Annotated in this window: 54 protein-coding genes and 1 riboswitch (1 of these 55 running past the window's edge); of the genes, 29 read left to right on the forward strand and 25 right to left on the reverse strand. The window is 60.9% G+C overall.

The features are described from left to right. The 5 genes from metX to AC1ROI_RS07265 all read right to left on the reverse strand — a co-directional run. Positions 1-929 carry the 5' portion of a homoserine O-succinyltransferase MetX gene (gene metX / locus AC1ROI_RS07245; RefSeq protein WP_010466830.1) on the reverse strand. It extends 211 nt beyond the left edge of the window, so 929 of the gene's 1140 nt are visible here — the first part of the coding sequence; the start codon lies at positions 927-929; its stop codon lies off the left edge, out of view. A 182-nt stretch (positions 930-1111) separates the two neighbouring features. Then, a complete protein-coding gene (locus tag AC1ROI_RS07250) occupies positions 1112-1408 on the reverse strand; it encodes a DUF167 domain-containing protein (protein WP_010466832.1) in 297 nt (98 codons plus the stop codon). Next, on the reverse strand, positions 1408-1995 hold the full coding sequence (locus tag AC1ROI_RS07255) for a YggT family protein (protein ID WP_010466835.1): 588 nt from the start codon (positions 1993-1995) through the stop codon (positions 1408-1410). The genes AC1ROI_RS07250 and AC1ROI_RS07255 overlap by 1 nt, the downstream gene beginning before the upstream one ends. A 24-nt stretch (positions 1996-2019) precedes the next feature. Next, positions 2020-2838, reverse strand: a complete 819-nt coding sequence (proC, locus tag AC1ROI_RS07260; protein WP_010466837.1) for a pyrroline-5-carboxylate reductase — start codon at positions 2836-2838, stop codon at positions 2020-2022. A gap of 34 nt (positions 2839-2872) precedes the next feature. Then, positions 2873-3559, reverse strand: coding sequence for a YggS family pyridoxal phosphate-dependent enzyme (locus AC1ROI_RS07265; RefSeq protein ID WP_010466839.1), 687 nt, complete (start codon positions 3557-3559; stop codon positions 2873-2875). Between the two features lie 57 nt (positions 3560-3616). Here AC1ROI_RS07265 and AC1ROI_RS07270 point away from each other — a divergent pair, with 57 nt between their 5' ends. Next, positions 3617-4651, forward strand: a complete 1035-nt coding sequence (locus AC1ROI_RS07270; protein ID WP_010466841.1) for a type IV pilus twitching motility protein PilT — start codon at positions 3617-3619, stop codon at positions 4649-4651. A gap of 151 nt (positions 4652-4802) precedes the next feature. Here AC1ROI_RS07270 and AC1ROI_RS07275 read toward each other — a convergent pair whose 3' ends face one another. Beyond that, positions 4803-5420 carry a C40 family peptidase gene (locus AC1ROI_RS07275; RefSeq protein WP_042932501.1) on the reverse strand — a complete coding sequence of 206 codons (618 nt, stop codon included), beginning with the start codon at positions 5418-5420 and terminating at the stop codon, positions 4803-4805. Positions 5421-5669: 249 nt separating this feature from the next. Between AC1ROI_RS07275 and AC1ROI_RS07280 the strand changes: the two genes are divergently transcribed. Then, complete coding sequence (locus AC1ROI_RS07280) at positions 5670-6101, forward strand: NINE protein (RefSeq protein ID WP_077747227.1); 432 nt, start codon at positions 5670-5672, stop codon at positions 6099-6101. A gap of 94 nt (positions 6102-6195) precedes the next feature. Here AC1ROI_RS07280 and AC1ROI_RS07285 read toward each other — a convergent pair whose 3' ends face one another. From AC1ROI_RS07285 to gshB, 7 genes are all read right to left on the reverse strand, one after another. Then, entirely contained in the window at positions 6196-7467 is a 1272-nt protein-coding gene (locus tag AC1ROI_RS07285) for a dihydroorotase (protein ID WP_010466848.1), read from the reverse strand. Further along, complete coding sequence (locus tag AC1ROI_RS07290; RefSeq protein ID WP_007897943.1) at positions 7464-8468, reverse strand: aspartate carbamoyltransferase catalytic subunit; 1005 nt, start codon at positions 8466-8468, stop codon at positions 7464-7466. Before AC1ROI_RS07290 ends, AC1ROI_RS07285 begins: the two co-directional genes overlap by 4 nt. 27 nt (positions 8469-8495) lie before the next feature. Continuing rightward, entirely contained in the window at positions 8496-8999 is a 504-nt protein-coding gene (pyrR, locus tag AC1ROI_RS07295; RefSeq protein WP_010466851.1) for a bifunctional pyr operon transcriptional regulator/uracil phosphoribosyltransferase PyrR, read from the reverse strand. An 80-nt stretch (positions 9000-9079) separates the two neighbouring features. Continuing rightward, positions 9080-9517, reverse strand: coding sequence for a Holliday junction resolvase RuvX (ruvX, locus tag AC1ROI_RS07300; protein ID WP_005792259.1), 438 nt, complete (start codon positions 9515-9517; stop codon positions 9080-9082). Continuing rightward, positions 9517-10089 carry a YqgE/AlgH family protein gene (locus AC1ROI_RS07305; protein ID WP_077747229.1) on the reverse strand — a complete coding sequence of 191 codons (573 nt, stop codon included), beginning with the start codon at positions 10087-10089 and terminating at the stop codon, positions 9517-9519. Before AC1ROI_RS07305 ends, ruvX begins: the two co-directional genes overlap by 1 nt. A 214-nt stretch (positions 10090-10303) precedes the next feature. Beyond that, the gene (locus AC1ROI_RS07310) at positions 10304-11203 is read right to left on the reverse strand and encodes an energy transducer TonB (protein WP_010466858.1); all 900 of its coding nucleotides are present in this window, start codon (positions 11201-11203) and stop codon (positions 10304-10306) included. A 106-nt stretch (positions 11204-11309) separates the two neighbouring features. Then, positions 11310-12281, reverse strand: a complete 972-nt coding sequence (gene gshB, locus AC1ROI_RS07315) for a glutathione synthase (protein WP_010466860.1) — start codon at positions 12279-12281, stop codon at positions 11310-11312. A 235-nt stretch (positions 12282-12516) separates the two neighbouring features. Between gshB and pilG the strand changes: the two genes are divergently transcribed. The 6 genes from pilG to AC1ROI_RS07345 all read left to right on the forward strand — a co-directional run bounded on the left by pilG (position 12517) and on the right by AC1ROI_RS07345 (position 22501). Beyond that, complete coding sequence (pilG, locus tag AC1ROI_RS07320; RefSeq protein ID WP_010466861.1) at positions 12517-12921, forward strand: twitching motility response regulator PilG; 405 nt, start codon at positions 12517-12519, stop codon at positions 12919-12921. 57 nt (positions 12922-12978) lie between these two features. Then, a complete protein-coding gene (pilH, locus tag AC1ROI_RS07325) occupies positions 12979-13344 on the forward strand; it encodes a twitching motility response regulator PilH (protein WP_027926574.1) in 366 nt (121 codons plus the stop codon). A 10-nt stretch (positions 13345-13354) separates the two neighbouring features. After that, positions 13355-13894: a chemotaxis protein CheW gene (locus AC1ROI_RS07330; protein WP_010466863.1), complete on the forward strand. Its 540-nt coding sequence runs from the start codon at positions 13355-13357 to the stop codon at positions 13892-13894. Positions 13895-14041: 147 nt separating this feature from the next. After that, on the forward strand, positions 14042-16099 hold the full coding sequence (locus tag AC1ROI_RS07335) for a methyl-accepting chemotaxis protein (protein ID WP_010466865.1): 2058 nt from the start codon (positions 14042-14044) through the stop codon (positions 16097-16099). A gap of 53 nt (positions 16100-16152) precedes the next feature. Continuing rightward, complete coding sequence (locus AC1ROI_RS07340; protein WP_102594546.1) at positions 16153-22053, forward strand: Hpt domain-containing protein; 5901 nt, start codon at positions 16153-16155, stop codon at positions 22051-22053. Further along, complete coding sequence (locus AC1ROI_RS07345) at positions 22046-22501, forward strand: chemotaxis protein CheW (protein ID WP_010466875.1); 456 nt, start codon at positions 22046-22048, stop codon at positions 22499-22501. The genes AC1ROI_RS07340 and AC1ROI_RS07345 overlap by 8 nt, the downstream gene beginning before the upstream one ends. Positions 22502-22583: 82 nt before the next feature. Here AC1ROI_RS07345 and AC1ROI_RS07350 read toward each other — a convergent pair whose 3' ends face one another. After that, on the reverse strand, positions 22584-22697 hold the full coding sequence (locus AC1ROI_RS07350; protein ID WP_371857855.1) for a DUF6124 family protein: 114 nt from the start codon (positions 22695-22697) through the stop codon (positions 22584-22586). A gap of 495 nt (positions 22698-23192) precedes the next feature. On the opposite strand from AC1ROI_RS07350, the gene AC1ROI_RS07355 reads away from it, so the two are divergent. The 10 genes from AC1ROI_RS07355 (at position 23193) to madM (ending at position 31243) form a co-directional block, all read left to right on the forward strand. Further along, the gene (locus tag AC1ROI_RS07355) at positions 23193-23822 is read left to right on the forward strand and encodes a nucleotidyltransferase domain-containing protein (RefSeq protein WP_083375550.1); all 630 of its coding nucleotides are present in this window, start codon (positions 23193-23195) and stop codon (positions 23820-23822) included. Between the two features lie 209 nt (positions 23823-24031). After that, positions 24032-25702: a malonate decarboxylase subunit alpha gene (mdcA, locus tag AC1ROI_RS07360; protein ID WP_077747234.1), complete on the forward strand. Its 1671-nt coding sequence runs from the start codon at positions 24032-24034 to the stop codon at positions 25700-25702. Next, the gene (locus AC1ROI_RS07365; RefSeq protein WP_102594547.1) at positions 25702-26559 is read left to right on the forward strand and encodes a triphosphoribosyl-dephospho-CoA synthase; all 858 of its coding nucleotides are present in this window, start codon (positions 25702-25704) and stop codon (positions 26557-26559) included. Before mdcA ends, AC1ROI_RS07365 begins: the two co-directional genes overlap by 1 nt. After that, positions 26559-26858: a malonate decarboxylase subunit delta gene (locus AC1ROI_RS07370; RefSeq protein WP_102594548.1), complete on the forward strand. Its 300-nt coding sequence runs from the start codon at positions 26559-26561 to the stop codon at positions 26856-26858. The genes AC1ROI_RS07365 and AC1ROI_RS07370 overlap by 1 nt, the downstream gene beginning before the upstream one ends. Next, positions 26851-27702, forward strand: coding sequence for a biotin-independent malonate decarboxylase subunit beta (locus tag AC1ROI_RS07375; RefSeq protein ID WP_102594549.1), 852 nt, complete (start codon positions 26851-26853; stop codon positions 27700-27702). The genes AC1ROI_RS07370 and AC1ROI_RS07375 overlap by 8 nt, the downstream gene beginning before the upstream one ends. Continuing rightward, positions 27699-28502, forward strand: a complete 804-nt coding sequence (gene mdcE, locus AC1ROI_RS07380) for a biotin-independent malonate decarboxylase subunit gamma (protein ID WP_102594550.1) — start codon at positions 27699-27701, stop codon at positions 28500-28502. The genes AC1ROI_RS07375 and mdcE overlap by 4 nt, the downstream gene beginning before the upstream one ends. Continuing rightward, entirely contained in the window at positions 28496-29107 is a 612-nt protein-coding gene (locus tag AC1ROI_RS07385; RefSeq protein WP_083375554.1) for a malonate decarboxylase holo-ACP synthase, read from the forward strand. Before mdcE ends, AC1ROI_RS07385 begins: the two co-directional genes overlap by 7 nt. Further along, positions 29104-30015, forward strand: a complete 912-nt coding sequence (mdcH, locus tag AC1ROI_RS07390; RefSeq protein WP_083375555.1) for a malonate decarboxylase subunit epsilon — start codon at positions 29104-29106, stop codon at positions 30013-30015. Before AC1ROI_RS07385 ends, mdcH begins: the two co-directional genes overlap by 4 nt. Before the next feature lie 65 nt (positions 30016-30080). Beyond that, positions 30081-30473, forward strand: coding sequence for a malonate transporter subunit MadL (gene madL, locus AC1ROI_RS07395; protein ID WP_010466888.1), 393 nt, complete (start codon positions 30081-30083; stop codon positions 30471-30473). 5 nt (positions 30474-30478) lie between these two features. Next, the gene (gene madM, locus AC1ROI_RS07400) at positions 30479-31243 is read left to right on the forward strand and encodes a malonate transporter subunit MadM (protein WP_010466889.1); all 765 of its coding nucleotides are present in this window, start codon (positions 30479-30481) and stop codon (positions 31241-31243) included. Between the two features lie 85 nt (positions 31244-31328). Here madM and AC1ROI_RS07405 read toward each other — a convergent pair whose 3' ends face one another. After that, positions 31329-32243, reverse strand: coding sequence for a LysR family transcriptional regulator (locus AC1ROI_RS07405; RefSeq protein ID WP_010466890.1), 915 nt, complete (start codon positions 32241-32243; stop codon positions 31329-31331). A 129-nt stretch (positions 32244-32372) separates the two neighbouring features. Between AC1ROI_RS07405 and trhA the strand changes: the two genes are divergently transcribed. Then, positions 32373-32990 carry a PAQR family membrane homeostasis protein TrhA gene (trhA, locus tag AC1ROI_RS07410; RefSeq protein WP_010466891.1) on the forward strand — a complete coding sequence of 206 codons (618 nt, stop codon included), beginning with the start codon at positions 32373-32375 and terminating at the stop codon, positions 32988-32990. Between the two features lie 113 nt (positions 32991-33103). Here the strand turns inward: trhA and AC1ROI_RS07415 are convergent, their stop codons facing one another. Beyond that, positions 33104-34012: a LysR family transcriptional regulator gene (locus tag AC1ROI_RS07415; RefSeq protein ID WP_077747237.1), complete on the reverse strand. Its 909-nt coding sequence runs from the start codon at positions 34010-34012 to the stop codon at positions 33104-33106. 107 nt (positions 34013-34119) lie between these two features. Between AC1ROI_RS07415 and AC1ROI_RS07420 the strand changes: the two genes are divergently transcribed. The 3 genes from AC1ROI_RS07420 to AC1ROI_RS07430 are packed head-to-tail and all read left to right on the forward strand — an operon-like array spanning position 34120 to position 36660. Next, the gene (locus tag AC1ROI_RS07420; protein WP_102594551.1) at positions 34120-35361 is read left to right on the forward strand and encodes a D-amino acid dehydrogenase; all 1242 of its coding nucleotides are present in this window, start codon (positions 34120-34122) and stop codon (positions 35359-35361) included. Between the two features lie 18 nt (positions 35362-35379). Beyond that, positions 35380-35730 carry a RidA family protein gene (locus AC1ROI_RS07425; RefSeq protein WP_010466895.1) on the forward strand — a complete coding sequence of 117 codons (351 nt, stop codon included), beginning with the start codon at positions 35380-35382 and terminating at the stop codon, positions 35728-35730. Positions 35731-35757: 27 nt separating this feature from the next. Continuing rightward, entirely contained in the window at positions 35758-36660 is a 903-nt protein-coding gene (locus AC1ROI_RS07430) for a transporter substrate-binding domain-containing protein (protein WP_017341248.1), read from the forward strand. Positions 36661-36776: 116 nt separating this feature from the next. Here AC1ROI_RS07430 and AC1ROI_RS07435 read toward each other — a convergent pair whose 3' ends face one another. Together AC1ROI_RS07435 and AC1ROI_RS07440 are read right to left on the reverse strand one after the other, a co-directional pair. Next, positions 36777-37496, reverse strand: a complete 720-nt coding sequence (locus tag AC1ROI_RS07435) for a 16S rRNA (uracil(1498)-N(3))-methyltransferase (protein ID WP_010466899.1) — start codon at positions 37494-37496, stop codon at positions 36777-36779. 195 nt (positions 37497-37691) lie between these two features. Next, entirely contained in the window at positions 37692-39098 is a 1407-nt protein-coding gene (locus tag AC1ROI_RS07440; protein WP_077747239.1) for an adenosylmethionine--8-amino-7-oxononanoate transaminase, read from the reverse strand. A 222-nt stretch (positions 39099-39320) separates the two neighbouring features. Between AC1ROI_RS07440 and AC1ROI_RS07445 the strand changes: the two genes are divergently transcribed. The 3 genes from AC1ROI_RS07445 to AC1ROI_RS07455 all read left to right on the forward strand — a co-directional run bounded on the left by AC1ROI_RS07445 (position 39321) and on the right by AC1ROI_RS07455 (position 42512). Continuing rightward, the gene (locus tag AC1ROI_RS07445; protein ID WP_102594552.1) at positions 39321-41078 is read left to right on the forward strand and encodes a flavin monoamine oxidase family protein; all 1758 of its coding nucleotides are present in this window, start codon (positions 39321-39323) and stop codon (positions 41076-41078) included. Positions 41079-41343: 265 nt separating this feature from the next. Then, the gene (locus AC1ROI_RS07450; RefSeq protein ID WP_010466911.1) at positions 41344-41895 is read left to right on the forward strand and encodes a cytochrome b; all 552 of its coding nucleotides are present in this window, start codon (positions 41344-41346) and stop codon (positions 41893-41895) included. Positions 41896-41927: 32 nt separating this feature from the next. Then, entirely contained in the window at positions 41928-42512 is a 585-nt protein-coding gene (locus AC1ROI_RS07455) for a YceI family protein (RefSeq protein WP_077747241.1), read from the forward strand. Between the two features lie 246 nt (positions 42513-42758). On the opposite strand, the gene rhlE2 is transcribed toward AC1ROI_RS07455, so the two are convergent. The 4 genes from rhlE2 to ahcY all read right to left on the reverse strand — a co-directional run bounded on the left by rhlE2 (position 42759) and on the right by ahcY (position 48234). Further along, on the reverse strand, positions 42759-44636 hold the full coding sequence (rhlE2, locus tag AC1ROI_RS07460) for an RNA helicase RhlE2 (protein ID WP_010466915.1): 1878 nt from the start codon (positions 44634-44636) through the stop codon (positions 42759-42761). Positions 44637-44858: 222 nt separating this feature from the next. Further along, positions 44859-45662 carry a substrate-binding periplasmic protein gene (locus tag AC1ROI_RS07465; protein ID WP_010466917.1) on the reverse strand — a complete coding sequence of 268 codons (804 nt, stop codon included), beginning with the start codon at positions 45660-45662 and terminating at the stop codon, positions 44859-44861. Between the two features lie 125 nt (positions 45663-45787). Next, the gene (gene metF, locus AC1ROI_RS07470) at positions 45788-46633 is read right to left on the reverse strand and encodes a methylenetetrahydrofolate reductase [NAD(P)H] (protein WP_010466919.1); all 846 of its coding nucleotides are present in this window, start codon (positions 46631-46633) and stop codon (positions 45788-45790) included. 191 nt (positions 46634-46824) lie between these two features. Next, the gene (ahcY, locus tag AC1ROI_RS07475) at positions 46825-48234 is read right to left on the reverse strand and encodes an adenosylhomocysteinase (RefSeq protein ID WP_077747242.1); all 1410 of its coding nucleotides are present in this window, start codon (positions 48232-48234) and stop codon (positions 46825-46827) included. Positions 48235-48257: 23 nt separating this feature from the next. Beyond that, positions 48258-48360: riboswitch (S-adenosyl-L-homocysteine riboswitch) on the reverse strand. A 189-nt stretch (positions 48361-48549) separates the two neighbouring features. Here ahcY and AC1ROI_RS07480 point away from each other — a divergent pair. Further along, positions 48550-48954 carry an acyl-CoA thioesterase gene (locus tag AC1ROI_RS07480; protein ID WP_010466921.1) on the forward strand — a complete coding sequence of 135 codons (405 nt, stop codon included), beginning with the start codon at positions 48550-48552 and terminating at the stop codon, positions 48952-48954. Positions 48955-49136: 182 nt separating this feature from the next. Beyond that, positions 49137-50024 (forward strand): formate/nitrite transporter family protein, encoded by an 888-nt coding sequence (locus AC1ROI_RS07485; RefSeq protein ID WP_077747243.1) that lies wholly within the window; start codon positions 49137-49139, stop codon positions 50022-50024. On the opposite strand, the gene AC1ROI_RS07490 is transcribed toward AC1ROI_RS07485, so the two are convergent. Further along, positions 50025-51290, reverse strand: a complete 1266-nt coding sequence (locus tag AC1ROI_RS07490) for a cation:proton antiporter (protein WP_010466923.1) — start codon at positions 51288-51290, stop codon at positions 50025-50027. A 170-nt stretch (positions 51291-51460) separates the two neighbouring features. Then, positions 51461-52630, reverse strand: coding sequence for an MFS transporter (locus AC1ROI_RS07495; RefSeq protein ID WP_010466924.1), 1170 nt, complete (start codon positions 52628-52630; stop codon positions 51461-51463). 284 nt (positions 52631-52914) lie between these two features. Here AC1ROI_RS07495 and AC1ROI_RS07500 point away from each other — a divergent pair, with 284 nt between their 5' ends. Together AC1ROI_RS07500 and AC1ROI_RS07505 are read left to right on the forward strand one after the other, a co-directional pair. Further along, positions 52915-53748 (forward strand): EamA family transporter, encoded by an 834-nt coding sequence (locus AC1ROI_RS07500; protein ID WP_010466925.1) that lies wholly within the window; start codon positions 52915-52917, stop codon positions 53746-53748. Positions 53749-53788: 40 nt separating this feature from the next. Further along, a complete protein-coding gene (locus AC1ROI_RS07505) occupies positions 53789-54172 on the forward strand; it encodes an MAPEG family protein (RefSeq protein WP_010466926.1) in 384 nt (127 codons plus the stop codon). A 145-nt stretch (positions 54173-54317) separates the two neighbouring features. On the opposite strand, the gene mltA is transcribed toward AC1ROI_RS07505, so the two are convergent. After that, positions 54318-55502 (reverse strand): murein transglycosylase A, encoded by a 1185-nt coding sequence (gene mltA, locus AC1ROI_RS07510; protein ID WP_102593715.1) that lies wholly within the window; start codon positions 55500-55502, stop codon positions 54318-54320. Positions 55503-55519 lie beyond the last annotated feature (17 nt).

A 55519-nucleotide genomic window follows, 5' to 3' on the forward strand; every position in this document is an offset into this window, starting at 1 on the left:
TTGGCGAAGGTTTTCGCCAGGTCATCGTCGAAGTTGGCTGCCGGGTCGAAGTAGTCCAGCGCCTTGGTCATCAGCAGGTACGTGTTGGCGTCGAAACGCCCGGAGAACTCTTCGCCCTGATAACGCAGGTAGCTTTCAACCTGGAACTCGACGCTGTGGAAGTCGTAGTTGAGCTTTTCGCTCTTGAGGCCACGACCGAATTTCTCGCCCATCGAGTCATCCGACAGGTAGGTGATGTGCCCGACCATCCGCGCCAGCATCAAACCGCGCTTGGGGATCACGCCCGCCTCTTGGAACGAGCCGCCGTGGAAATCGGGGTCGGTGAGGATCGCCTGGCGCGCCACTTCGTTGAAGGCGATGTTCTGCGCTGACAACTTGGGGGCCGAGGCGATGGCCAGACAATGACGAATGCGGTCGGGGTAGGTGATGCTCCACTGCATCGCCTGCATGCCGCCGAGGCTGCCGCCGATTACGGCGGCCCATTGGCGAATGCCGAGCAGGTCGGCCAGGCGCGCCTGGCTGTGCACCCAGTCTTCCACGGTCAGGACCGGGAAGTCAGCGCCAAACGGCTTGCCGGTCTCCGGATTGATGCTGCTGGGGCCGGTGGAGCCGTTGCAGCCGCCGAGGTTGTTCAGGCTGACCACGAAGAATTTGTTGGTGTCGATCGGCTTGCCGGGGCCGATGCAACTGTCCCACCAACCGGGTTTGCGGTCGTCGGGGCTGTGGAAGCCGGCAGCGTGATGGTGACCCGACAAGGCGTGGCAGATCAGCACGGCGTTGCTCGCCGTGGCGTTCAGCGTGCCGTAGGTTTCGTAAATGAGGTCATAAGCTGGGAGCGAACGGCCACAGGCCAAGGCCAGGGGTTCACTGAAGTGCGCCACTTGCGGCGTCACCAGACCAACAGAATCGGCGGGAAAGGCAGTTGGCATCGACCCTGCTCTCGTTGAAATGAGGCGTAAGTCTAAAGACCGGTGGGGTCAGCGGCAAGCAAAGGGCGGGCCTGATTTCATTCAGCTGGACCGAGATGTGGCATTCGCGGGCAAGCCTCGCTCCTACAGGGATTGCGTCAACTTGTAGGCGCGAGGCTTGCCCGCGAAGAACGATGACGCGGTTAACCTGGCGGACGCAGCAGATCCGGCAAATCCGGCAGCTTCTTCGGCGAACAGATCCGCACCCGCTTCTGCCGGTTCAACTCCCCGCTGATCAAACTGACCTGACTCTTGGACACCCCAAACGCCTTGGCCAGAAACGCCATCAGATACGCGTTGGCCTTGCCTTCGACCGGCGGTGCGGTCAGGCGAATCTTCAGCCGATCCCCGTGCAGCCCGCAGAAGTCATCGCTGCGGGCTGCCGGTTGCAGGTGACATTCCAGAATCAGATCGTCACCGTCCCAGCGAAAGTAGCTCATCAGATCAGGCCGAGCAGCCCCATCGGCATCAGGGCGAAGTTCGCAAGGCGCGGGATCAGCCAGCTTTGCAGCAACTGGATCACGATAAACGCGAAGATCGGCGAGATGTCGAGGCCACCCAGGTTCGGAATGATCCGACGGAACGGGGCGAGTACCGGTTCAGTGATCTGCGCGACCAGTTCTGCACCTGGGTTGTGGCTGCCTGGGGCGACCCAGGACAGAATCACGCTGATGATCATCGCCCAGAAAATAATGTTCAAGAACAGAGAGAAGAGCGCGATCAGGGCCCATGGCACCAGGAACAGCCAGTCGACCATGAAGCCTTTGAGCAGCAGGATCACCGCGATCAGCAGCATTTGAATGATCAGCGCCAATACCAGTGACGACATGTCCAGCCCGAACATGCTCGGGATGACCCGGCGCAGCGGCTTGAGCAGCGGTTGGGTGGCCTTAACGATGAACTGGCAGAGCGGGTTGTAGAAGTTCGCCCGGACCAATTGCAGGATGAAGCGCATCAGTACGATCAGCAGGTACAGGCTGCCCAGGGTTTTAATTATGAAAATGGCAGCGTCATTGAGTCCAAGCATCATTAATTCCTTTGTAAGAGCTGATTAGCGGCCAAGTTGCTCAGCCATCTCGGCCGAACGGTGCGCAGCGGCGCCGAGTGCTTTTTCGACCAGCGCTTCAAAGCCGCCGGCCTGGAACGATTTGATTGCCGCTTCCGTGGTGCCCGCAGGGGACGTCACGCGACGGCGTAATTCAGCAGCGTCGACATCACTGGCAACCGCCATGTGTGCGGCACCCAACGCGGTTTGTACCGTCAATTGTGCGGCGATGTCCGCTGGCAGGCCGAGTTTCACGCCAGCGGCGGTCATGGCTTCGATCAGCAGGAAGAAGTACGCCGGACCCGAGCCGGAAACGGCGGTGACCGCGTCCAGTTGCTGCTCTTCGTTCAGCCACAGCGCAATGCCGACGGCCGACAACAGCTCTTCGGCTTGCTGACGTTGCTCAGCGTTTACTTCGGCCGTGGCAAACAAACCGCTTACGCCCTGACGCAGCAGCGCCGGGGTGTTGGGCATGCAGCGCACGATCGGCTGGGCGCCGAGCCAGTTGTTCATGCTGGCGCAGGTGATGCCGGCCGCAATCGAAACCACCAGTTGATTCGGTTTCAGGCTTGGGCGAATCGCTTCGCACACGGCTTTCATGGCCTGCGGCTTGACCGCCAGCACCACAACGTCAGCGTCTTGAATGGCATCGGCATTGTCGGCGAATACTTCAACGCCATGTTCAGCCTGCACCTTGGCGCGGGTTTCGGCGCCCGGATCGCTGGCGCGGATCTGTGCGGCGTCCAGGCCTTTGGCGCGAAGACCGCCGATGAGGCTGGCGGCCATGTTTCCGGCACCGATAAAGGCAATACGAGTCTTGCTCATGTCAGGTCCTTATCAAGAGAGGCGTCAGCCATTGTCATGGTTGACCGTAGTCGCGGGCGCCAAACAGGGCCGTACCGATGCGGACCCAAGTGGCACCCTGGGCGATGGCCGACTCGAGGTCGTGGCTCATGCCCATGGAAAGTGTGTCTAGCGGCAGATTCAGGCTGGCTTGCAGGCTTTGCACGGCAGCAAAAGCGGCATCCTGGGCGGCGCGATCTTCAGTCGGCTCAGGGATCGCCATCAGCCCTCGCAACTTGATGCGCGGCAATTCGCTGATGGACTTGGCCAGGGCCGGCAGGTCGGCCGGGGTGCAGCCGGATTTGCTGGCTTCACCGCTGACATTGACCTGGATGCAGATGTTCAGGGGCGGCAGATCGGCAGGGCGTTGTTCGGACAGGCGTTGTGCGATTTTCAAGCGATCCACGGAATGCACCCAGGCGAAGTGCTCGGCGATAGCGCGAGTCTTGTTCGATTGAATGGGGCCGATGAAGTGCCAGATCAAGGGCAGGTCGGCCAATTCGAGCTGTTTGCCCAAGGCTTCCTGCAAGTAATTCTCGCCAAAATCGCTCACGCCTGCGGCATACGCCTCGCGCACGGCCTCGGCAGGCTTGGTCTTGCTCACCGCCAGCAGTTGAACGCTGTGCTCGTCGCGGTGGGCGGCAAGGGCGGCGGCGCGGATGCGCGAACTAACCTGAAGAATGTTGTCTGCTATCGTGGACATCAAAGAGGCGCCGGCGGTTTGAAGGTTGGCGGCATTCTACTGGAATTGAGGAGCGCTATGGATATCACTGAGCTGCTGGCCTTCAGCGCTAAACAGGGCGCGTCCGACCTGCACCTGTCTGCCGGCCTGCCACCGATGATTCGCGTCGACGGCGACGTGCGGCGCATCAACCTGCCGGCCCTGGACCACAAACAGGTGCATGAGCTGATCTACGACATCATGAACGACACCCAGCGGGTGGACTTCGAGAAACACCTGGAGACTGATTTTTCCTTCGAAGTGCCCGGCGTGGCGCGTTTCCGGGTCAACGCCTTCAACCAGAACCGGGGGGCGGGTGCGGTATTCCGGACCATCCCGTCGAAAGTCCTGAGCATGGACGACCTCGGCATGGGCGAGGTGTTTCGCAAGATCACCGAGGCCCCGCGCGGCCTGGTGCTGGTGACCGGCCCCACCGGTTCCGGCAAGTCCACCACCCTGGCGGCGATGATCGATTACCTGAACAACCATCGCCATCACCACATCCTCACCATCGAAGACCCCATCGAATTCGTCCATGAATCGCGTAAATGCCTGATCAACCAGCGCGAAGTCCACCGTGATACCCGTAGCTTCGCCACGGCCCTGCGCTCGGCGCTGCGGGAAGACCCGGACGTGATTCTGGTGGGGGAAATGCGTGACCTGGAGACCATTCGCCTGGCATTGACCGCCGCCGAGACCGGTCACTTGGTGTTCGGCACGCTGCACACCACGTCAGCGGCGAAGACCATCGACCGGGTGGTGGACGTGTTTCCGGGGGACGAGAAGTCGATGGTGCGGTCGATGCTGTCCGAGTCGTTACTGGCGGTGGTGTCGCAGACCCTGATCAAGAAGATCGGCGGTGGGCGCATTGCGGCGCACGAAATCATGCTCGGCACGTCGGCGATCCGTAACCTGATCCGCGAAGACAAGGTGGCGCAGATGTACTCCTCGATTCAGACCGGGGGCAGCCTGGGGATGCAGACGCTGGACATGTGCTTAAAGGATTTGGTGACCAAGGGCTTGATCAGCCGGGAGCATGCACGGGAGAAGGCGCGGACGCCGGATAACTTCTGAGGAGGCCAGAAACGCCTTCGCGGGCAAGCCTCGCTCCTACAGGTCAGGCATGTGCCGCAAAAAATGGCACGTGACCTGTAGGAGCGAGGCTTGCCCGCGAAGAGGGCGTCATGACCGAAGCAAGTGCCGGGTCTGACCCCGGGACTTCAGATCAGCGCTGAACAACCTGAAGTGTGTTCTTCTCTTTCGGCAGAACCCGCTTGGCAACCACGTAGTGGCTTTCCCAGTACGGTTTCTTCAAGGTGTCGATGGTCACCGACTTGCCACGGCGCGGTGCGTGGATAAAACGGTCGTTGCCCAGGTAGATGGCAACGTGATTGACCCGACGGCTCTTGATGTTGAAGAAAATCAGGTCGCCCGGCTTCAGATCCTTGCGATCGACTTTCTCGCCATGACCGCTGGCCATGGCATTGGACGTGCGTGGCAGGTCGAACGTGGCGTCGTTGAACGCGTATTTCACCAGGCCGCTGCAATCGAACCCTTTACTTGGGCTGCTGCCGCCCCAACGGTAAGGTGTACCGAGGACGTTGACGGCGCGACTCAGCACGTTGCTGCTTTCCTTGGTCGCCATCGGCGGAACAAGGCTGCTTTTACTAGCCAGCTGTGGAGCACGTTTTTCGGTTTTCTTGTTTTTGCTCGAAGGAGCAGAAACATGGGATTTTGGGGTGTAACCATTAACGTTTGGAAGACGTTGCTCACGATTGGTGGCGTGGGCGGCCAGTGGCATCAAAAGGCAAATGGTTAGCCATGTCTTGAAAAATGGACGCATTAGGCAAGGCTCATATGGGTTAGCGCGCAACTTTATAACAGCTTTTTTTGCCCTTCCGAGGCCGTTGGTCGATTCAACTTGTGGTCAACGGAACCAAATAAGCGGCAAATGGACGCAATTGTCGGACAGAAGTCAGGTGGTATAAGGCTTTGACGCAACCGAAGGTAGCATGTGCCATACGTCGGCAACCTGTAAAAAAGTCACAAAGAATTCAAGAATATTTATCTATCGTGTGAATCGAGGTCCTTCATGAACACCTATCAACAGGCTGGCCAGCAGCAAGATACACACAGCAAAGTGATCGGCTACCTGCTGTGGATTTTTGGTTTTACCGGGGCTCACCGCTTCTATTACGGCAAGCCGGTGACCGGGACGATCTGGTTTTTCACCTTCGGTTTGCTGGGTATTGGCTGGCTGATCGACATCTTCCTGATCCCGGCCATGGACCGTGAAGCGGACCTGCGTTTTACCGCCGGACCCATCGAGTACAACGTAGCGTGGATTCTGCTGACGTTTCTCGGTGTCTTCGGCGTACACCGGATGTATCAGGGGAAGTGGATCAGCGGATTGCTGTACCTGGTGACGGGCGGGTTGTTCTTTCTGGGGGTTTTGTATGACTTCTGGACACTGAATGACCAGGTGTCCGTGCGTAACGCGCAGAATCGCGGCACTTTCCAGTAAGCCATCGCCAGCAGGCTAGCTCCCACAGGGGATTTGTGTTGTTCACAGATCCTGCGTGGGAGCTAGCCCTGCTAGCGATTGGGACAGCTCAGTCTCAAGACTGGTGGCTGATCCGTCCATCCACCAGGGTGTAGCGCACGACGCCTGGCAGGCTATGCCCAATGAACGGGCAGTTTTCACCCTTGGACAGCCAGGTCTCACCGGCCACGGTCGAAGCCGCCGGATCAAACAGCACGATGTCCGCCGGCCCGCCTACGGCTAACTTGCCCGCCGGCAAGCGCAACGCCTCGGCAGGCCCGGTGCTGAGGCGCGCCAACAACGTTGGCAGATCCAGCAACCCATCCTCCACCAGCGTCATCGCCAGCGGCAGCAGCAGTTCAACGCTGCTGATGCCCGGCTCGGTCGCGCCAAACGGTGCCAGTTTGGCATCCCGTTCGTGGGGCTGGTGATGGCTGGAGATGGCCGAAACCACGCCCGACTTCACCGCTGCACGCAAGCCATCGCGGTCGGCGCGGGTGCGCAGCGGCGGCTGGACGTGATAGAGGCTGCTGAAGTCGATCAGCGCTTCGTCGGTCAGGATCAGTTGATACAACGCCACATCGGCGGTCACCGGCAGGCCACGGGCCTGGGCCTGAGCGATCAGCGCCACGCCGCGAGCGCTGGTGAGCTGGCTGAAGTGCGCACGCACGCCGCTTTGCTCGACCAGCAGCAGGTCCCGGGCCAGGGCGACGGTCTCGGCGGTTTCCGGAATGCCCGGCAAGCCGAGGAAACTGGCGGTCGGGCCTTCGTGGGCCAAACCACCTTCGGCCAGATCATGATCCTGGGAGTTGAAAATCACCGTCAGGTCGAAGGTCGCCGCGTATTCCAGCGCCCGGCACAACGTGCGGGTGTTGCGGAAGCTCTCCAGACCGTTGCCGAAGGCCACGCAGCCGGCATCGCGCAAGGCGACCAGTTCGGCCAGCTGTTCGCCGTCCAGGCCTTTGCTCAGGGCGCCGATCGGGAAGACTTTGGTGTTGCCGGCCTCTCGGGCGCGGTCAAGGATCAGTTCGGCCACGGCCGAAGTATCGAGCACCGGTTTGGTTTTCGGCGGGCAGCACAGGCTGGTGACGCCACCGGCCGCGGCGGCGCGGGTTTCGCTGATGATCGAGCCTTTGCGGCTGTAGCCCGGCTCGCGCAGGGCGACGTTCAGGTCAACCAGGCCAGGGGCGGCCACCAGGCCTTTGGCGTCAATGGTGTCGACGGGCACAAAGCCGGCGGGTGCGGCGCCCAGGGCAACGACTTTGCAGGCTTCAATATGAATATCGGTAACTTGATCCAGGCCTGTGGCCGGATCGATGACACGTGCGCCGAGAATGCTGAGCTTCACTGGGCGTTCTCCTGCTCGAATTGACGTTGCGCAGTCTGCCCGCTCATGGCCATGGACAACACGGCCATACGAATCGCGATGCCGTAGGTGACCTGGTTGAGGATCACCGAGTGCGGACCGTCGGCCACCGCCGACTCAATCTCCACCCCACGGTTGATCGGCCCCGGGTGCATGACGATGCAGTCCGGCTTGGCCCCGGCCAGGCGCGCGGTGGTCAGGCCGAACAGGCGGTAGAACTCGCCCTCGCTCGGTAGCAGGCCGCCGGTCATGCGTTCACGTTGCAGGCGCAGCATGATCACTACATCGACGTCTTTCAGGCCTTCGGTCATGTCGGTGTACACCTTCACGCCGTATTGCTCGATGCCGATCGGCAGCAGGGTTTTCGGCGCGATCACACGGATGTCCGGGCAGCCGAGGGTTTTCAGCGCCAGCATGTTCGAGCGCGCCACCCGCGAGTGCAGGATGTCGCCGACGATGGCCACGGAGAGGTTTTCAAAGCCGCCCTTGTGCCGGCGGATCGTCAGCATGTCGAGCATGCCTTGGGTCGGGTGCGCATGACGGCCGTCGCCGCCGTTGATGATCGCCACTTGCGGGCAGACATGTTCGGCAATGAAGTGCGCCGCACCGGAATCACCGTGGCGCACGACGAACATGTCGGCGGCCATGGCTTCCAGGTTGCGCAGGGTGTCGAGCAGGGTTTCGCCCTTGCTCGCCGACGAGGTCGACACGTTCAGCGTGATGACGTCAGCCGATAGCCGTTGGGCCGCCAGCTCGAAGGTGGTGCGGGTGCGGGTGGAGTTCTCGAAGAACACGTTGCACACGGTCTTGCCGCGCAGCAACGGGACTTTCTTCACCGCCCGGGCGCCGACTTCGAGGAACGAGTCGGCGGTGTCGAGGATTTCCGTCAGCAACTCGCGGCGCAAACCGTCGAGCGAGAGGAAGTGGCGCAGCTGGCCCTGATCATTGAGCTGCAGCGGGCGCTTGGTTTCTAGAGGCGTCATCGCGAGGGGGACTCTCAATAGGGCGGATTAAAGGGCGAGGTCTTGCAGTTCGAGCTTGAGCTCCGGGCCGGACAGCTTTACCCGCTCGTGGGCCGCAAGCGTCAGCGTCGCACCGACCACGTTCGGGCGGATCGGCAACTCGCCGGCATCGAGGTCCAGCAGGCACACCAGCGTCACGCTAGCCGGGCGGCCGTAGTCGAACAGTTCATTCATGGCGGCGCGGATGGTTCGACCGCTCATCAACACGTCGTCGATCAGCACCAGGTGCTGGCCTTCGATTTCGAACGGCAGGGCGGACGGGCGCACTTGCGGGTGCAGGCCGTTCTGGCTGAAATCGTCGCGGTAGAAGGACACGTCCAGGGTGCCGAGGGGCGCATCACTGCCCAGTTCATCGAGCAACGCCTGGGCGACCCAGACGCCGCCGGTACGAATGCCGATGTAACGCGGTTCGCTGATGCCACGGTGTTCCAGATGTGCCTTGAGACGGATCGCCATCTGGCTGATCAGTTCGGCGGGATTGGGCAGGCTCATGGTTGCTCCTTCTTGGGCCCGAGCCGGTGCGTGCGGGGTTTGGCTCGGGTTCTAGCTAAGAGAGACGCTGTGACGGCGCTTCAGGATTCGAACAGTGCGGTGTTTTCGTCGAGCCAGCCTTGCAACAGCAGGGCGGCGGCGATGGCGTCGACCGGGTTGTCACGGTAACTGCCTTTTTGCCCGCCGCGATCACGCCGCTCGCCCTTGGCTTCGAAGGTGGTCAGGCGTTCGTCGTGCGTATAGAAGGGCAGGTTGTAGCGGCCATTGAGCCGGCGGGCGAATTTCTCCGCGCGCAGGCACATGTCGCTCGGCGTGCCGTCCATGTTCAGGGGCAGGCCGACGACCACGGCGTCAGGCTTCCACTCTTTAATGAGGGCTTCGACCTGGTTCCAGTCGGGAATACCGTTTTGCGCCTTCAAGGTGCACAGCTCGCGGGCCTGACCGGTAATCACCTGGCCGACCGCAACGCCGATCTGTTTGGTGCCGTAGTCAAAACCCAGAATCAGTCGCAGGGCCATCAGGCGTGGCCCGCCTGGCTGGTCAGCAGGCTGAGATTGACCCCGAGGTGCTTGGCCGCTGCATCCAGGCGCAGTTCGCTGCTGGTGTTGAACAGGATGTCGGCGTCAAACGGACAGGTCAGCCAGGCGTTCTGCGCCAGTTCGGCTTCAAGCTGTCCGGCTTCCCAGCCAGCGTAACCGAGGGCAATGACGCTTTTGGCCGGGCCGACGCCGTCAGCGATGGCGAACAGCACGTCCTGGGAGGTGGACAAGGAAAGGTCGCCTTCCAGATCAACGGTCGCCTGGAAGGTCTTGCCCGAAGGGTGCAGGACAAAACCACGGTCGGTCTGCACCGGGCCGCCGATGAAGATCGGCACATGCTGGCAGAGCACCGGCGGTTCGATGTCGGGGCGCAATTGCTCGAGGATATCGGCCAGATTCAGGTCTTGCGGGCGGTTGACCACCAGCCCCATGGCACCATTGGCCGTGTGCTCGACGATGTAGGTCAAGGTGTGCGCAAAGTTCGGGTCGGCCATGTGAGGCATGGCGATCAGGAAGTGATGCTTGAGGTAGCTGGGGCTGACGTTCTTCATGAGCGCTAGTGTGGCGTTGGAGGGGCGAACTGACAAGCTGGGGATGCACAGGAAATGCCTGGGCGGGTGTCTTTTGATCCGGGTTTTGCTTGAGGGCCTCTTCGCGGGCAAGCCTCGCTCCTACAGGTTCGGTATGTACCGCAAAAGTGGCGCATGACCTGTAGACGCGGGGCTTGCACGCGAAGGCGCCGGCTCAATCACCCAAATCAATTGATCAATTACTGGACAACCGGTCCCCACGGGCGAATTTCCACGTGCGGATGATCTCCAGCCGATCAATGTCCGACAAATCCCCGGTAAACGGTGAAAACGGTGCCGCCAGCCGCACAATCCGCTGCGCCGCCTGATCCAGCAACGGTTGCCCGGAGGATTCCAGCACCAGCACTTCATACAGCGAGCCATCGCGGTTGATCGAAACCATCAGGCGCAAATTGCCGTAGATCTGCTTGCGTCGCGCTTCGTCGGGGTAATTCAGGTTGCCGATGCGCTCGACCTTCTTGCGCCATTCGTCCTTATACCAGGCGCCCTTGTCTTTCATGGTCGAAGCAGCGCTCAGGCGGTGGATGCGCGGGCGCTTGGCGTACAGCTGTTGTTCGTTGGCCAGTTCCGCTTCCAGGCTGGCGATGTCGCTGGACAGCTGTTCAGTGTCGAACGTCGGCGCCGCCACCGCAGGCTTGGTTATCGGCTTGATCTCTTCGTTCTTGGCCGGGGCTTTTTTCGGCTTCGGCGCGACCGTGGTCACGGCAGCCTTGGGCGCGGCTTCCGGCACTGGCGGCTTGGCGGCCGGCGGTGGCGTGACTTTCTGCACCTTGGTGTCCTGGAAGGGCGCGACCTCGGTGGTCTTGGGAATCGCCTTTTTATCCAGGGTGCCGCTGCCTTCCTGATTTTCCTGGGCAAGGAAATCAGCTTTCGCAGGCTTCTTTTCGCTTTTGAAGGTGGCGAGGGTGATTTCCAGGGTTTTGCTGATCTGCTTGGGTTCGACCATCGTGAACCCGACGCCCAACAGCAAGGCCAGGTGAATCAGCGCCGCTAGAAACAGGGTAAATCCGAGGCGATCGGCCGGGCGCACGCCACGATGGGCGAGTTCAGGGGGCAGATCGGACGGAAGTGTCATGACAAAAAAACCAACATCGCGTTTTTACGGGCTCGGCATGATAACGCAATGTTGGTTTTTAGCTTCAAGCTACAAGTATCAAGCGACAAGCTGTAGGGCGTCAGCTTCAAGCTTGCGGCTTGCGGCTTGAAGCTTGCAGCTGCTTCTCTATGGCATCCATCAGCATGCCGCCGATGTCGGTGCCAAACGCATTATCAATCTCGCGAATGCAGGTCGGGCTGGTGACGTTGATTTCGGTGAGGTGCTCACCAATCACGTCCAGACCCACGAACAGCAGGCCTTTCTCACGCAGGGTCGGGCCGACCTGAGCAGCGATCCAGCGATCCTTGTCGGTCAATGGGCGAGCTTCGCCACGACCGCCGGCCGCCAGGTTGCCACGGGTTTCACCGGCGGCCGGGATGCGTGCCAGGCAGTAATCCACCGGTTCGCCGTCGATCATCAGGATGCGTTTGTCGCCATCGATGATTGCCGGCAAGTAACCCTGGATCATGATCTGCTGCTTGCCATGCAAGGTCAGGGTTTCGAGGATCACCGACAGGTTCGGGTGGCCGACGGTGTGACGGAAGATCGACGAACCGCCCATGCCGTCCAGCGGCTTGAGGATCACATCGCCGTGGTGATCGGCGAACTCGCGCAGCACGTCCGGGCGACGGCTGACGATGGTCGGCGGCGTGCACTGCGGGAACAGCGTGGCGAACAGCTTTTCGTTGCAATCGCGCAGGCTTTGCGGCTTGTTGACCACCAGCACGCCAGCGCGCTCGGCTTGCTCCAGCAGGTACGTGGAGTAGACGAACTCCATGTCGAATGGCGGATCCTTGCGCATCAGGATCACGTCAAGATCGCTCAGCAGCGCGTCGGTCTCGGCTTCCAGTTCGAACCATTTTTCCGGGTTGGCGAAGACTTTCAGCGGACGCATCCGCGCTCGGGCTTCACCTTCGGCCTGGTACAAATCGCTCTGTTCCATATAGAACAGTTCCCAGCCGCGCTTCTGTGCGGCCAGCAGCATGGCCAGCGAGCTATCCTTTTTATAGGAGATGCTGGCAATAGGGTCCATGACAATCCCGACGCGAACGCTCATGGGTTTTTCCTCGAATTGGGGTGGTCCGGATGGACACGAAAAAGTGGCGTCAGATTGGCGCCCAGTGTGTTCCCGGTCAAGGAAAAACCACCGTGTCAGTCGCCCGATAGATTGGTGTTGGAGACTGTGCTAAAAAGGCTGCCATGTCGTGCTGGCCCTTGAACATCAAGGGTTTCGAGCCACCGAAGGTCCGTAAACGGACAATTTGATTCGCAAAGGCGACGGTAGAGCATTTATGGAACAGCATTCCAGCGCCTTGAAGGTCATGGTGATCGACGATTCGAAGACGATTCGTCGTACCGCCGAAACGCTGTTGAAAAACGTGGGTTGTGAAGTCATCACGGCCATCGATGGTTTCGATGCCCTGGCCAAGATTGCCGATAACCATCCCGGCATCATCTTTGTCGACATCATGATGCCGCGCCTGGATGGCTATCAGACCTGCGCGTTGATCAAGAACCACAGTGCGTTCAAGTCCACGCCAGTGATTATGCTGTCGTCCAAGGACGGGCTGTTCGACAAGGCCAAGGGGCGCATCGTCGGCTCCGACCAGTTTTTGACCAAGCCTTTCAGCAAGGAAGAACTGCTGAACGCGATCCAGGCCCATGTACCGGGCTTCGCCGCCGTTTTGCCGCAGTAGGACACGCACAGTGACGCTCGGCCAGCGGGCCCGGCGTTGACAAGAATGGGGAAGACCATGGCACGTATTCTGATCGTCGATGATTCGCCGACCGAAATGTACAAACTGACCGGCATGCTGGAAAAGCACGGTCATGAAGTGTTGAAAGCCGAAAACGGCGCCGACGGCGTGGCCCTGGCCCGTCAGGAAAAACCCGACGCGGTGCTCATGGACATCGTCATGCCCGGCCTCAACGGTTTCCAGGCGACCCGCCAGTTGACCAAAGACCCGGACACCGGGCACATCCCGGTGATCATCATCACCACCAAGGATCAGGAAACCGACAAAGTCTGGGGCACACGCCAGGGCGCCAAGGATTACCTGACCAAACCGGTCGACGAAGAGACCCTGATCAAAACCCTGAACAACGTGCTGGCCGGTTGATCGTCCGGCCATGACCGAGTCGCTGACGGCTTTCGAACTGCTGCTGCAGATTGACCAGCGCTGTCGTCTGCTGGCGGCGGATCTGCCATCCCAGCCAACCCGACAGGACCGCTGGAGCGGCATCGGCTTTCGCTTGGGCGAAAACTGGTACGTCGCGCCCATGGGCGAAGTCAGCGAGGTCCTGCACGAACCGCGTTTCACCCAATTGCCGGGCGTCAAACCCTGGGTCAAGGGTGTGGCCAACTTGCGCGGACGATTGCTGCCGATCATGGATTTGTGCAGCTTCTTCGGACATGAGCAGTCGACCCTGCGCAAACAGCGGCGGGTGTTGGTGGTGGAACACGGTGAAGTGTTTGCCGGGTTGATGGTCGACGAAGTCTTCGGCTTGCAGCACTTTGCCCAGGACAGTCTCGAACCGGTGTCGATGGCCGATCTGCACGGGCCGATTGCCGCGTTCGTCCAGGGCCGGTTTCAGCGTGAGCAGACGTGGCAAATATTCAGCCCGTTTACGCTGGCGCAGTCGCAAAGCTTTATGCATGTAGCGCTGTAATCAAGGCGACGCCCCAATCCTGCAGGAGCGAGGCTTGCCCGCGAAGAACGAAAACGCGGTGTTCCCGTAAGACCGTAGCGCCTGCTTCGCGGGCAAGCCTCGCTCTTGCAAGGGCGTCGTTGAATCAGGCAGTACAGGCGAGGACCGATGATAAAAACAAAAACAGGCAAGCCAGAAGGATCGCGCAGCCGCTCGCAGATCATCGTGCTGTTCATCGCGCTGATCATCTTCATCATGCTGCTGTTTGCCAACTTCGCTTACCTCAACACGCAAGCCACGTATGACAAACAGTACATCGGCCACGCCGGCGAACTGCGCGTGCTGTCCCAACGCATCGCCAAAAACGCCACCGAAGCCGCTGCCGGCAAGGCGGCGGCGTTCAAGCTGCTGAGCGATGCACGCAACGACTTCGCCCAACGCTGGGGTTACTTGAAGAAGGGCGACCCGGCCACCGGCCTGCCGCCAGCGCCGTCCGCCGTGCGCCCGGAAATGCGCGCCGTTCAGCTGGACTGGGAACGGCTGCTGAAAAACACCGACGCCATCCTCTCCAGCGAGCAGACCGTACTCTCGCTGCATCAGGTCGCCGCGACGCTGGCCGAAACCGTGCCGCAGTTGCAGGTCGAATACGAAAAAGTCGTCGAAATCCTCTTGCAGCGCGGCGCGCCGGCCGCTCAGGTGGCCATGGCCCAGCGTCAGTCGCTGCTGGCCGAACGCATCCTGGGCGCGGTGAACACCGTGCTGTCCGGCGATGAAAATTCACAACAGGCCGCCGACGCGTTCGGTCGTGACGCTGCCCGATTCGGCCAGGTACTCAATGGCATGCTCCAGGGCAATACGTCGCTGCGAGTCAGCCAGGTCGAAGACCGCGATGCGCGGGCCCGCTTGACCGAGATTTCCGAGCTGTTCGAATTCGTTTCCGGCTCTGTGGATGAAATCCTCGAAACCTCGCCGGAGCTGTTCAAGGTTCGCGAATCGGCGACCAACATCTTCACCTTGTCACAGACCCTGCTCGACGAAGCCTCGCACCTGGCCAGCGGGTTCGAAAACCTTGCCGGCGGGCGCGACACCGACACCATTGGCGGCTACGTGCTGGGCCTGTTGGCGCTGATGTCGATCATCCTTATCGGCCTGGTGATGGTTCGCGAAACCAACCGCCAGCTGCGCGAAACCGCCGAGAAGAACGAGCGCAACCAGACCGCGATCATGCGCCTGCTCGACGAGATCGAAGACCTCGCCGACGGCGACCTCACCGTGACGGCCTCGGTGACCGAAGACTTCACCGGGACCATCGCCGACTCGATCAACTACTCCGTCGATCAACTGCGCGACCTGGTGGCGACCATCAACCTCACCGCCGGCCAGGTCGCCGCCGCCGTGCAGGAAACCCAGGCCACCGCCATGCACCTGGCCCAGGCGTCGGAACATCAGGCGCAACAGATCAGCGAAGCCTCCACCGCGATCAACGACATGGCCCAGTCCATCGACCAGGTCTCCGCCAACGCTGCCGAGTCCTCGGCGGTGGCGGAACGTTCGGTGGAAATCGCCAACAAGGGCAACGAGGTGGTGCACAACACCATCCACGGCATGGACAACATTCGCGAGCAGATCCAGGACACCGCCAAGCGCATCAAGCGTCTGGGCGAGTCCTCTCAGGAAATCGGCGACATTGTCAGCCTGATCGATGACATTGCCGATCAGACCAACATCCTTGCGCTCAACGCGGCGATCCAGGCCTCGATGGCCGGTGATGCCGGGCGCGGTTTTGCAGTGGTAGCCGACGAAGTGCAGCGTCTGGCCGAGCGTTCGTCCGCCGCTACCCGGCAGATCGAAACCCTGGTGCGAGCGATCCAGACCGACACCAACGAAGCCGTGATTTCCATGGAACAGACCACCACCGAAGTGGTGCGCGGCGCGCGTCTGGCGCAGGATGCCGGTGTGGCGCTGGAAGAAATCGAAGGCGTGTCGAAGACCCTGGCGGCGCTGATCCAGAGTATTTCCAACGCTGCGCAGCAGCAGACGTCTTCAGCCGGTCAGATTTCCCTGACCATGAACGTGATCCAGCAGATCACCACGCAGACTTCGTCGGGCTCGACCGCCACCGCCGAGAGCATTGGCAACCTGGCGAAAATGGCCAGTCAGCTGCGGCGCTCGGTGTCCGGTTTCACCTTGCCGGCGGCCAAGGCGCAGGCGGCGGATAAAGTGTGAAGCGCCCGCAGGCGTTCGGGTTTTTTTGAGTAGAGCAGTGATTTGGAGTGGTTATGGGTGATCGGCACGACTATGTGGCCCTCGAGTGGGTCAAAGGCGAGATTGCCGAAACGCTGAAAGTGGCTCATCAAGCGATCGAAACCCTGCTTGATGATCCCCAGGCGACGCACGCCCTGAGCGATTGCCTGGCGTGCATCCATCAGGTCCACGGCAGTTTGCAGATGGTCGAATTCTACGGCGCGGCCCTGCTCGCCGAAGAAATGGAACACCTCGCCACCGCCTTGCAGCAAGACCGCATCAACCATCGCGACGAGGCGCTTCATCTGCTGTTGCAAGCCCTCGGGCAACTGCCGATCTACCTCGACCGGGTGCAAGGCGCGCGCCGTGACCTGCCCTTGGTGGTGCTGCCGCTGATCAACGATTTACGCAGTGCCCGGGGCGAAAGCCTGTTGTCGGAAACCAGCCTGTTCAGCCCGCAATTGCTCGACCTGCCGGTGTTGGGCGAAGAATCGCTGGCCCTGCTGGAACCGGCGGATTTTGCCAATGTGCTGCGCAAGTTGCGGCAGATGCTGCAAATGGCGTTGGTCGGGTTGCTGCGCGAGCAGGATGACGAGACTAACCTTGGCTATCTGACCAAGGTTTTTTCACGCCTGGAAGGACTGTGCGGCAACGCGCCTTTGAGCCCGTTGTGGCAAGTCGCCTCGGCGCTGGTCGAAGGCATGCGCGGCGGCTCGATTGCCAACAGCCCGGCGCTGCGCAGCCTGTTCAAGGACGCCGACAAAGAACTCAAGCGCTTGCTCGAACAGGGCATACGCGGCATCAATCAGCCGGCGCCGCCGGAGTTGCTCAAGAGTTTGCTGTTCTACATTGCCAAGGCCGAACATCCCACCGGGCAGATGCTGACCATGAAAGATCGTTACTCACTGGACGACGCGCTGCCTGACAGCGCAATGGTCGACGAAGAACGCGCCCGCCTGGCCGGACCGGACCGTGACGCCATGCGCTCGGTGCTGGCCGCGCTGTGTGAAGAGCTGGTGCGGGTCAAGGAACGCCTGGACCTGTTTGTGCGCAGCGACCGCCAGCACACCTCGGACCTCGAAACCCTGCTGGCGCCGTTGCGGCAAATCGCCGACACCCTGGCGGTGTTGGGTTTCGGCCAGCCGCGCAAAGTCATCATCGATCAACTGGCGGTGGTGCTGAGCCTCGCCCAGGGCCAGCGTGAACCCAACGACGCCATTCTCATGGACGTTGCCGGGGCCTTGCTCTACGTCGAAGCAACGCTGGCCGGCATGGTCGGCACCGTAGAGCCGGAGAGCCAGGAAGAAAGCCACCTGCCGACCACCGATCTGACGCAGATCCACCAGATCGTGATCAAGGAAGCGCGCATCTGCCTGCAACAGGCCAAGGACATGATCGTCGACTACATCGACGCCGACTGGGATCGCCAGCATTTGCAGGCCTTGCCGGCGTTGCTGACCCAGGTACGCGGTGCGCTGTCGATGATTCCGTTGGGTCGTGCGGCGAGCCTGATCGAAGCCTGCAACCACTTCATTCGCGAGCATCTGCTGCTGGACCCGGGCCAGCCCGGCTGGCAGGAACTGGACAGCCTGGCCGACGTCATCACCAGCATCGAGTATTACCTGGAGCGTCTCAGCGACGACCCCGAGGCACCCGGTGAACAACTGCTCGACGTGGCGGAAAAGAGCCTGGCGTCCCTTGGGTTTTTCCCCAGTGAACAACAGGTGCCGATGCTTGAGGATGTGCTGAGCCCGAGTGAAGCTCAGGTGATGCAGGACCTGCAAGAACTCGATGACCCCGATACCGTGCAGTCGCTGGCCGATGTCCTGGCCAGCCCGGTGTCTTCGGTCAATCCGCCGGCGCTGACCATTCCGGGCAGCCTGCTGCCACCGCCCGCCGGCGAAGAACCGGTGGACGAAGAGCTGCGGGAAGTCTTCCTCGAAGAAACCGATGAAGTCCTGGAAATCCTCCGGGAGTACTTGCCGCGCTGGACGGCCAACCCGGACGATAACGCCGCGTTGAGTGAATTGCGCCGGGCTTTCCACACCTTGAAAGGCAGTGGCCGGATGGTCCGTGCGCTGGTGCTGGGCGAGCTGGCGTGGGCGGTGGAAAACCTGCTCAACCGCGTGCTGGAGCGTAGCGTTGCGCCTGGGGCGGCAGTGCAACAATTGCTCCTCGATACACTGGAGCTGCTGCCGCAACTGGTGGCCGAGTTTGCCGCCAATGCCCAGCGCCAGAACAACCAGGTCGACCAACTGGCCGCTCGCGCCCATGCCCTCGCCAAGGGCGATACGCCCGCCAGCGATGAGGACACCCAGGACGTCGCTGCCCTCGATCCGCTGTTGCTGGAGATCTTCCGCAAGGAAGCCGAGACCCATCTCGCCAGCCTCAACCGTTTCCTCGATCAAGCCGCCGAGCACGTGCCGCTGCAAGCCAGTGACGAGTTGCAGCGGGCGTTGCATACCTTGAAGGGCAGCGCCTCGATGGCCGGCGTATTGCCGATCGCCGAGCTGGCGACGCCGCTGGATCAACTGGCCCGCGAATACAAAGCGCACCTGATCGCCCTCGACCTCGACGAAGTCGAACTGCTGCTGGAAGCCGAAGGTCTGTTCCGTCTCGGGCTGCGGCAACTCAAGACTGATCCGCTGGCCGCAATACCGGATGCCGATTTGCTGATCGAGCGCACCAAGGCGCTGCTCGCTGAGCGTCTGGATGCGCTGTTGAAAGCGCCGAACACCGCGCTGCGAATCAAGCGTGATCCGCAACTGATCAACAACTTCCTGGCCCAGGGCATGGACATCCTGCTGGACGCCGAAAGCCTGTTGCAGCGCTGGCAGCAGCACCCCGGCGAGCGCCAGGAACTCAGCGCGTTGCTGGACGAATTGACCACCTTGGGCGAAGGCGCGCACCTCGCCGATCTGCATCCGGTGGATGAATTGTGCGAAGCGTTGCTCGACCTGTACGGCGCGGTGGAAGAGAGCAGCCTGGCAGTCAGCGACCGGTTTTTCCACGAGGCGCAAAGTGCCCACGAAGCGCTGATCAATATGCTCGATGAACTGGCCGCCGGCCAGGAAGTCAGCCCGCAACCGGAACGCATCCGGGCCTTGCGCGGCCTGCTCGATGAAAGCCTTGATCCATCGTCCATGGGCCTGATCCGCAGCGATGGCAGCCGCACCCTGAGCATCCGCGAACTGGGCAGCGCCACCGCAGAACTGGAACAGACCGCGACTCAGGTCGAGCTGGACGATGAGATCGTTTCGATCTTTCTCGAAGAAGCGGCGGATATTCTCGAGAGTGCTGGCCAGGCCTTGCAGCGCTGGCTGAACGACCCGGACAACGCCGCGCCGCTGTCGTCCTTGCAGCGGGACTTGCATACTCTCAAGGGCGGCGCGCGGATGGCCGAGGTCGAGCCGGTCGGCGACCTGGCCCATGAATTGGAAAGTCTTTACGAAGGCCTGGTGGACCACCGTTACAGCTACAGCGAAACCCTTGCGCAGTTGCTGCAACAGAGCCATGACCGGCTCGCGGTGTTGCTCGAACAGCTGAAAAACCAGCACACCCTGGGTGCCCCGAGCGAGCTGATCGAGGCGATTCGCGAGTTCCGTCAAGGCAATGCCAACACCGCCGAAGTGGCGGAACCTGCGCCGGCCAATGACTCGCCGGGGCATGACCCCGAGCTGCTGGAGATCTTCCTTGAGGAAGGTTTCGACATCATCGAAAACTCCGGCGCGGCGCTGGTGCGCTGGCAAGCCGAACCGTCGAACCGTCAGGAAGTGGAAACCCTGCTGCGCGACCTGCACACGCTCAAGGGTGGTGCGCGGATGGTGGAAATTGCCCCCATCGGCGACCTCGCCCATGAGCTGGAATTTCTCTACGAAGGTCTGTCCGCTGGCGTGCTGCAACCGACCCCGGCGCTGTTCGCCCTGCTGCAAAGCAGTCATGACCGACTGGCGCAAATGCTCGACGCCGCCCGCGCCGGCCAGCCCTTGCCGCCGGCTGATCGGTTGATCGACGCGATCAAGAACTTCAGCCATCCCGCTGTTCTTGATACGCCGGTGATCGTGCCCGCCACGCCGAAACCCGACGCCCCGGTGGCGCAAGCCGAAGTGGGCGTCGACATGGTCAAGGTCTCGGCAGAACTGCTCGACGATCTGGTCAACCTGGCCGGTGAAACCTCGATCTTCCGTGGCCGTATCGAGCAACAGGTCAACGATGCGCGGGTGGCCCTGAGCGAGATGGAAACCACCATCGAGCGGATGCGCGATCAGTTGCGACGGCTCGACACCGAAACCCAGGGACGGATTCTCAGCCGCCAGCAAGTCGAAGCGGAACGTCTGGGCTACGAGGAGTTTGATCCGCTGGAAATGGACCGTCACTCGCAGTTGCAGCAGTTGTCGCGGGCGCTGTTCGAATCCGCCTCCGACCTGCTCGACCTCAAGGAAACCCTCGATCGACGCAATCAGGATGCGGAAAACCTGCTGCAACAGCAGGGCCGCATCAACACCGAATTGCAGGAAGGCCTGATGCGCACGCGCATGGTGCCGTTCGAGCGCATGCTGCCGCGCTTGAGGCGCATCGTCCGCCAGGTCTCCAGTGAACTGGGCAAAGACGTCGAGTTCGTGGTCGGCAACGCCGAAGGCGAGATGGATCGCAACGTGCTTGAGCGCATGGCGGCGCCGCTGGAACACATGCTGCGCAACGCCGTGGACCACGGCCTGGAATCGGCCGAGGTGCGTATTGCGGCCGGCAAACCGGCCCAGGGACGAATCACTCTCGACCTGTCCCGCGAGGGCGGCGACATGATTTTCGACATCCGCGACGACGGCGCAGGCGTGCCGCTGGACGCGGTGCGGCGCAAGGCGATCAAGCGCGGCTTGCTGGCCCCGGACGCCGAGGTCAGCGACCGCGATGTGCTGCAATTCATCCTGCAACCGGGGTTCTCCACCGCCGAGAAAATCACTCAGATTTCCGGGCGTGGCGTGGGCATGGACGTGGTTCACGAAGAAGTCCGGCAGCTCGGTGGCACCATGGTCATCGACTCGACACCGGGGCAGGGCGTGCACTTTCGGATTCGCCTCCCGTTCACCGTGTCGGTCAACCGCGCGCTGATGGTGCAGTGTCTGGAGGATCAATACGCGATCCCGTTGAACACCATCGACGGCATCGTTCGCGTGCTGCCCAACGAGCTCGAAGGGCATTACCGGCTCGATCCGCCGACTTATGAATACGCCGGGCAGCGTTATGAACTGTGTTATCTGGGCGAGCTGCTGAAAACCAGCACCCGCCCGAAACTGCTGGGCCAGAGCCTGCCGCTGCCGGTCTTGCTGGTGCAATGCAACGAGCGGCACATCGCCGTGCAGGTGGATTCCACGGCCGGCACGCGGGAGATCGTGGTCAAAAGCCTCGGCCCGCAATTTGCGTCGGTGCAGGGGTTATCCGGGGCGACGATTCTGGGCGATGGCCGGGTGGTGCTGATTCTCGATTTGCTGGCGCCGATCCGCGCCATGCAGGCCCGAGTGCCGCAACAGTCGGCGACACAGGACGTTGAGGTCGAGCCGCATAAACCGCTGCTGGTGCTGGTGGTCGACGATTCGGTCACCGTGCGCAAGGTCACCAGCCGCCTGCTCGAACGTCACGGCATGAACGTGCTGACTGCCAAGGATGGGGTCGACGCCATGCTGCTGCTCGAAGAACATATGCCCGACGTGATGCTGCTCGACATCGAAATGCCGCGCATGGACGGCTTCGAAGTGGCGACCCAGGTGCGCAGCGACGAACGTTTGCAGCATTTACCGATCATCATGATCACCTCCCGCACCGGCCAGAAACACCGCGACCGCGCCATGGCCATCGGCGTCAACGACTACCTCGGCAAGCCGTACCAGGAATCGGTGCTGCTCGACAGCATCGCGTTGTGGAGCAAAACCCATGCTTGAGCATCGCACCAGCAATCTCACCGGCCTGCTGCTGCCCCTGGCTGACCGCAACCTGATTCTGCCCAACGTGGCGGTGGCGGAGTTGATTGACTATCAACCGGGGGCGTTCGATCTGGACACACCGCCGTGGTACCTGGGGTTGGTGACGTGGCGGGACCGGCAGATTCCGTTGCTGAGTTTCGAATCGGCGTGCGGCAATAAAACCGTCATCGGCGAGCGTGCGCGGATCGTGATTCTCAATGCACTGGGTGGGCGGCCAGAGTTGAAGTTCATTGCGCTGTTGGTTCAGGGGATTCCGCGGTCGTACAAGCTCGACAGTCAGTTGAGTTACGTCGATGTGCCGTTGTGTCCGCTGGAGCAGGCGGCGGTGCAGGTGGGGGAGCAAGTGGCCAAGGTGCCTGATTTGCTGGCGCTGGAGGAGTTGTTGGTAAGTGCCGGGCTAGTCTGACGGGCCCCTTCGCGGGCAAGCCTCGCTCCTACAAGGACTGCGCCAAACCTGTAGGAGCGAGGCTTGCCCGCGAAGGCGGCCTTCACCTTACCGAATACTTCACGGCTAAACCCCGGCTCGAGCCTCCCACATCGTCCGCCAGATCGGCAGCAATGGCGCTGATGGACAGCAAGTCTTCGGAAGCATTGACCAGCAAGGCTTCGGTGTCGATGTCGGGGCATACAGTGAAGAGCCGGGACTTATTACGGCGCCTCGACGTTTTTTCGTGAGCAGGGGGAAGTAATAGGAGAAGACGCGGTCGGCAGCTTCTTTAAGTTTCTCGGCTTCAAGGGACGCTTGGGAATCGATGTCAGAGTTATCTGCTGGGTTGGTCGTTACCTTGGACATAATGAGTTTCCGATTACAGATTGGCGTTGGTCCATTCGAAATGAATGGCGCTTTTTCTCCGTCTTTTCGGGGGTTCCAGACCCGATCGCTGATTGGCAGCGACCCATAAACAATAACGATCAGCGCAAAACCCCACCAGTCAGCGGCTTCCGGCATTGCTGTAGGCGGCGACGCCAGACTGTGTAGCCTCGCACCGTTCCTGCGGACAAATGTTTAAACACAAATCCCTATTCGGCTCGCGACAGGTTGAAGATTCCCAAAAAGGGACCTATCGTTCCCTTTTTGGGACTCATCGGTTGCCACTGTGAAAAACCTTTCCCTCAGCGAAGCCTTGTTCACGACCACTCAGCAAAAAGTGCTGGGCTTGTTGTTCGGCAAACCCGATCGAAGTTTTTACGCCAACGAAATCGCCCGCTGGGCTCAAGTGGGTAAAGGCAGCCTCATGCGAGAGCTGGATCGGTTGCAACAGGCAGGCGTGTTGACCCTGAGCCGCCAAGGCAACCAGACCCACTATCAGGCCAATCCGCAGTGCCCGATTTATGCTGAGCTGTTGGGCATCGCCCGCAAGACTTTTGGCATTGCCGAGCCTCTGCGTCAGGCGCTTCAACCCTTTGCCGAACAGATCACCTGGGCATTTGTGTACGGTTCAATCGCCAAGGACTCGGCAAACGCATCCAGTGACATTGATCTCATGCTGATCGGTGAAGGCCTGCACTACAGTGAAGTGATGGAGCGGCTTATGCCTCTGGAGGAGCAATTAGGCCGCGTCCTTAATCCGACGCTCTACACCCCCGAAGACTGGGCCGCAAAACTGGCGGCTGAAAACAGCTTCGTCGTGCGGGTAGCGCAGCAGGACAAGATCAACCTGATGGGGGAAAACCCTTTGGAGTCCAAGGATGGGCAGCAACGAGAATCTGGAAAACCTGTTACGTAGCGGTGGGCTGAAAGCCATTCGTGTGCAGCAGCAGATGGCTGGGCTGTAATTATTACTCGTTGAAAACTGCGGTGATCGTTCTGGCCTCTTCGCGAGCAGGCATGGTCAACCATTACCCTGACCGTAACGATCCGTCTCTGTGCTTGATTGATGCTCCCCACCCAACCCTCCTAAGGTGACTCCCACGACAGCGAACCCGTGGAGTGGTCATGACAACAACAATATCCCCCGACTCGCGATGGACGCGGCGGCGCAGCGAAAAGCAGCGGCGTCTGGCGTTGGTCAAGGATCTTGCCGACGGTGTGGTCCTGCCCACCGACAACATCGTCGCGGCACTGGAAGCTCTGATCCTGCCCGGCGACCGCGTGGTGCTGGAAGGCAATAACCAGAAGCAGGCGGATTTCCTGTCTCGCTCCCTGGCCAAGGCCGATCCCGCCAAGCTGCATGATTTGCACATGATCATGCCCAGCGTCGGCCGCTCCGAGCACCTGGACCTGTTCGAGCGCGGCATCGCCCGCAAGCTCGACTTCTCCTTCGCCGGCACCCAGAGCCTGCGCATCAGCCAATTGCTGGAAGACGGCCTGCTGGAAATCGGTGCGATCCATACCTACATCGAGCTCTATGCGCGGCTGGTGGTCGACCTGATTCCCAACGTCGTGCTCTCGGCCGGTTTCATGGCCGACCGCGCCGGCAACATCTACACCGGCCCGAGCACCGAAGACACCCCCGCCTTGATCGAGCCGGCCGCCTTCAGCGACGGCATTGTCATCGTCCAGGTCAACCAACTGGTGGACGATGTCAGCGACCTGCCACGCGTCGACATTCCCGCGTCCTGGGTCGATTTCGTGGTGGTGGCGGACAAGCCGTTCTACATCGAACCGCTGTTCACCCGCGACCCACGGCATATCAAACCTGTGCACGTGTTGATGGCGATGATGGCGATCCGTGGGATCTACGAAAAACACAACGTTCAGTCGCTGAACCACGGCATCGGTTTCAACACCGCCGCCATCGAATTGATCCTGCCGACCTACGGCGAATCCCTCGGCCTGAAGGGCAAGATCTGCCGCAACTGGACGCTCAATCCGCACCCGACGCTGATCCCGGCGATTGAAAGCGGCTGGGTCGAAAGTGTGCATTGCTTCGGCACTGAACTGGGCATGGAAAACTACATCGCTGCGCGGCCGGACGTGTTCTTCACCGGGCGCGACGGCTCGCTGCGATCCAACCGGATGTTCTGCCAACTCGCCGGGCAATACGCGGTGGACCTGTTTATCGGCGCAACCCTGCAAGTCGATGGCGACGGTCATTCTTCCACCGTGACCCGTGGGCGCCTGGCCGGTTTCGGCGGCGCGCCGAACATGGGCCACGACCCGCGCGGTCGCCGTCATAGCACGCCGGCCTGGCTCGACATGCGCCATGACGACGCGCCCGAAGCCTTGCTCGAACGCGGCAAAAAACTCGTGGTGCAAATGGTCGAGACCTTCCAGGAGGGCGGCAAACCGACCTTCGTCGAAACCCTCGATGCAATAGAAGTGGCGAAGAAAAGCGGCATGCCGCTGGCGCCGATCATGGTCTACGGCGACGACGTCACTCACCTGCTGACCGAAGAAGGCATCGCCTATTTGTACAAGGCCCGCTCCCTTGAAGAGCGCCAGGCGATGATCGCCGCCGTCGCCGGAGTGACCGCCATCGGCCTGCGCCACAACCCGAAAGACACCGCACGCATGCGCCGTGAAGGCTTGATCGCCTTGCCCGAAGACCTCGGCATCCGCCGCACCGACGCCACCCGCGAATTGCTCGCGGCCAAGAGCGTGGCTGATCTGGTCGAGTGGTCCGGTGGCCTCTACAACCCGCCCGCCAAGTTCAGGAGCTGGTAATGCACGCATTCAACCTGCAACCGAAAACGCTTTCCCTGGCTGAACGGCTGGCGGACCTGGCGGTGGACGCATTGATCGACGAAGCGGACCTGTCGCCGAAACCGGCGTTGGTCGACCGTCGTGGCAATGGCGCTCATACCGATTTGCACCTCGGGCTGATGCACGCCTCGGCGCTGTCGTTGTGGCCTGCATTCAAGGAAATGGCGCAAGCGGCCATTGAATCTGGCGAAGTCGGTGTGCCGCTGCGTGAAGCCGTTGGACGGATCGGTCGGGAAGGGGAGCAAGCGATGCTCGCCACAACGGCTGGCGTGAACACCCATCGCGGGGCGATCTGGGCCTTGGGTCTTTTGGTCACGGCCTGCGCGCTTGAGCCTGAATCCAGTGCCGTAGGCCCGATTGCTTTGCGTGCTGCCCGACTCGCGTTAATCGACGACCGTTACGCACCACGTCCACTCAGCCATGGCGCCCAGGTTGCCCAACGCTACGGCGCTCGCGGTGCCCGTGAAGAAGCCCAACTCGGCTTTCCTTCGGTTCTGCAACGCGCACTGCCACAACTCAAACGCAGCCGCGCCTTGGGCCATGGCGAGCAGAACGCCCGGCTCGACGCCTTGCTCGCAATCATGACGAACCTGGCCGACACCTGCGTGCTCTACCGCGCCGGCGAACACGGCCTGCAAACCATGCAGCTTGGTGCCCAAGCGGTACTCGATGCGGGCGGCAGCGCCAGCCTCGCCGGTCGCCGCCGTCTGCACGAATTGGACGAACAATTAATCGCATTGAATGCGTCGCCCGGCGGTGCCGCGGATTTGCTCGCCGCCTGCCTGTTTATCGACCGCATCGAGTCGGGAGCTTTCTGATGGAAACCTTATCCTTTGAATTCCCCGCTGGGCAGCCGCCACTAGGCCGCACGCTGGTGGGCTGTGTCGGTTCGGGCGATCTGGAAGTGCTGATCGAACCGGGTCAGGCCGGCAAATTGACGATCAAGGTGCAGACCTCGGTCAATGGCGCCGAACAACGCTGGCAGCACCTGTTTGCACGGATGTTCGACGGCCAGACACCGCCAGCGATGGCCATTGATATCCACGATTTCGGCGCGACCCCCGGCGTGGTGCGCTTGCGTCTGGAACAAGGCTTTGAGGAGATCGGTCATGACTGACAGTAAAGAACTCCTACACAAGCACAGCTTCGTCGAACTCGGCGCCCGGCAACGGGCGAAAGCCTTGCTCGACCCTGGCACCTTCCGCGAATTGCTCGACCCGTTTCAACGCGTCATGTCGCCGTGGCTGTCGCGCCAGGGCGTGGTGCCGCAAGCCGATGACGGCGTGGTGATCGCCAAGGGCAGCATCGGTGGATTGCCGGTGGTGATCGCCGCCATCGAAGGTGCATTTCAGGGCGGCAGCCTCGGTGAGGTCGGCGGGGCGAAGATTGCCGGTGCGCTGGAACTCGCCGCCGAAGACAACCGCAATGGCATTCCCACTCGCGCCGTGTTGCTGCTGGAAACCGGCGGCGTGCGTTTGCAGGAAGCCAATCTTGGGCTGGCGGCGATTGCCGATATTCATGCGGCGATTGTCGACCTGCGCCAGTACCAGCCGGTTATCGGTGTGGTCGCCGGCAGCGTGGGTTGCTTTGGCGGGATGTCGATTGCCGCCGGGTTGTGCAGCTATTTGCTGGTGACTCAGGAAGCGCGGCTTGGCCTCAACGGTCCGCAAGTGATCGAACAGGAAGCCGGGCTTGAGGAATACGACTCCCGCGACCGTCCTTTCATCTGGAGCCTGACCGGTGGCGAGCAGCGTTTTGCCAGTGGTTTGGTAGACCGTTATGTGGCCGACGATGTGGCGCAGATCCAGCAGCAGGTCGGTGAGTTACTCAAGCAAGGTTTGCCGGCACAACAACGCAGCCGTCAGGCCGATCTGTTCCTGCAGCGGCTGGCCCGTCTGGACGCCGAACCGCAAATCGAGCCGTCAGTGGTTCGCGATCTGTATCAAGGAGAGCACTCATGAGTTCGTATTCCCTGAGAGGTTTGAACTGGTTCAACGCCTTGAGTGCGGGCGCGAAACCGGTCGAAGGTTTGCCCACTTCGTTGAAGGTCGCCGACGGTGTATTGGGTGATCAGTCTGTACGGTTTATCGCGGTGGTGGCTGATCCCGACAACCGTTTCGTCCGCGCCCGCAATGGCGAGGTCGGTCTGCTGGAAGGTTGGGGCCTGGCCAAGGCGGTGGATGACGTCATCGCCGAAGACACGGATAAACCGCACAAACGCGCCTTGGTCGCCATCGTCGATGTGCCGAGCCAGGCTTACGGTCGGCGCGAAGAAGCGCTCGGCATTCATCAGGCCCTGGCGGGTGCGGCAGACAGTTATGCCCGCGCCCGGTTGGCCGGTCATGCGGTGATTGGCTTGCTGGTGGGCAAGGCGATGTCCGGGGCGTTTCTGGCCCATGGGTATCAGGCCAATCGCTTGATAGCCTTGCGTGATCCGGGCGTGATGGTCCATGCGATGGGCAAGGCATCGGCAGCGCGGGTGACGTTGCGCAGCGTCGAAGAACTCGAAGCCCTGGCTTCCAGCGTGCCGCCGATGGCTTATGACATCGACAGCTATGCGAGTCTGGGATTGCTTTGGGAAACCTTGTCGGTAGAGCAGATCGAGCAGCCGACAACGGCGGATCTGGCGCGGGTGACTGAATGCCTGAACCTTGCCATTGGCGATGTCGCCACCAGCGGACGTGATCTGAGCAGCCGCTTGGGCGCGACCAACCGTGCGGCATCAAGCACCGTTCGCCAATTGCTGAGAGCGCAGTGGTGAATACGTTTCTGGCCCACGACCTGCTTTGGGGGATGACCCCGGAGCAGCTGCCGGTGGACGCGCCTGCATGGGCGATCGAGTCGGTCAGCGCAGGTCAGCCGGTGGTGGTTCGGCGTGCGTTGAGTGCGCCGGATCACGTCGCGGTCGGGGTACGTGGGCGGTTGCGTGAGCAGCGGTTTGCAACGGTGATGTCGATCGCTGCGATTGCTCGTCGCGTCAGACCGGAAGACCTTTGTCATGCCTTGATCGAGCGGGATCTGCCAGCAGTACGCGCCCTCAATGATTTGCGGCCGATGCTCGATGACTTCGGTTGGGCGTGGGGCGTCAGCGGCAGCGCCGGGTTTGAATTGGCCAGCGGTGTTCAAGCGTTGCACGAGGGCAGTGATCTCGACTTGATCCTGCGCACCCCGCAACCGTTGGATCGATTGAAAGCGCAGGCGCTGGTGAAGATTCTGGACACGGCTGCGTGCCAGGTAGACATGCAGTTGCAGACGCCTTTCGGCGCCGTCGCCCTGCGCGAATGGGCTGGTGCTGCCCGCCGGGTTTTGCTGAAAAACGCCCGTGAAGCCTGCCTGGTGATTGATCCGTGGGAGCAAGCAGCGTGAGCAGTTTGCTGGTGTTCCCAGGCCAGGGCGCGCAGCAACCGGGCATGCTCCACCGTTTGCCTCTCGAAACGGTGAATGAGGCCAGTGAAGTGCTGGGCGAAGACGTGTTGCGGCTGGATTGCGCCGAGGCGTTGAAATCGACAAGGGCCGTTCAGCTTTGCCTGTTGATTGCCGGCGTCGCGGCTTCACGCCAGTTATCAATGGCAGCGGATTACGTGGCGGGATTGTCCATCGGCGCCTACCCGGCAGCGGTGGTGGCGGGCGCCCTGAGCTTCAGCGATGCGCTGCATCTGGTCAGCCTGCGTGGTGAGCTGATGCAGCAGGCTTATCCTCAGGGCTACGGCATGACCGCGATCATCGGTCTGGATCTGGCGACAGTGGAAGGGTTGCTGGCGCAGGTTCACCGCGTCGATATGCCGGTTTACCTGGCCAATATCAATGCCGATAACCAAGTGGTGATTGCTGGCAGCGATGCGGCGATGAAAGCTGTCGCCGAACTGGCCCGAGGTCGCGGGGCAGGTCTGGCAAAACGACTGGCCGTCAGCGTGCCTTCCCATTGCCCGCTGCTGGAAGCTCCGGCGAAAACCCTGGCCGAAGCCTTCGCCAATGTGCAACTGAAAACACCGACATTGAGTTACCTGAGCGGCAGTCGCGCCCGGCCCGTCATCAACACCGAAGCCTTGCGCGATGACCTGGCTTTCAACATGTGTCGCGTGGTGGATTGGCGCGGCACGGTGCAAAGCGCTTACGAGCGTGGCGTACGTCTACAGATCGAACTGCCGCCCGGTGCGGTGCTGACCGGGCTGGCGCGCCGGGTGTTCGAGCAGGGCACCGTCATTGCCTTCGACGGTGCTCGCCTCGATACCTTGCAGGCGCTGTTGCGTGAGGAGGGAAGCCGCCAACCCTAGACCACCGACTCAAGCCTTCGAACAACAAAAACAACATTCGACGATGCACTTTGAGGACAACAACAATGATTATTTATGGTGTGGCGTTTCTCGCCTTTTGTACCCTGGTGGGTATTTTTGTCGGTGAACTGCTCGGCAAGCTGATTGGCGTACCGGCCAACGTTGGCGGTGTAGGTATTGCGATGCTGCTGTTGATCGGCCTCGGCAGTTACCTGAATAAAAGTGGTTGGTTCAAAGGCAAGACAGAGCAGGGCGTGGAGTTCTGGAGCGCAATTTATATTCCGATCGTCGTCGCCATGGCGGCGCAACAAAACGTCTATGGCGCACTCAAGGGTGGGCCGATGGCGATTCTGGCGGGGACGGCAGCGGTGGTTATCGCCTTTGCCTTGGTGCCGGTGCTGGTACGCATCGGCAACAAGGAACCCGCCTCTGTCATTCCTCCGAAGACGGTAGGGTGATCGCCATGTACGAATCGATGATGAAGGTAATTACCGGTTACGGCCTGATCAGTGGCTTTCTGATTGTCGGCGTGACCATGTGGGTGTCCTACTGGATTTCCAATACGTTCACTAAAGGCCGCTTGCACGGCTCGGCCATCGCCATTTTGCTCGGCCTGTTGTTGTCGTATGTCGGTGGTGCGTTGACCGGTGGCCAGAAAGGCGTGGTGGACATCCCGTTGCTGTCCGGGATCGGCCTGCTGGGCGGTGCCATGTTGCGCGATTTCGCCATTGTGGCCACGGCGTTCGGCGTCAGTGTCGATGAGCTCAAACGTGCCGGTTTTGTCGGAGTACTGGCGTTATTCGTCGGCGTCGGGACGTCGTTCATCGCGGGTGTCGCCGTGGCCATGGCCTTCGGATACACCGATGCGGTCAGCCTGACCACCATTGGTGCCGGGGCTGTGACGTATATCGTCGGTCCGGTCACCGGGGCTGCCATCGGTGCCAGTTCCGAGGTCATGGCGCTGTCGATTGCCGCAGGGTTGATCAAAGCCATTCTGGTGATGGTCATGACGCCGTTCGTGGCGCCGATGATTGGTCTGAACAACCCACGCAGTGCGGTGATCTTCGGGGGCTTGATGGGGACATCCAGCGGTGTGGCGGGCGGGTTGGCGGCCACGGATCCGAAACTGGTGCCTTATGGTTGCCTGACCGCCGCGTTCTACACGGCATTGGGCTGTTTACTCGGGCCTTCGTTGCTGTTTCTGATCATGCGCGGATTAATGGGCTGATGCGCTAGAGGGTAAGCCACGCGCCCACAGGATCTGCGCAATGCCTGTAGGCGCGAGGCTTGCCCGCGAAGGGCGCGACAGGGTCTCAGGCCTGGCGATTGGCATACATCCGACACTCCGCCAACAACGCCAGCAGATTCGGATCGCGCTCCTTGGCTTTCAAAAACACCACGCCAATGTGCTGCTGCAACCGATACTTTTCCTGCAACGGAATCAGCTTCACACGGTTCTCATACACCGCCGCAATCCGCCCCGGCAGCAACGCATAACCCACCCCCGAGCTGACCATGCTCAGCAGGGTGAAGATGTCGTTGACCTGCATCGCCACCTTCGGCTCGAACCCCGCCTGCTTGAACACCCGATTACCGTCCTGATGCGTGGCAAACCCCTGAGTGAGCGTGATGAAAGTTTCATCGCGCACTTCGGCCAGGTCCACTTCCGATCTTTGGGCAAACTTCGAATCCGCTGGCGTGGCCAGGAAGATGTCATCGGAGAACAGTGGAATCTGCTCGCAGTCCGGGTCGTTGACGCTGTCGTCGAGGGACACCAGGATCGCGTCGACTTCCATGTTCTTGAGCTTGTACAGCAGGTCGAAATTCGAGCCGAGGATCAAATCGATGTTGAGCTCGCTGCGACGGATTTTCAGGCCCATGATCAGCTGCGGCACCGTCTTCACCGTCAGCGAATACAACGAGCCGAGCTTGAAACGTTCCGCCGAGAACCCGGCCGCTTCGCGGGTCAGGCGCACGGTTTCGACCACGTCCTGAATCAGCTTCTGGGCGCGTTCTTCCAGCACATAAGCGCTTTCCAGCGGTGTCAGGTTGCGGCCTTCGTGCTTGAACAACGGGCAGCGCAAGGCGCTTTCCAGCGAGTGAATGGCGCGGTGCACGCTGACGTTGCTGGTCTGCAACTCGGCGGCGGCCCGGGCCAGGTTGCCGGTGCGCATGAAGGCGAGGAACACCTCGAGTTTTTTCAGGGTCAACTCTTCGTCGATCAGCATGGGCGTGACTCTTGGTCGAATGGCTCGATTGTGCACGTATGCGCGGATTTGTGATCTGAAACATTGCGCTTTTAGGCTCAAGGGCTGAGCCTTGCGCCATGTTGTAACGAATGTTGAGGTGGGCGACACATGTATCACGGGGAACGATTGAACGCCTGGACGCATTTGGTCGGTGCGGTGGCGGCGATGGTCGGGGTGGTGTGGATGCTGGTGATTGCCAGCATGGACGGCAGCCCGTGGAAGATTGTCAGCGTGGCGATTTACGGATTTACCTTGATGGTGCTTTACAGCGCATCGACCGTTTACCACAGCGTGCGCGGGCGCAAGAAAGCGATCATGCAGAAGGTCGATCACTTTTCGATCTACCTGCTGATTGCGGGCAGTTACACGCCATTCTGTCTTGTGACGCTACGCGGGCCGTGGGGCTGGACCTTGTTCGGAATTGTCTGGGGATTGGCGCTGATCGGCATCCTGCAAGAGATCAAACCGCGTTCGGAAGCGCGGATTCTGTCGATCGTGATCTACGCGGTGATGGGCTGGATCGTGCTGGTGGCGGTCAAGCCGTTGCTGGCGGCGCTGGGCAGCACAGGTTTTGCCTGGCTGGCATCGGGCGGCGTGTTGTACACCGTGGGCATTGTCTTTTTTGCGCTGGACAGTCGTTTGCGTCATGCCCACGGGATCTGGCATCTGTTCGTGATCGCCGGGAGTCTGCTGCACTTCGTGGCGATTATGTTTTATGTCTTGTAGATCGCACCGCAGCTATATGAAAAACCTGTGGGAGCGAGCCTGCTCGCGAAAGCGCCAGGTCAGTCGACATCATCGCTGACTGATCCACCGCATTCGCGAGCAGGCATGCTCCCTCAGGAACACAGGCGATCCAGTTGTGCCTGCGCCCGTCGGCTGAACACCTGCAACAAGTCGCTCAAGGTATGGGGCGGCGGTTCGTCGGCGCGGGTGACCGCATACAACGTGATCGGTAACGCGGGCGCCAGAGGTCGAATCGCCGTGGTGGCGGGGGATGCGCCAAGCGCAGTAAACGGGTCGATCACCGCCAGCCCGGCACCGGATTCAACCATCGCCCGCGCCAGCGAATAGGTCTGCACGGCGATGCGAACCCGTGGTGGCGGCTCGACCGCCTCAAGGTAGCTGTCGAGCCTGGCCGCCAGCGGATCGGCGCTGGACAGGCCGATCAGCGGCGCGCCGGCCAGTTCGATCAAGGGTAATGGCTGGCCCAAGGCGTCGTCGGTCCAATAGCCCAACGGCGCCAGCGCCACCAACACCCCGCAGGCCAGGGGCTGCGCCTTCAGGCCCGGATGATCCGGCGGTTGCAAGGTCAGCGCGACATCCACTTCGCGCATCAACAAATTCTGCATCAACTCACGGCTGTGGGCGCTGGACAGCTCGCAGACAATGTCCGGGTAGCGTTGCGTCCACTCGTTGATGGCCGGCGGCAGCAGCGACAAGGCCAGCGCCGGGATCGCGCCGATCCTCACGCTGTGACCCGGCTCGCGGCGCAGGCTCTGGGCCAGACGTCGCACGCCTTGCAGGCTTTCGGTGACCTTGTCGACTTCGCGCTCAAGCTCCAGCGCTTCGGGCGTGGCCTGCAATTTACCGCGCACCCGCAGAAATAACGGGAAGCCCAGTTGCTGCTCGGCGTGTTGCAGCACTTTGCTCACCGCCGGCTGCGACACGTGCAGCAACTGCGCGGCGCCACTGACCGAACCGGTCTGGCGAATGGCCTGGAAAATCTCGATGTGTCGCAGTCGCATGGCAAGTCCATAACCTTTGTTTATGGGTCAGGCATCTTTATGCATTGTTCAAGGTCTGTCACCTGGTCCTAACCTGAAGCCTGTTTCAACAACGGTTAAGGACAGACATGGCTCAGCGGGTTTGCATCATCGGTGGCGGCGTCATCGGCCTGACGACGGCTTACGCACTGGTTCGCGACGGCATCGACGTGACGCTGATCGAGGCCCGGGATTCGCTGGGTAGCGAGACCAGTTTCGCCAACGGCGGCCAGTTGTCCTACCGTTACGTCGCGCCTCTGGCCGATGCCGGCGTGCCGTTGCAGGCGCTTGGCTGGATGCTGCGCGGTGACTCTCCGCTGAAGTTGCGTCCGCGCCTGGACCCGGCGCAATGGCGCTGGATGGGGGCCTTCCTGGCGGCGTGCCGTCGTTCTGTGAATCAGCGCAACGGCGCGCACCTGCTGCGTCTGGCGCTGCTGAGCCAGTCCACGCTGCAAGGCTGGCGGGACGAAGACCGTCTCGACGGCTTCGCCTGGCGGCGCAACGGCAAACTGGTGACGTTTCGTGAAGCCGCGAGTTTTGAGCATGCGCGCCATGGCCTGGCCGATCCGCAACAGCAGCACGTGCTGTCGCGTGCCGAATGCGCACAGTTGGAGCCTGCGCTTGCCGAGGCGCCGTTTGTGGGCGCGATTTATACGCCTGATGAAGAAGTCGCCGATTGCCATGCTTTCTGCCAGCAACTGCTGGCTCGGCTCCAGGCGTCGGGGCGTTGCGAGTTTTTGCTGGGACGCAAGGTCACCGGCATTCGCCACGCGGATGGCGCGGTGCAGGCTGTCGAAATGGGTTCGCACGTGCTGCCGGTCGAGCAACTGGTGATCGCCGCCGGTCATCGCAGTCCGGCGCTGGCGCTGCCCGGCATGCACCTGCCGCTGTATCCGCTCAAGGGCTACAGCCTGACCTTGCCCGTGCGCACCGAACATCGCGCGCCGGAGCTGAGCATCACCGATTACAACCGCAAGATCGTTTATGCCCGCATCGGTGATCAACTGCGCGTGGCGGCGATGGTCGACATCGTCGGTTTCGACCCGGCGCTCGACCCCAAACGTCTGGCGCTGATCAAGCGCCAGGCGCAGGAAACCTTACCCAATGCCGGCGATTACACCGCCGCCATCGAATGGGCCGGCATGCGCCCGGCCACTCCCAGCGGCGTGCCGTTGATTGGCGCGACGGCGTACCGCAACCTGTGGCTCAACCTGGGCCATGGCGCCCTGGGTTTTACCCTGGCTTGCGGCAGCGCCCGGTTGCTCAGCGAGTTGATCGCCCGGCGCGCACCCTCGATTGAAATGCAGGGCCTCGCCCCCCGCGTCGCCTGACTTGAAAAGGAAAAACCGATGAGCATCAACCGTATCAACAGCAACAGCCGGCTCTCTGGCGCGGTGACCTTTGGCGATCTGGTGTTTCTCTCGGGACAGGTTCCGGGTGACAGCCTCGACGTCACTGGCCAAACCGCCGAGGTGCTGGCGAAGATCGATGCGTTGCTGGCCGAAGCTGACAGCGACAAGGATCATCTGCTCAACGCGACCATTTACCTGAACGACATTGGCCGCGACTTTGCCGCCATGAATGAGGTCTGGTCGCAGTGGCTGTCACCGGGCAAAGCGCCAACCCGCACTACTTTGCAGGCGCAACTGGCCCGTCCCGAGGTCCTGGTGGAAATCACCGTGATCGCAGCGCGCCGCTAATCGCTCAACCCACAACGGAGAATAACAATGCAAAAAATCACGTTGATCGGCTGCACCCTCGGTCTGCTGCTCGCCAGTCAGGTCCAGGCGAACGAAACGCCACTGACCGGTACGCTGAACAAGGTTGCCAATGCCAAGAGCATCACGCTGGGCTATCGCGACGCGTCGGTGCCGTTCTCCTACGTGGGTGATCACACGGGGCAGCCGATGGGCTATTCGGTGGACCTGGCGAGCAAGATTGTCGAGCGCATCAAGCAAAAGCTTGAACTGCCGGATCTGCAGGTGAAGTACAACCTGGTGACCTCGCAAACGCGCATTCCGCTGGTGCAGAACGGCACGGTCGACCTTGAGTGCGGCTCCACCGGCGTGACCGCCGAGCGCATGCAGCAAGTGGCGTTTTCCTACGGGTTTATCTACGTGAAGGGTCAGTTGCTCACGGCGAAGGACAGCGGCATCAAGAGTTTCGCTGACCTGCGCGGCAAGAACGTCGTGACCACCGCGGGCACAACGAATGAACGGTTTCTGAAGAGCTATAACGTCGATCACAAGATCGATATGTTCGTGATCAGCGCCAAGGACCATGGCGAGGCTTTCCAGATGCTGCAGTCGGGTCGGGCGGCGGCGTTCTATATGGACGACGCGCTGCTCTATGGTGAACGAGCGAAGGCCCGCGATCCGCATAAGTGGGTGGTGGTGGGCGAGGAGCAGTCGCGGGAAATCTACAGCTGTATGGTGCGCAAGGATGATCCGCAGTTCCTGGCACTGGTCAACTCCACACTGGCTGACCTGTACAGCTCAGGGGAAATCAACGGCATCTACAACCGCTGGTTCCAACAGCCGATCCCGCCCAAAGGCTTGAACCTGGAATTCCCGATGACCAGCGAGCTGAAAGCCATCATCGCCAAACCGGTGAGTGATCCGGTGCAGTAGTTGCGGACAGATCATTCCCACGCTCTGCGTGGGAATGCCTCTAGGAACGCTCTGCGTCCAGTGACGCGGAGCGTCACGGGCTGCATTCCCACGCGGAGCGTGGGAACGATCAGAACCTAGAAGTCGCCCCACAGTTGTTGCGCCACCGCTAACGCCACGACGGGTGCGGTTTCGGTGCGCAATACGCGAGGACCGAGGCGGGCGGCGTGAAAACCGCCAGCCTTGGCCTGCTCGACTTCGGCATCGGACAACCCGCCCTCAGGCCCGATCAGAAACGCCAAGGTTGTCGGTTTGGCATGACTCACCAACGGCTCAGCCACCGGATGCAGCACCAGTTTCAACTCAGCCTCGGTCTGCTTCAACCAGTCCGCCAGCAACAGCGGCGGATGAATCACCGGCACCCGTGAACGCCCGCATTGCTCGCACGCGCTGATCGCCACCTGACGCCAGTGCATCAGGCGTTTGTCGGCGCGTTCATCCTTCAGGCGCACTTCACAGCGGTCGCTGAAGATCGGGGTGATTTCGGTGACGCCCAGTTCAGTGGCTTTCTGAATCGCCCAATCCATGCGCTCGCCTCGGGACAAGCCCTGGCCGAGGTGGATCTGCAAGGGCGACTCGATTTGCCCGGCGAAGCTTTCATCGATCTGCACGACGACGCGCTTCTTGCCGACCTCCACCAGCGTGGCCCGAAACTCATGGCCTGAGCCGTCGAACAATTGCAGCGCATCACCCTCGGCCATCCGCAGCACGCGGCTGATGTAATGGGCCTGGGCCTCGGGCAATTCGTGTTCGCCGGTGCTCAAGGGGGCGTCGATAAAGAAGCGGGACAGTCTCATCTTGGATCTCTGTAAAAGTCGAATATAGCAGCGTGCTCAATCAGCTTTTGTGGCGAGGGAGCTTGCTCTCGCTGGGTTGCGAAGCAGCCCCAAACCCGGCGACCGCGATTTGTCAGTTAAAACGCGCAAGCCGGAGTACGACTGCTTCGCAGCCGAGCGGGAGCAAGCTCCCTCGCCACAGGGTTTTTCGGTGACTCAGCCCGGATCGCGGAAGCCGGGGTGGAAGTCCTTCGGCACCGACACGCTGATGCCTTCACGGGTCGCGATGTCGATCCCTTCACTGGCCACTTCGGCCAGAAAATCGATCTGCTCCGGTGTAATCACATACGGCGGCAGGAAATACACCACGCTGCCCAACGGTCGAAGTAAAGCACCGCGCTCCAGCGCGTGCTGGAACACCTTCAAACCGCGACGCTCTTGCCACGGATAAGCTTCTTTTGTCGCCTTGTCCTTGACCATCTCGATGGCCAGCACCATGCCGGTCTGGCGCACTTCCGAAACGTTCGGGTGATCGGCCAGGTGCGCGGTCGCGCTGGCCATGCGCTGCGCCAATGCCTTGTTGTTCTCGATGACGTTGTCTTCTTCGAAGATATCCAGCGTCGCCAAAGCCGCCGCGCACGCCAGCGGGTTGCCGGTGTAGCTGTGCGAATGCAGGAAGGCGCGCAGGGTCGGGTAGTCGTCGTAGAAGGCGCTGTAGACATCCTCGGTGGTGACGCAGGCCGCCAGCGGCAGGTAGCCGCCGGTCAGGGCCTTGGACAGGCAGAGGAAGTCCGGGCGGATGCCGGCCTGTTCACAGGCGAACATCGTCCCGGTGCGGCCGAAGCCGACGGCGATTTCGTCGTGGATCAGGTGTACGCCATAGCGATCACAGGCTTCGCGCAGCAGTTTGAGGTACACCGGGTGATACATGCGCATGCCGCCGGCACCCTGGATCAACGGCTCGACAATCACCGCCGCGACAGTGTCGTGGTTCTCGGCCAACGTCTGTTCCATGGCCGCGAACATGTTCCGCGAGTGTTCTTCCCAGCTCATGCCTTCGGGGCGCAAGTAGCAATCGGGGCTCGGCACCTTGATGGTGTCCAGCAGCAACGCCTTGTAGGTTTCGGTGAACAGCGGCACATCGCCTACCGACATCGCCGCCATGGTTTCGCCGTGGTAGCTGTTGGTCAGGGTGACAAAGCGCTTCTTGTTCGGCTGGCCGCGGTTGAGCCAGTAGTGAAAGCTCATTTTCAGCGCGACTTCGATGCAGGACGAACCGTTATCGGCGTAGAAGCACCGCGTCAGGCCTTCCGGCGTCATCTTCACCAGACGCTCCGACAGCTCGATCACCGGCTGATGGCTGAAACCGGCCAGAATCACGTGCTCCAGCTGATCGACCTGATCCTTGATGCGCTGGTTGATGCGCGGGTTGGCGTGGCCAAACACGTTGACCCACCAGGAGCTGACGGCGTCGAGGTAGCGTTTGCCTTCGAAGTCTTCCAGCCATACGCCTTCACCGCGCTTGATCGGGATCAGTGGCAGCTGTTCGTGGTCTTTCATCTGGGTGCAGGGATGCCACAACACCGCAAGATCGCGTTGCATCCACTGATTATTCAGGCCCATGTTCAGTCTCCTCGAGGCGGCTCGCTGGTTTCGCGGGCAAACAATCGCGCAAGCCTATGCAATGCATCGCACGGGGACAACCCATTGTGTCGATTGAGCTACTTTGTATAGGTCGATAGACGTCGCTGGCGGCCTTTTGATGGCTGACGTATTCTTCGCGGTTCTTTGAGTCGTCTGACTCGTAAAACCGCTATTTCCTCGTGTATTTCCGGAGTTCGCTGAATGTCTGCTGGTTGGCTGCGCGCCTGTGCGCTGGTGATGTTGGGGCTGTTCAGCGTGTCTGCGCTGGCCAAGGATAAAACGGCGATCGTGATCGGCGGCGGGCTCTCGGGCCTTACTGCCGCTTATGAACTGCAGAACAAAGGCTGGCAGGTGACCCTGCTGGAAGCCAAGCCGAGCCTGGGCGGTCGCTCCGGTATGGCCACCAGTGAGTGGATCGGCAACGACAAGACCCAGCCGGTGCTGAACAAATACGTATCGACCTTCAAGCTGAGCACCACGCCAGCCCCTGAATTCGTGCGGACCCCGAGCTACCTGATCGATGGCGTGTATTACACCGCCGCCGACCTGGCCACCAAGGAACCGGCCACCGCCGAAGCCCTCAAGCGCTACGAAAAGACCTTGGACGATCTGGCGCGTTCGATCGAAGATCCGCAGAACCCGTCGGCCAACAGTACGCTGCACGCTCTGGATCAGATCAACGTTTCCAACTGGCTCGACCGTCTGAGCCTGCCAGCCACGGCACGTCAGTTGGTGAACCAGCAGATTCGTACCCGTTACGACGAACCTTCGCGCCTGTCGTTGCTGTATTTCGCACAGCAGAGCCGTGTTTACCGTGGCGTCTCCGACCGTGACCTGCGCGCTTCGCGTCTGCTCGGTGGTAGCCCGGTACTGGCCCAGGCCTTCGTCAAACAGCTGAAAACCATCAAGACCAGCTCTCCGGTGTCGTCCATCAACCAGGACAAGGACGGTGTGACCGTCAAAGTCGGCAGCGTTGGCTATCAGGCTGACTACGTGGTGGTGGCCGTGCCGTTGCGCGCCCTGAACAAGATTCAGATGATCCCGGCGCTGGACGCCCAGCACCTGGGTGCCATCAAGGGCACCAACTACGGCTGGCGTGACCAGATCATGCTGAAGTTCAAGACGCCAGTGTGGGAAAGCAAGGCGCGCATGTCCGGCGAGATCTACAGCAACACTGGCCTGGGCATGTTGTGGGTCGAGCCGGCGCTGAAGGGTGGCGCCAACGTGGTGATCAACCTGTCCGGCGACAACGCACGGGTGATGCAGGCGTTCGGCGATAAGCAGATGGTCGACCAGGTGCTGATTCGTCTGCACGCGTTTTATCCACAGGCGCGCGGTTCGTTCACCGGTTATGAAATCCGCCGCTACAGCACCGACCCGTCGATGGGCGGCGCTTACCTGGCCTTCGGCCCGGGCCAGATCAGCAAATACTGGCGCCTGTGGGAACGTCCGCTGCAACGCGTAGCGTTCGCTGGCGAACACACCGACACCTTGTACCCAGGCACGCTGGAAGGCGCATTGCGCACCGGTCAACGTGCAGCCAGTCAGGTTGAAGACCTGGCGGCGGGCAAGTCGTTTGAGCCTGCGAAGGTTGTGCCGGCAGCGACCGCTGTAGCGGCCGGCGCGGTGGCGGCGAAGAAAGGCAACTTCTTCACCAACCTGTTCGGTGGTTCGTCCGATGACGACAAGAAGCCGGAACCGGTCAAGGCACCAGAGCCAGTGGCGCCGACACCTGCTCCAACGCCGGCACCGACTCCAGCACCTGTACCGGTTGAAGCGCCGAAGCCTGTGGTCCCGGTGAAAGCCGAGCCGGCCAAGAAAGCCCCGGTGAAAAAGCCTGCTGCCAAGACCGAAGCCAAAAAAGCGCCGGCCAAAGCCCCGGCGAAGAAGGCTGAAACCGCGAAGAAACCAGCGGCAAAAACTTCTACGACCCCGGCGACGGAAACCAAAGCGCAGTAAGCTTTTGGCACTCAAAGAAACGCGGCAGACATGCCGCGTTTTTTTATGCCTGAAAGAAACCAATCACAAGAATCGAATAAATCTTGTGGTGCAGGTGTTCCATGGCTGGACTTCATTTTTTATTACACATTGGTCTTTAATCTTTCCTTAACGACTCTATTTCAGACTCTTGATCGTATTTCTCGATATTTCAAAGCGAAATTTTCCGCTTTAATTCGATAGATAACTCGATAGTCTTGGTCGCAGTTCTCACAGGATTTGGGCAATGCAGCTACGTAACTCTTCTTCCCGCTACGGTTGGGTCAGCGTCTTTATGCACTGGGGCGTGGCGCTGGCGGTCTTCGGTTTGTTCGCGCTGGGCTTGTGGATGGTCGGTCTCGACTACTACAGCACCTGGCGCAAAGACGCGCCGGAATTGCACAAGAGCATTGGCCTGGTGTTGTTGGCTGTCATGGTCCTGCGGGTGTTGTGGCGCTTTATCAGCCCGCCACCGCCGACACTGGAGACATATAGCCGCATGACGCGTCTCGGCGCCAAGTTCGGTCATTCGTTCCTGTACTTCAGCCTGTTTGCTGTGATGATTGCCGGATACCTGATTTCCACCGCAGACGGTGTCGGGATTTCGGTGTTTGGCCTGTTTGAAATTCCTGCGCTGGTTTCCGGACTACCGGACCAGGCAGACACCGCCGGTGTGATTCATCTGTATCTGGCGTGGGCGCTGGTAATTTTTTCCGGTCTCCACGCGTTGGCAGCATTGAAGCACCACTTTATCGATCGTGATGCGACCCTCAATCGAATGCTGGGCCGCAAAGCCTGAAGTTCAACCTCGACTCCAAAGGAATAGAAAGCATGTTGAAAAAAACACTCGCTGCTCTGGCAATCGGTTCGGCTCTGCTGTCCGCTAACGTGATGGCGGCTGACTACGTCGTCGACAAAGAAGGCCAGCACGCCTTCGTTGACTTCAAGATCAGCCACTTGGGATACAGCTACATCACCGGTACCTTCAAGGACATCGACGGTAAGTTCAGCTTCGATGCGGCCAAGCCGGAAGCGAGCAAGATCGAGTTCAACGTCAACACCGCCAGTGTGTTCACCAACCATGCCGAGCGCGACAAGCACATCGCCAGCAAAGACTTCCTCGACGGGTCAAAAGCCAAGTTCGTCTCCACCAGCGTTAAATCCACCGGCAAAAACGCCGCTGGCAAAGACACTGCCGACGTGACCGGCGACCTGACCATCCTTGGCGTGACCAAGCCAGTCGTGGTCAAGGCTACCTTCCTGGGCGAAGGCAAGGATCCATGGGGCGGCTACCGTGCCGGCTTCGAAGGCACCACCAGCATCAAGCGTTCCGACTTCGGCAAGCAGAAAGACCTGGGCCCAGCGTCCGATGCCGTCGAGTTGTACGTTTCGTTTGAAGGTGTGAAGGCGAAGTAATTTTCGCCCCTGACACGAAAACGCCCCCGATCTCGCGATCGGGGGCGTTTTTTATGGCCGAACATAATCTGCGTCGCACCCAAAATCCTGTAGGAGCGAGGCTTGCCCGCGAAAGCGCCAGCGGCCTCTCCACAGAAATCCGGTTGACCCCTTCGCGGGCAAGCCTCGCGCCTACAGGGGGTTGCGTCAGGCCAAAAAAATGCCCCGGGTCGTGAGAGCCGGGGCATTTTTTATGGCAGTGCTAAATCAGCGATTGCGGGTCAGCAACGCTGGCTTCTCACCGCGTGGACGGCCTGGCAGTTGATCAAGTTGCTCTGGAGTCGGGAAACGATCGGTTTTCGACTCCTTGTGAATAATCTTCGGTGCCGGGCCGCGCGGGTTTTGCACGGCCGGTTCCGAACGCGGCTGGTCGTCGGTGCGAGCCGGACGACGGTTGCGGGACTCTTCGCGGCGGGCCTGGCCGTCACGTGGAGCGCCGTTACGTGGGCCACTGCGCTTGGCCGGCGGCGTGCCGGTGGTGGCGCCGTCGCTGCTGCGTGGACCGCTTTGGCGACCCTGAGGCTTGCCGCCGGTGCGTGGAGCACCTGCGCCGGCTGCCGCGCCTGGTGCCGGAGCACCCGGACGGCGGCCACGGCCCTGAGCCGGTTTGGCTTGAGGCACGTAGTCAACGCGGTTACCGAAGTTATCCACATCGTCGTCCAGGAACTCATCCGGAGCACGATCAACGGCAGCACGAGGAGCCGGACGCTGTTGCTCGCGAGCCGGGGTGCCTTCGCGTGGCTTGTGTTCACGGGCCGGGCGATCGCCACGGCCAGTGGCAGGCGCTTTTTCTTTGCCGCCCTTGTCCTTGCCCTTGTCTTTACGACCGCCGCCACCGCCGGTGCCGTTCGGGCCGTCGCCGCGCGGGCCACGTGGGTTGCGTGGGTTACGCACATCCGGACGCTCGCGAACTTCCGGTTTCTCGGCTTCTACAGCGCTGGAGTCGAAGCCCATCAGGTTGCCATCGGCAATCTTCTGCTTGGTCATGCGCTCGATGCTTTTCAGCAGCTTTTCTTCGTCCGGGGCGACCAGCGAGATCGCCTCGCCCGAACGACCGGCACGGCCGGTACGGCCGATACGGTGAACGTAATCTTCGTCGACGTTCGGCAGCTCGAAGTTGACCACGTGTGGCAACTGGTCGATGTCGAGGCCGCGAGCGGCGATGTCGGTGGCGACCAGAATGCGCACTTCACCGGCCTTGAAGTCGGCCAGGGCTTTGGTGCGGGCGTTCTGGCTCTTGTTGCCGTGGATCGCGACGGCGCTGAGGCCGTGTTTGTCCAGGTACTCGGCCAGACGGTTGGCGCCGTGCTTGGTGCGGGTGAACACCAGGACCTGTTCCCAGGCGCCAGCGGTGATCAGGTGCGCCAACAGCGAACGCTTGTGGTTGGCTGGCAGGCGGAAGACGCGTTGCTCGATACGCTCGACCGTGGTGTTCGGCGGCGTGACTTCGATGCGTTCCGGGTTGTGCAGCAGCTTGCCGGCAAGGTCGGTGATGTCTTTGGAGAAGGTCGCCGAGAACAGCAGGTTCTGACGTTTGCTCGGCAGGCGAGCCAGGACCTTCTTCACGTCATGGACAAAGCCCATGTCGAGCATGCGGTCGGCTTCGTCCAGCACGAGGATTTCCACGTGGGACAGATCGACGCTGCCTTGGCCGGCGAGGTCGAGCAGGCGGCCAGGGCAGGCCACCAGCACGTCGACACCACGGGACATGGCCTGAACCTGCGGGTTCATGCCGACGCCGCCGAAGATGCAGGCGCTGACGAACTTCAGGTCACGGGCATAAACCTTGAAGCTCTCGTGTACTTGAGCCGCGAGTTCGCGAGTAGGGGTCAGGACCAGTACGCGCGGTTGGCGCGGGCCGTGACGCTGGGATTTGTCCGGGTGACCGTTGGGGAACAACCGCTCCAGAATCGGAAGGGCGAAGCCGCCGGTTTTACCAGTACCTGTCTGAGCCGCGACCATCAGGTCGCGACCTTGCAACACGGCGGGGATAGCCCGCTGTTGCACCGGAGTAGGCTCGGTATAGCCCGCTGCCTCGATGGCGCGGACTAAAGCCTCGGAGAGACCGAGGGAAGCAAAGGACATGAGTAATCCTGTTTTAGTTAGGGCTTGGCCCAATGGGAGTCTTGCCTGGCGCGAATGGCGTTTAAGAGGAACGCAATCCCGTCCGGTCCTGCTGGGCCTTGAAAGCTCGTCTGGAGCGCTCGCGCGGGCTGAAAAGCTGCGCTGTAGCGGATCGAGATGCCTTGAACAAGTCCGAGCGTCCGGGCGTGAGCCTGGCGGGAAGGCCGGAGTATAACAGAGCAATCACTGCGCGCCGCTTTCCTGCTGCTCAACGGTTTTTTCGGTGGTGGTGGCGGCGGCTTGCACCCCCGGGCCTGCACCATAACGGGCGCTGAGCTCAGCGTAGGCGGGCTCGCGCTTGAAGCGCTTGAGTTCGGCACCGAAACGCTGCACCAGCAAATCCATGCCGGCGTTACGGCGTACCGCCAAAAACTGGCTCTGGCGGCTGATGACGGTGGGGTTTTCGGTGATCTTGTCGCGGATGCCCAATTCGTCGAGCAAGTGCTGCCCGACCCGGCGATCAGTGATCAGCAGGTCGATCCGCCCGCGCACCAGTTTGCCGAAGTTGGCTTCATGGGTTGGCGCCGGCTCCCGGGTGAACAAAGTCGACTCGCTGAAATCCTTGCTATAGAGGTAGCCCGGCGAGGTGCCGACGGTCAGGCCTTTCAGGTCGTCGAGGGTGCGGAACGGATGGGGCCGCTCATTAGCGTAGAACATCACGAACTCGACTTCCGACAGCGGTTCGCTGGGGTAGAGCAAGGTAGCGTCGCGTTCATCGCTGTGAAAAATGTCCAGCGCTCCATCCGCCTGGCCTGTTTCAAGCATCGACAGGCAGCGTTTCCATGGCAGGAACTGCCAGTCCACTTCGATCCCCAGGCGTTTGAACACGATCGCCGTGGTTTCGTAATCCAGGCCCAGGGATTTGCCGTTTTCCTCATAGACATAAGGCGCCCACGGCTCGGTGACAATGCGCAACTTCTCGCCCCGGGCGGCAAAGCTCAGGCAAGAGAATAGAAACACGGTGAGTAACTGTGCGATCAGAGGCATGGCTTGAGATTACGACGAGAAGTCATAAAGAGCCAGAAATCGGATCCAGAAGCTCTGGCCCGAGGCGCAATCCATAAAAAAGGCCCTGGATTGCGCCAGAGCCTTCATTGGAGTGCTGCACTGTTTCAGCGCGGCAGCTTCAGGTTGTTCCACACCGCCAGGCTCGCTTCAGCCTGGTTCAGTGTGTAGAAGTGCAGCCCCGGTGCGCCACCTTGCAGCAGGCGTTCGCACATTTCGGTGATGACTTGCTCACCAAAGCCTTGAATGCTCTGGGTGTCGTCGCCGTAGGCTTCCAGCTGTTTGCGGATCCAGCGCGGGATTTCCGCACCGCAAGCGTCGGAGAAACGCGCGAGTTTGCTGTAGTTGGTGATCGGCATGATCCCCGGCACGATCGGGATGTTCACGCCCATCGCCCGTACACGCTCGACGAAGTAGAAGTAGCTGTCGGCGTTGAAGAAGTACTGGGTGATCGCACTGTCGGCGCCAGCGTTGGCCTTGCGCACGAAGTTGTTCAGATCGTCTTCGAAATTTCGCGCTTGCGGATGCATCTCCGGGTAGGCGGCGACTTCGATGTGGAAGTGATCGCCGGTTTCTTCACGAATGAATTCAACCAGGTCGTTGGCGTGGCGCATTTCGCCGCTGGCCATGCCCATGCCGGATGGCAGGTCACCGCGCAGGGCAACGATACGCTTGATGCCGGCTGCCTTGTATTGAGCCAGCAGGCCGCGCAGGTCGTCCTTGCTGTCGCCAACGCAAGACAGATGCGGCGCAGCCGGGACTTTGACTTCGCTTTCGAGCTGCAACACGGTGTTGAGCGTGCGATCACGGGTCGAACCGCCAGCACCATAAGTGCAGGAGAAGAAATCGGGGTTGTACGTGGCCAGCTGACGGGCAGTGGCGAGTAGCTTTTCATGCCCAGCGTCGGTCTTCGTAGGGAAGAACTCGAAGCTGTAGCGACGGTCTTGGGACATGGAGGGAACCTCCAGCTACAAGCTGCAAGCTGCGAGCTGCAAGAGAAGCGGAGGTGCGCTGATCTCTTGTGCCTGGAGCCTGCTGCCTGAAACTGTTTTGGAATAGGGGCAGAGCTCTCGAGCTTCGCGCGGCAAGTTCGGCTTTTGACCTTGCTTGCCGCTTGAAGCTTAAAGCTCGCAGCTGCTTTGTCTTAGTAGCGGTAAGCGTGCGGCTTGAACGGACCTTCGACGGTCACGCCGATGTAGTCGGCCTGGGTCTTGGTCAGTTGAGTCACAACGCCGCCGAAACCGCGGACCATTTCCAGGGCCACTTCTTCGTCGAGTTTCTTCGGCAGTACTTCAACGGTCAGGCGCTCGGCTTTCTGGGCTGGCGACAGGTCGGCGTACTTCTGGCCGAACAGGAAGATCTGCGCCAGAACCTGGTTGGCAAACGAACCGTCCATGATGCGGCTTGGGTGACCGGTAGCGTTACCCAGGTTAACCAGACGGCCTTCGGCCAGCAGGATCAGGTAGTCGTCGTTCTGGGCATCGAATGCGCCAGGGCCGGTACGGTGAATTTTGTGAACCTGCGGCTTCACTTCTTCCCATGCCCAGTTCTTGCGCATGAAAGCGGTGTCGATTTCGTTGTCGAAGTGGCCGATGTTGCAGACAACAGCGCGCTTCTTCAGGGCTTTGAGCATGTTTGCATCGCAAACATTGACGTTGCCGGTGGTGGTCACGATCAGGTCGATCTTGCCCAGCAGGGCTTTGTCGATGCTGGCTTCAGTACCGTTGTTGATACCGTCGATGAACGGCGAAACCAGCTCGTAGCCGTCCATGCAGGCTTGCATGGCGCAGATCGGGTCGACTTCGGAGACCTTGACGATCATGCCTTCCTGACGCAGGGACTGAGCGGAGCCCTTGCCCACGTCACCGTAACCGATGACCAGCGCTTGCTTGCCGGACAGCAGGTGGTCAGTACCACGCTTGATCGCATCGTTCAGGCTGTGACGGCAGCCGTACTTGTTGTCGTTCTTGCTCTTGGTCACCGAGTCGTTGACGTTGATGGCCGGGATTTTCAGCTCGCCCTTGGCCAGCATGTCCAGCAGGCGGTGAACGCCAGTGGTGGTTTCTTCGGTGACGCCGTGGACGCGGTCCAGGATCGCCGGGTATTTCTTGTGCAGCAGCTCGGTCAGGTCGCCGCCGTCGTCGAGGATCATGTTGGCATCCCAAGGCGCGCCATCTTTGAGGATGGTTTGCTCCAGGCACCACTCGTACTCTTCTTCGGTTTCGCCTTTCCAGGCATAAACCGCGATACCGGCAGCAGCGATAGCGGCAGCGGCCTGGTCTTGAGTCGAGAAAATGTTGCAGGACGACCAACGCACTTCGGCACCCAGGGCAACCAGGGTTTCGATCAGCACGGCAGTCTGAATGGTCATGTGGATGCAGCCAAGGATCTTGGCGCCTTTGAGTGGCTGCTCACCGGCGTACTTGCGGCGCAGACCCATCAGGGCTGGCATTTCGGATTCGGCGATGATGGTTTCGCGACGGCCCCAGGCAGCCAGGGACATGTCGGCCACTTTGTAATCGTTAAAATCTGCAGGCGTGATAACAGCGCTCATGATGAGCCTCCATTCGTAATGTATGCGAATGGGCGCCGTTGTGCGTTTAGTGTCCGGCCGATCATGGCCAGTCAACGCCCCATCCGAGCCTGACAGGTCGAACCTGCTGCAGCGCCCCTCGGACAGGTGGCGGGAAAACGGTAGTAGCCGTTTTAAATCGGTGGCGATTATAGCTTCCTTTGTCCGGCTAGTGGCAAGTGACAAGCTACAAGCGGCAAGCAACAGCGAATCTGCATTTACTTGCAGCTTGGCGCTTAAAACTTGAAGCTGGGGGCAGAACCCTATCGCTCAAACGTCTCAATCCTGGAGCCCCCTATGAATTTCCACACCCGCAAATGGGTAAAACCCGAAGACCTCAACCCCAACGGCACACTGTTCGGCGGTAGCCTGTTGCGCTGGCTCGACGAAGAAGCGGCGATCTACGCCATCGTCCAGCTGGGCAATCAGCGAGTGGTCACCAAGTACATTTCCGAGATCAACTTCGTCAGCGCCTCGCGCCAGGGCGACATCATCGAACTGGGCATCACTGCCACCGAGTTCGGTCGTACCTCGATAACCCTGAAATGCGAAGTACGCAACAAGATCACCCGCAAAAGCATCCTGACGGTGGATAAGATTGTCTTCGTCAACCTGGGTGAAGACGGCTTGCCCGCGCCGCACGGCCAGACCGAGATCAAGTACGTCAAAGACCAGTTCAAGGACGACGTCGCCAGCGAGTAATGCGAGCCCCCGTAGGAGCGAAGCTTGCTCGCGAAGGCGTCATTTGTGTCACCAGCAATACCGAGGTGAACCCTTCGCTGGAAAGCCTCGCTCCTACAGAGCCAGTTTCGTTGGACGGTCAGTGAACAGCTCCGGGCCGCGCGTGTCGTACCTACATGACACATCACCTGTTCCGGAGCGCTATGGACATCAAGCAAGACGGCAAGACCCCAAACCTGTCGCCGGAAGAACAGCACGACGTCGACAAAAACCAGCCACCGCGGGCCGCGGTGCTGCATGAAATCATCCGCACCCAGGGCGATCAGGAGCTCGAACGCAGCGTCGCCGCCTTGTGGTGGTCGGCACTCGCCGCCGGCCTGACCATGGGCCTGTCGCTGATGGCCATGGGACTGCTCAATTCCCGACTGCCGGACGGTGAAGGCTTCAAGGTGATCGCCAGTTTCGGCTATTGCGCTGGCTTTCTTGCGGTAATCCTCGCCCGTCAGCAGTTGTTCACCGAGAACACCCTGACGGCCGTGCTGCCGATCATGACCAAACCCACACTGAACAATTTCGGGCGATTGCTACGCCTGTGGTCGGTGGTGCTGGTCGGCAACCTTTGCGGCACGCTGCTCGTGGCCTACGTGATGCTCCATCTGCCGATTTTCGACAGCAAGACCGACCTGGCCTTCCTCGATATCGGGCGCAAGATCATGGAAAACGACGCCAGCCAGATGTTCGCCAAAGGCATCGTGTCGGGCTGGATGATTGCCACCATGGTCTGGATGATCCCGTCCATGGAGAGCGCCAAGATGTGGATCATCATCCTCATCACTTACCTGATGGCGCTGGGGGATTTCACCCACATCGTGGTCGGTTCGGCCGAGGTCTCGTACCTGGTGTTTGCCGGCGAGTTGCCGTGGAAGGATTTCTGGCTGGTGTTCGCCGGGCCGACGCTGGCGGGGAACATCATCGGCGGCAGCTTCATCTTCGCGCTGATCAGCCACGCGCAGATCCGTAGCGAGAGCGGTCCGCCGAAGAAGACGGCGGATCAGGCGTCAGAGCCTGATCCGCAGAAGAGCAAAAAGTAATCAGTGATGCTCGGCCTGTGCCGCTGGCGCAGGCTCATCCCGGGTCACGTGCTTGACCAGTTTGCCGATGCTCAAACCCTGCAGCAGGATCGACGACAGCACCACGATGTAGGTGATGCTCAGCAACAAGTCGCGCTCCGGGCCCAGCGGCAGGGCCAGGGCCAGGGCCACCGAAACACCGCCGCGCAAACCACCCCAGGTCAGAATCCGGATTGTCCCGCGCGGCACGGTGCGCCAGCGCCGCAGCAGCACGATGGCCGGCGCGACCGTCAGCAGGCGCGAAAGCAGAATCGCCAGTGCCAGCAAACTCGCCGCCAGCACGTGCAGCCAATTGAACGGTAGCAGCAACAGCTCCATGCCGATCAGAGCGAACAGCAGGGCGTTGAGCATGTCATCGAGCAATTCCCAGAAGCCGTCCAGGTACTTGCGCGTCATGTCGTTCATCGCCAGGTTGCGGCCCAGGTTACCGATGATCAGACCCGCGACGACCATCGCGATGGGGGCGGACACATGCAGCTCCGACGCCATGGCCGAGCCGCCGATCACCAGCGCCAGGGTCAGCATGACCTCGATCTGATGCTGCTCGATGCTCTTGATCATCAGGTACACCAGATAACCGATCAGCCCACCGAACAGCACGCCGCCAATTGCCTCATGGGCGAACAGCATCGCTGTGGCGCCGACGGTCGGGGTCTCGCCGAGTTGCGCAATGCCCAGCAACACGGTGAACACCACCACGGCCGTTCCGTCGTTGAACAGCGACTCGCCGACGATGGTGGTTTTCAGAGGCTTGGACGCATTGGCAGTCCGTAGCACGCCGAGGACCGCGATCGGGTCGGTGGGGGAAATCAGCGCGCCGAACAGCAGGCAGTAAAGGAAGCTCACGTGCCAGCCGAACAGGGCAAAAATGTAATAGGCGAGGCTGCCGATCACCGCCGTGGCGATCAATACGCCGAAGGTCGCCAGCAGCCCGATAGGCCAGCGGTAGCTGCGCAGGTCATTGAGGTTGACGTGCAGGGCGCCGGCGAACAGCAGGAAGGAAAGCATCCAGTTCATCAGCAGATCGCCAAAGTCGATCTGGCTGATCAACTGCTGAATGCGCTCTTCGAGGCCGGGGTAGCCGAGCAAGCTCAGGCCTTGCAGCAGCAGGGAAAACATCAGCGCGGTGACCATGACACCGATGGTCGGAGGCAGGCCGATGAAGCGGAAATTCACGTAGGTGAGGAGTGTGGTCAGGCAGATAAAGGCAGCGACAAGTTCGAGCATCCGGGGTCCTTGGATGGGGGGGGGGTTAAGGCAGTTGCACCGAGTCAGTTTCTTCGCGAGCAAGCTCGCTCCCACATGGAATTCGGTCGTACACAGAATCTGTGTGCACTGGAGATCCACTGTGGGAGCGAGCCTGCTCGCGATAGCGGTGTCAGCAGCGACGCAATGATTCAGCCGGACACATTGACCGCAGTCGCACCGCGGCGTTGCAGATAGATGTAGAACAGCGCGGCCAGCACCGTCAGGCCACTGACCAGCGCACCGGTCCACGGCAGATCCGCCAGATCCGCACCGCTGGCAACCACCAGCCCGCCGATCCACGCACCGGCCGCATTACCGAGATTGAAGGCGCTCTGGTTCAGCGTCGAGCCAAGATTCGGCGCTTCATGCGCCTGATCGATGATCAGCAGTTGCAGAATCGGGCACAGGGCAAACGCGAAAATCCCCCACAGCACCAGTGTGATCGCCGCCGGAATCACCGAGTGACTGGTCTGGCTAAAGGCCGCCAATACCACTGCCACGGCCAGCGCCATGCCCACCAATGAAGGCAGCAATCGGCTGTCCGCCAGGCGACCGCCCAGCATGCTGCCCGCCGTCAGGCCGACGCCAAACAACAACAGCATGATTGTCACGCCATGGGGGCTGACCCCGGTGATGTCCTGCAGAATCGGCGCGATGTAGGTGAACACGCTGAACAGACTGGTCGACGCCAGCACGCTCATGCCCAATGCCAACAACACATTGACCTTGCCCAGCACTTTGAACTCGCTGGCGAGGTTGGCCTTGTCCATCGCGATGTCCTTCGGCAGCCAGAGCCACTGCGCGAGGGCTGCAATCACCCCGATCACCGAGACCGCCCAGAACGTCGAACGCCAACCGGCGTATTGCCCGAGCGCGGTGCCCAACGGCACGCCGAGCACATTGGCCAGCGTCAGGCCGGTGAACATCATGGCAATGGCCTGCGCCCTTTTGTTCGGTGCAACCAGGCCCGCCGCGACTACCGAGCCAATGCCGAAGAACGCACCGTGGCACAGCGCGGTGACCACTCGCGCGGCCATCAACGTGGCATAGTTCGGTGCCAATGCGCACAGCACGTTGCCGAGGATGAACATCAGCGTCATGCCCAGCAGCGTGGCTTTGCGCGGCATGTTGGCGGTGCCGATCGCAAGAATCGGCGCGCCGAACACCACGCCCAGGGCGTAGCCGGTGATCAGCAGGCCGGCGTGGGGAATGCTCACGGCGAGGTCGCGGGCGACGTCGGGCAGCAAACCCATGATGACGAATTCAGTGGTGCCGATGCCGAACGCGGCAACAGCGAGGGCGAGCAAGGCGAGTGGCATGCGCAAGGTCTCTGTCGGTAGTCTTGACGCTTTGATCAGGCATACGCATGCCGATGACCGTTCTCGATGAGCGCGGGCAGGGGCAGAAATTATTGGAATTAGTCTGTGCGCAACTGAGTGCGGCGTGGTCGCTTGCAGTATAAACAGCTGCTGACATATGGCGAATCAATTATCCACGCGTGTCCTGTAGGAGCCAGGCTTGTCGGCGAAGGCGTCCTTGAGATTGCCTTCGCCGGCAAGCCTGGCTCCGACAGGGGCGCGGCGGTCAATAAAAGGAGCGTGCCGTGCTTGCGACGGCTTTGGTGTTGGTGGCGGCGCTGTTGCACGCGGCGTGGAATACCCTGATCAAATTCAGCGCCGAACGGCTGCTGGTGGTGGCCTGCATGGATAGCGTCGCGATGCTGTTTGTCGCCCTGATGCTGCCGTTCGTGGCGCTACCACCGATTGAAATCTGGCCATGGATTCTGGCGTCGGCGGCGTTCGAACTGCTCTATCGCTATCTGCTGATCCAGGCGTATCGGGTCGGCGACCTCGGGTTGGTCTATCCGTTGATGCGTGGGCTGTCGCCGCTGGTGGTGCTGGCACTGACGCTGATCTTCGCTGGCGAAGTGCTGACGAATCAGCAGATCTTCGGAATCCTGTTGATTCCGTTTGGCATGCTGTGCCTGCTCTGGCAGGGCGGTGGTGGTGCGCGTCTGCCGTGGTCGATGTTGCCGGTGGTGGCGCTGATCGGCCTGTGCATCGGCTGCTACACCTTCATCGATGGCCAGGCGTTACGGCGCTGGTCGCACCCTCTGGACTATCTGGTCTGGGTCACGTTGCTCAGCGCTTGGCCGTTCCCGTTGCTGGCGCTGGTAAGCAAGCGCACGGCGTTCATGCTGTTTTGGCGTGAACAGTGGCGGCTGGGGCTGGCGGTCGGGTTCTGCGTGTTGTTCAGCTACGCTTTGGTGCTGTGGGCAATGCAGCTGGGGTCGATTGCCGAAGCGGCGGCGTTGCGCGAGATCAGCGTGATTCTGGTGGTGCTGTTCGGCATGCGTTACCTGAAAGAACCTTTCGGCAGGCCAAGGCTCTTAGCCTGTGGGCTCGTACTGATCGGTATTTTGGTCATGAAGTTCTAACGGGCACTCAACATTCCAAAACTGAAGAAAGGACTGCTTTATGACGGTTGCTCTGTGGTGCGTTTTGATCGCGATTTTCCTGCCCTATCTCTGCACGGTCATCGCCAAGGTCAGTGGCAGGTTCAGGCTGCAAGACAACCATGACCCCCGGGACTTTCTCGAGTCGCTCAATGGTCTGGGCAGGCGCGCGCATGCGGCGCAACTGAACAGCTTTGAAGTGACCCCGGCGTTTGCGATCGCTGTGATTGTTGCGCATCTGGTGGGCACGGCGCAGTTGGTGACGGTCAACGTGCTGGCGGTGCTGTTTATCACCAGTCGGCTGCTGTACATCATTTGCTACCTGGCGGACTGGGCGATATTGCGGTCGCTGGTGTGGTTTGTGGGGATGGGGTTGATTGCCAGTTTCTTTGTGGTGTCGGTCTGAAAGTATTGCGGTGATTTGTCTGGCCTCATCGCGAGCAGGCTCGCTTCCACAGTTGATCTTCAGTGAACACAAATGCTGTGTACAACCGAGATCTACTGTGGGAACGAGCCTGCTCGCGATGACTATCTAACTGCAAATACAAGGCTTACGGGTTGGCCTTCGCCGCATCGGCAACCTGCGGCACTTGCGGCAACGCCGCGCCTTTAGGCCAGAGCATCCAGATCTGCCCTTGCTGTTTCATGTCCCCGGCCAATTGCCCGGCCGCCTCGCCAGTGCCCCAGAACAGATCCGCACGCACTTCGCCGGCAATCGCGCCGCCAGTGTCTTGCGCCGCCACGGGCCGTATCAGTGCAGTACCGTCCGGTTTTGTCGTGGATAACCACAACAGGCTGCCCAGCGGAATGACTTTGCGGTCCACTGCCGCGCTGTAACCGGCCGTCAGCGGAACGTTCAGCGAGCCGCGTGGCCCTTCGTTGCTGTCCGGGTTGCGAGTGAAGAACACGTAACTGGGGTTGCTGCCCAGCAGTTCTGGAATGCGCGACGGATTGGCTTTTGCCCACGTGCTGATGGCGCCCATGGTCACGTCTTCCTTCTTCAGCTCGCCTTGCTCCACCAGCCAGCGCCCGATGGGGCGATAGGGATGGCCGTTCTGGTCAGCATAGGCAATGCGCAGTTGGCGGCCGTCGTCGAGCTGGATGCGACCCGAACCCTGGATTTGCAGGAATTGCAGGTTCATCGGGTCGGTCAGCCACGCAACCACTGGCGCCTTTACCCCATTGGTCTCAATCGTTGCCGCATCGTCGTAAGGTTTGAGCACGCGACCTTCGAGGCGTCCGCGCAGGCGTTTGCCTTTGAGTTCCGGGTAGATGCTGTCCAGCGAGACAATGATCATGTCCTCGGGCACGCCGTACACCGGAATGCTCGCCACTTCGGTCTGGGTCAGGCTGCCCGGGTAGACCGGCTCGTAATAGCCGGTGATCAAACCGTTGGGATTGTCATTGGCGGCGCGCAGGCCGTAGACGTCGAGGTTCTGCTTGAGGAAGCCTCGAATGTCGCTGGCGGTCTGCGGCACATTGGCGGAAGCCGCGCAGGTCGATCCCCAGACCGGGTCGGCCTTGAGTCGGGTGCAGGCGCTGCGCCACGAGCCGAAGCCGGCGACCAGGTCATTGTCGGACACCGCCGGCAATGCTTCCCAGCTGGTACTGGAGTAGGTCGCCAGGGCGTGGGTTTTAGGGGTGTCTTTATCGCCGCCGGTGCAGCCGGCGAGCACGGCCACCATTGGAAGAGTCCACACGAGGTGGTGACGCCATGCCTTGAAACGGCTGTTCATGGAGTAATTCCTTTGTC

The sequence above is a fragment of the Pseudomonas sp. GW823-FHT02C02 genome (assembly GCF_058797635.1).

Excerpts from the sequence above, each read along its gene's own strand:
- AC1ROI_RS07430 (WP_017341248.1), top strand. The coding sequence starts at position 35,758 with ATGCAAAAAATCACGTTGATCGGCTGCACCCTCGGTCTGCTGCTCGCC.
- AC1ROI_RS07270 (WP_010466841.1), top strand. The coding sequence starts at position 3,617 with ATGGATATCACTGAGCTGCTGGCCTTCAGCGCTAAACAGGGCGCGTCC.
- AC1ROI_RS07250 (WP_010466832.1), bottom strand. The coding sequence starts at position 1,408 with ATGAGCTACTTTCGCTGGGACGGTGACGATCTGATTCTGGAATGTCAC.
- AC1ROI_RS07335 (WP_010466865.1), top strand. The coding sequence starts at position 14,042 with ATGATAAAAACAAAAACAGGCAAGCCAGAAGGATCGCGCAGCCGCTCG.
- AC1ROI_RS07365 (WP_102594547.1), top strand. The coding sequence starts at position 25,702 with ATGCACGCATTCAACCTGCAACCGAAAACGCTTTCCCTGGCTGAACGG.
- AC1ROI_RS07340 (WP_102594546.1), top strand. The coding sequence starts at position 16,153 with ATGGGTGATCGGCACGACTATGTGGCCCTCGAGTGGGTCAAAGGCGAG.
- AC1ROI_RS07265 (WP_010466839.1), bottom strand. The coding sequence starts at position 3,559 with ATGTCCACGATAGCAGACAACATTCTTCAGGTTAGTTCGCGCATCCGC.
- AC1ROI_RS07290 (WP_007897943.1), bottom strand. The coding sequence starts at position 8,468 with ATGACGCCTCTAGAAACCAAGCGCCCGCTGCAGCTCAATGATCAGGGC.
- madM (WP_010466889.1), top strand. The coding sequence starts at position 30,479 with ATGTACGAATCGATGATGAAGGTAATTACCGGTTACGGCCTGATCAGT.
- mdcE (WP_102594550.1), top strand. The coding sequence starts at position 27,699 with ATGAGTTCGTATTCCCTGAGAGGTTTGAACTGGTTCAACGCCTTGAGT.
- AC1ROI_RS07480 (WP_010466921.1), top strand. The coding sequence starts at position 48,550 with ATGAATTTCCACACCCGCAAATGGGTAAAACCCGAAGACCTCAACCCC.
- AC1ROI_RS07445 (WP_102594552.1), top strand. The coding sequence starts at position 39,321 with ATGTCTGCTGGTTGGCTGCGCGCCTGTGCGCTGGTGATGTTGGGGCTG.
- AC1ROI_RS07465 (WP_010466917.1), bottom strand. The coding sequence starts at position 45,662 with ATGCCTCTGATCGCACAGTTACTCACCGTGTTTCTATTCTCTTGCCTG.
- AC1ROI_RS07280 (WP_077747227.1), top strand. The coding sequence starts at position 5,670 with ATGAACACCTATCAACAGGCTGGCCAGCAGCAAGATACACACAGCAAA.
- AC1ROI_RS07455 (WP_077747241.1), top strand. The coding sequence starts at position 41,928 with ATGTTGAAAAAAACACTCGCTGCTCTGGCAATCGGTTCGGCTCTGCTG.
- AC1ROI_RS07305 (WP_077747229.1), bottom strand. The coding sequence starts at position 10,089 with ATGAAGAACGTCAGCCCCAGCTACCTCAAGCATCACTTCCTGATCGCC.
- AC1ROI_RS07495 (WP_010466924.1), bottom strand. The coding sequence starts at position 52,630 with ATGCCACTCGCCTTGCTCGCCCTCGCTGTTGCCGCGTTCGGCATCGGC.
- madL (WP_010466888.1), top strand. The coding sequence starts at position 30,081 with ATGATTATTTATGGTGTGGCGTTTCTCGCCTTTTGTACCCTGGTGGGT.
- rhlE2 (WP_010466915.1), bottom strand. The coding sequence starts at position 44,636 with ATGTCCTTTGCTTCCCTCGGTCTCTCCGAGGCTTTAGTCCGCGCCATC.
- AC1ROI_RS07435 (WP_010466899.1), bottom strand. The coding sequence starts at position 37,496 with ATGAGACTGTCCCGCTTCTTTATCGACGCCCCCTTGAGCACCGGCGAA.
- proC (WP_010466837.1), bottom strand. The coding sequence starts at position 2,838 with ATGAGCAAGACTCGTATTGCCTTTATCGGTGCCGGAAACATGGCCGCC.
- AC1ROI_RS07310 (WP_010466858.1), bottom strand. The coding sequence starts at position 11,203 with ATGACACTTCCGTCCGATCTGCCCCCTGAACTCGCCCATCGTGGCGTG.
- pilH (WP_027926574.1), top strand. The coding sequence starts at position 12,979 with ATGGCACGTATTCTGATCGTCGATGATTCGCCGACCGAAATGTACAAA.
- pyrR (WP_010466851.1), bottom strand. The coding sequence starts at position 8,999 with ATGAGCCTGCCCAATCCCGCCGAACTGATCAGCCAGATGGCGATCCGT.
- AC1ROI_RS07420 (WP_102594551.1), top strand. The coding sequence starts at position 34,120 with ATGGCTCAGCGGGTTTGCATCATCGGTGGCGGCGTCATCGGCCTGACG.
- AC1ROI_RS07370 (WP_102594548.1), top strand. The coding sequence starts at position 26,559 with ATGGAAACCTTATCCTTTGAATTCCCCGCTGGGCAGCCGCCACTAGGC.
- AC1ROI_RS07255 (WP_010466835.1), bottom strand. The coding sequence starts at position 1,995 with ATGCTTGGACTCAATGACGCTGCCATTTTCATAATTAAAACCCTGGGC.
- pilG (WP_010466861.1), top strand. The coding sequence starts at position 12,517 with ATGGAACAGCATTCCAGCGCCTTGAAGGTCATGGTGATCGACGATTCG.
- gshB (WP_010466860.1), bottom strand. The coding sequence starts at position 12,281 with ATGAGCGTTCGCGTCGGGATTGTCATGGACCCTATTGCCAGCATCTCC.
- metF (WP_010466919.1), bottom strand. The coding sequence starts at position 46,633 with ATGTCCCAAGACCGTCGCTACAGCTTCGAGTTCTTCCCTACGAAGACC.
- AC1ROI_RS07450 (WP_010466911.1), top strand. The coding sequence starts at position 41,344 with ATGCAGCTACGTAACTCTTCTTCCCGCTACGGTTGGGTCAGCGTCTTT.
- AC1ROI_RS07405 (WP_010466890.1), bottom strand. The coding sequence starts at position 32,243 with ATGCTGATCGACGAAGAGTTGACCCTGAAAAAACTCGAGGTGTTCCTC.
- AC1ROI_RS07505 (WP_010466926.1), top strand. The coding sequence starts at position 53,789 with ATGACGGTTGCTCTGTGGTGCGTTTTGATCGCGATTTTCCTGCCCTAT.
- mdcA (WP_077747234.1), top strand. The coding sequence starts at position 24,032 with ATGACAACAACAATATCCCCCGACTCGCGATGGACGCGGCGGCGCAGC.
- AC1ROI_RS07375 (WP_102594549.1), top strand. The coding sequence starts at position 26,851 with ATGACTGACAGTAAAGAACTCCTACACAAGCACAGCTTCGTCGAACTC.
- AC1ROI_RS07490 (WP_010466923.1), bottom strand. The coding sequence starts at position 51,290 with ATGCTCGAACTTGTCGCTGCCTTTATCTGCCTGACCACACTCCTCACC.
- AC1ROI_RS07275 (WP_042932501.1), bottom strand. The coding sequence starts at position 5,420 with ATGCGTCCATTTTTCAAGACATGGCTAACCATTTGCCTTTTGATGCCA.
- AC1ROI_RS07345 (WP_010466875.1), top strand. The coding sequence starts at position 22,046 with ATGCTTGAGCATCGCACCAGCAATCTCACCGGCCTGCTGCTGCCCCTG.
- AC1ROI_RS07440 (WP_077747239.1), bottom strand. The coding sequence starts at position 39,098 with ATGGGCCTGAATAATCAGTGGATGCAACGCGATCTTGCGGTGTTGTGG.
- trhA (WP_010466891.1), top strand. The coding sequence starts at position 32,373 with ATGTATCACGGGGAACGATTGAACGCCTGGACGCATTTGGTCGGTGCG.
- AC1ROI_RS07330 (WP_010466863.1), top strand. The coding sequence starts at position 13,355 with ATGACCGAGTCGCTGACGGCTTTCGAACTGCTGCTGCAGATTGACCAG.
- AC1ROI_RS07415 (WP_077747237.1), bottom strand. The coding sequence starts at position 34,012 with ATGCGACTGCGACACATCGAGATTTTCCAGGCCATTCGCCAGACCGGT.
- ahcY (WP_077747242.1), bottom strand. The coding sequence starts at position 48,234 with ATGAGCGCTGTTATCACGCCTGCAGATTTTAACGATTACAAAGTGGCC.
- ruvX (WP_005792259.1), bottom strand. The coding sequence starts at position 9,517 with ATGGCCCTGCGACTGATTCTGGGTTTTGACTACGGCACCAAACAGATC.
- mltA (WP_102593715.1), bottom strand. The coding sequence starts at position 55,502 with ATGAACAGCCGTTTCAAGGCATGGCGTCACCACCTCGTGTGGACTCTT.
- AC1ROI_RS07485 (WP_077747243.1), top strand. The coding sequence starts at position 49,137 with ATGGACATCAAGCAAGACGGCAAGACCCCAAACCTGTCGCCGGAAGAA.
- AC1ROI_RS07425 (WP_010466895.1), top strand. The coding sequence starts at position 35,380 with ATGAGCATCAACCGTATCAACAGCAACAGCCGGCTCTCTGGCGCGGTG.